Raw genomic sequence first — 57,117 nt, 5'->3', positions numbered from 1 at the left:
GCCGAGACGACGTGCGGCCGCGAGCGTCTCGAGGGACGAGACCGTGCGCAGTTCGGGATGCTCGGCGGCGTGGCGCAGCTGGATGAGCTGCAGCAGCCATTCGACATCGCTGATGCCGCCCGGCCCGAGCTTCAGATGCCGCTTCGGGTCGGCCCCCTGCGGCAGGCGCTCGTTCTCGACCCGCGCCTTGATGCGCCTGACCTCGCGCACCGATGCCTCGGGAAACTCGCGCGGGTACCGCGTCGCGTCGGCGAGGGCTTCGAAGTCGCGGCCGAGCTCGGCGTCGCCGGCGACGTGACGGGCGCGCAGCAGCGCCTGCGCCTCCCAGGTGACCGACCAGCGCTCGTAGTAGGTGCGATAGGCGTCGAGGCTGCGCACGATCGGCCCGTTCTTGCCCTCGGGCCGCAGATCGAAGTCGAGGTCGACGGGGAACCGCGGATCGGATACGAGTCGTCGCAGCTCCGAGATGAGCCGCGTCGCGGCGCGAGCCGATGCCTCTCCCCCGCCGTCGACGGGCCGGTAGACGGCGAGGATATCGATGTCCGAGGCGAATCCGAGCTCCCCGCCCCCGTAGCGCCCCATGCCGATGATCGCGACCTGCGGTACGTCGCCCCCCTGTGCGGAGTGCTCCTGGCGCAGCGACCGCACCAGGGCGTCGAGCAGCGCCGTGTGGGCGGCGTCGAGGCCGATCGACACCTCGCTCTCGCCGATGACGCCGACCGCGCGCCCCATCGCGAGGCGCAGGATCTCGCGGCGATGCACCGAGCGCAGCGCACGCGCCGCCTCTTCCGCCGTCGGACGCCGCGATGCGAGCGATCGCATCTCCTCGCGCAGCGTCGCGAGCGGCACCGGCTGCAGCAGCGCATCCTTCTCGAGCCATCCGACGGCCTCGGGGTTCGATTCCAGGAGCTCGGCCGCGAACTTCGACGTCGAGAGGAGCCGGGTGAGGCGCTCGGCGGCCTCGGCGCCGTCGCGCAGCAGCCTGAGGTACCAGGGGGTCTCGCTGTTCGCCTCGCTCACGCGGCGGAACGCGAGCAGACCGTAGTCGGGGTCCGTGCCGTCCGAGAGCCACTGCAGCAGCACCGGCATGAGGTTGCGCTGGATGCGGGCGCGCCGCGAGGTGCCGCGGGTGAGCGCCGCGATGTGCCGCATCGCGCCGTCCGGATCCCTGAAGCCGATGCTCACGAGCCGCGCACGCGCCTCGTCGCCTCCGAGCACGAGCTCCTCCTCGGGCAGTGCGGCGACGGCGCTCAAGAGCGGGGCGTAGAAGATCTTCAGGTGCAGCGCGCGCACCTCGCGCTTCACGGTCTCCCACCGGGCGACGAGCTCGCGCCCACCCGGGGCGAACCCGCTCGCCCGAGCGAGGACGCGCAACTCGTCGGGGTCCCTCGGCATCAGCGCCGTGCGCCGCAACTGGCGCAGCTGCAGGCGATGCTCGAGCACGCGGAGGAAGCGGTAGTCCTCAGCGAGCCGCTCGCCGTCGCTGCGCGCGACGAAGCCGCCCTCGACGAGCACGCGCAGCGCGGGCAGCGTGCCGCGCAGGTGCAGCCGGTCGTCGTACTGCCCGTGCACGAGCTGCAACAGCTGCACGCTGAACTCGATGTCGCGCAGGCCGCCGGGCCCGAGCTTCAGCTGGATATCGATCTCGTCGTCGTCGATATGCTCGGTGACCCGCCCCCGCATGCGCTGCACCGAGCCGACGAAGTCCTCACGCGACGACGACGCCCAGACTCCGGAGCGCGTGCGCGAGACGAACTCCTCGCCGAGCCCGATATCGCCAGCGACGGCGCGGGCTTTGAGCAGCGCCTGGAACTCCCAGGCCTTCGCCCATCGGTCGTAGTAGCTCAGCATCGACCCCAGGGTGCGCACGAGCGCGCCGTGGCGCCCCTCGGGGCGGAGGTTCGCATCGAGCTGCCACAGCGGCGGCTCCGAGGCCGGGTCGTGGATGCCGCGCATCGTCTCGCTGGCGAGCCGCGTCGCGACCCTGATCAGCGCGTCACCCGCGAGCACGTCGTCGTCGGCCGATTCCGCGACGAAGACGACATCGACGTCGGAGACGACGTTCAGCTCTTCGGCGCCGCACTTGCCCATCGCGACGATCGCGAGCCGGGTCGCTTCGAGGCGCTCGGGTGCGACGGCCGGGCCCGAGAGCCCGGCCGCGAGCGATGCCCGCGCGACCTGCAGCGACGCCTCGATCGCCGCCGTCGCGAGGTCGGAGAGCGACGCGGCGACGCGTTCGAAGAGGTCGAGGGCGCCGTCGTGCGCGCCGTGCTCGAGCTCGTACAGCTCGAGCCCTGCCAGCAGCTCGCGATAGCGCACGCGCAGCGCGTTCCACCCCGCATCGCCCGCGAGGGCGCCGGCTGCAGTGCCCGCCCCGACGGCGCGCAGCAGTTCGCGCGACGCGGTCTCGCGGTCGACGATGCAGCCGCCGCTGTCGAGCAGTGCGACGAGGCCGGCGGGCTGCCGGCAGAAGAAGTCGCCGAGTGCCGGCGACGCGCCGAAGAGCAGGGCCAGGCGGCGCCAGCGCACCGCGTCGAATGCGCCGAGCGCGTCGGGGTGCTGATCGTGCAGCAGGCGCACCCGGGCGAGCGCGGCATCGGGGTCGGCGGCCGCCGAGAATGCGTCGAGCAGGTCGCCGGTCGCTGCGGAGTGCGCCTCGGCGATCGGTTCGAGCTGCGCCCGCGCATCGGTGAGCTCCTGGAAGCCGGCGCGCGCGATGTCGGCGAGCCTCGGCCCGCCGGCTCCGCGCCCCGCCGATGCCATCGTGCCGCGGCTCACACGGTGTCGAGCATCGATGCGAGCTCGTACGGCGTGACCTGGCTGCGGTAGCGGGCGACCTCGCGGCGCTTGTCGCGCAGGAAGTAGGCGAAGACCTGTTCGCCGAGCGTCTCGGCGACGAGCTCGGAGCGCTCCATGAGGGCGAGGGCGTGGTCGAGACTCGTGGGCAGCGGGTCGAAGCCCATGGCGCGCCGTTCGCCGTCGCTGAGCGCCCACACGTTGTTCTCGGCCTCGGGCGGCAGCTCGTACTCCTCTTCGATGCCTCTGAGGCCCGCCGCGAGCAGCACCGCGAATGCGAGGTAGGGGTTCGATGCCCCGTCGAGCGCGCGGTATTCGACCCGCGCCGCGGCGCCCTTGTTGGGCTTGTACATCGGGATGCGCACGAGCGCCGAGCTGTTGTTGTGGCCCCAGCTCACGAACGACGGCGCCTCGTCGCCGCCCCAGAGGCGCTTGTACGAGTTGATGTACTGGTTGGTGACGGCCGTGATCTCGGGCGCGTGGCGCAGCAGGCCCGCGACGAATCGGCGGCCGGTCAGCGACAGCTGATGCACGGCGGCGGGGTCGTAGAAGGCGTTCGTGTCGCCTTCGAAGAGAGAGAGGTGCGTGTGCATGCCCGAGCCGGGGTGCTCGGCGAGCGGTTTCGGCATGAAGGTCGCGTGCACGCCCTGGGCGATAGCGACCTCCTTCACCACCGTGCGGAAGGTCATGATGTTGTCGGCCATCGTGAGCGCATCGGCGTAGCGCAGGTCGATCTCATTCTGCCCCGGGCCGGCCTCGTGATGGCTGAACTCCACCGAGATGCCGAGGTCCTCCAGCATGTTGACGCTCTCGCGCCTGAAGTCGTGGGCGGTGCCTCCGGGCACGTTGTCGAAGTAGCCGGCGCTGTCGACAGGGATCGGCCCTTCGGGCCCCACCTGCTTCGACTTCAGCAGGTAGAACTCGATCTCGGGGTGCGTGTAGAAGGCGAATCCGCGCTCGGCCGCGCGCTCGAGCGTGCGCTTGAGCACGTTGCGGGGGTCGGAGACCGCGGGCTCCCCGTTCGGGGTCCGGATCTCGCAGAACATGCGCGCGCTCGGCTGGTCCTGATTGCGCCAGGGCAGCAGCTGGAAGGTCGAGGGATCGGGCACCGCGAGCAGGTCGGACTCGTAGGCGCGGGTGAGCCCCTCGATGGCGGAGCCGTCGAAGCCGATCCCTTCGCTGAACGCGCCCTCGACCTCGGCCGGCGCGATGGCGACCGATTTCAGGGTGCCCGAGACGTCCGTGAACCAGAGGCGCACGAACTTCACGCCGCGCTCCTCGATCGTGCGGAGTACGAAATCGCGCTGTTTGCTCACACCAGCTCCCTTCAGCCCGGCCGTGCCACTACGTTCAGACTAGCGCGCACCGGTGCTCGGCCGGGCGCCTCCCCGCGCACGGCGGCGGGTCAGTCGTCGGCGTCCTCCTCGGCCCACTGCCTCGCGCGCTCCGCGACGATCTCATCGGCCCGCTCGGCCTCCTCCCGCGTCGCGAACGGACCGAGCCGGTCGAGCGAGAGCGACTGCGGCCCCTCCTCGACCTCGCCGGTGCGGCTGTTGTACCAGTAGGTCTCCCGGGGATCGTCGATCCCCCAGTCCTTCTTGCCCATCGTGCCTCCCTGCAGCGTTCACTTCATAGACTAGGGGCATGCCTTTCGATTCTCACGGCCATCTCGTCCCGGGCTCCCTCCCCGCAAAGCGCACGGTACCGACGGCGATCGCGCGGCCGCCCTACGTCGGTCTCGCGATGCCGCCGAAGTACGAGGGCGACGACACCTACACGGCCGAGGAGATCGCGCACATCCGCGCCGCCGGGCGCATCGCCTCGCGCGCGCTCGACGCCGTGGGCGAGGCGGTGCGCCCGGGCGTCACGACCGCGGAGCTCGACCGCATCGCCCACGAGTACGTGGTGGCGCAGGGGGCCTACCCGTCGACGCTCGACTACCGCGGCTACCGTGCCTCGTCGTGCACCTCGGTGAACGAGGTGATCTGCCACGGCGTGCCCGACGGCACCGTGCTGCGCGAAGGCGACATCGTCAATGTCGATGTCACGGCCTACCTCGACGGCTTCCACGGCGACACCAACCGCACCTTCCGCGTCGGCGAGGTGCGCGAGGAGGTCGACCTGCTCATCGAGCGCACGCACGAGGCGATGATGCGCGGCATCAAGGCCGCCCGACCGGGTCGGCAGGTGAACGTCATCGGCCGCGTGATCGAGACCTATGCGAAGCGCTTCGGCTACGGCGTGGTGCGCGATTTCACCGGCCACGGGGTGGGGTCGTCGTTCCATTCGGGGCTCATCATCCCCCACTACGACTCGGCGCCCGTCTACGACACCGTCATCAGGCCGAACATGGTCTTCACCGTCGAGCCGATGCTCACGCTCGGCACCCACGAATGGGATCAGTGGGAGGACGGCTGGACCATCACGACCCGGGACAAGAGCATCACGGCGCAGTTCGAGCACACGATCGTCGTACGCGAGGACGGTTTCGAACTGCTCACCGTTTCCGAGTAGGGTGGGGGTGGCGAATTCCGCCCCGAGGCCTTGAGGAGGTGCATGATGAGCGATCCGCTCAGTCGATCTCATCGCACCTTCTGGGCCGGGTAGCGCGCCGCCGCACCCCAGGAGCAGGTGTCTGCAGAGGCGCGACACGACCGTTCCGCTGCGCTTTCGCTCGCCTCGCGGATGAGGCCGCCTCCCGCTGTTCGCGGAGACGCCGGCCCGCCGCATCGAGCGCGCCCGCCCCGAAGGATTCCGCCATGCTCGACCCCCAGATCCTGGTTACCGTTCGCGACCTGCTGCAGGAGCGCGACCTCACCGGCATCGCCGCGACCCTGCACGACCTCGACGCCCCGCAGATCGTCGAGGTCGTCGAGGCGCTGCCGACGCCCGAGGCCGCATTCGTCTTCCGCCTGCTCGACAAGAACACCGCCGCACCCGTCTTCGACAGCCTCGCCGGAGGCACGCAGGCGGACCTCGTCGACGAGCTCGGCCACGGCGCCGTCACCGAGGTCTTCGAGGGCCTCGACCCCGATGAGCAGGCGCGCCTGCTCGACGAACTGCCCGCCCGCGTCGCCAAGCGGCTCATCTCGTCCATCGACCCGACCAGCCGCGTCCGCGTGCTCGCCCTGCTCGGCTACCCGGTCGATTCCGTCGGAAGGCACATGTCCCCCACCGTCGTGCGCGGCTACGAGCACGATTCGGTGTCCGAGCTCACAGCGCGCATCGCCCGTGAGACGGGGGGCATCGCCGATCTGGCGGCGATCCCGGTGCTCACCGACGACCGCATCCTCGTCGGCACCGCCGACCCCGCCGAGCTGTGGCGGGCGGACCCCGCGGCTCCGGTCGCCGACATCCTGAACCACGACCCGATCATCGCCTCGACCGCCGAGAACGTCGAGCAGGCCGCGCGCCGCGTGCTCGACACCGGCGTGCTGCTCGCACCGGTGGTCGACAGCGAGCAGCGGCTCGTCGGGGTGCTGCCGATCGCCGATGCCGCGCGGATCGACAAGGAGGCGGTCGCCGAGGACCACGCCCGAGCGGGCGCCAGCGAACCGCTCAGGCGCCCGTACCTGCTCACCCCCGTGCGCCGCATCGCGCGCTCGCGCATCGTCTGGCTGCTCGTGCTCGCGGTGTCGGCGGTGCTGACGGTGAACGTGCTCGAACTGTACGAAGCGACCCTCGAGCAGCAGGTCGCGCTCGCGCTGTTCATCCCGCTGCTCACCGGCATCGGCGGCAACACCGGCTCGCAGGCCGCGACGACCGTGACCCGCGCGCTCGCGGTCGGCGACGTCGAACTGCGCGATGTGCTGCGCGTCGCATTCAAGGAGGTGCGCACGGGTCTGCTGCTCGGCGCGCTGCTCGCCGCGATCGCCTTCGCCGTCGCCGCGCTCGTCTACGGGGTGCCGATCGGAACGGTCATCGCCCTCACGCTGCTGATCAACTGCCCGATCGCTGCGACCGTCGGCGGCGTCATCCCGATGGTCGCGCGGGCCTGCCGCGTCGACCCGGCGGTGTTCTCGACGCCGTTCATCTCGACCTTCTGCGATGCGAGCGGGCTCATGATCTACTTCACGGTCGCGATCTCGGTGCTCGGTCTCGGGTAGACTGGGCTGCGGAATGGGCCGACGGACGGTCGCGTTGCGGGTCGCTTCGGCGGCGCCGCACCGAGGAACGTCCGGGCTGCACAGAGGAGGACGGTGGGTAACGCCCACCCGGGGCAACCCGCGAGAAAGTGCAACAGAGAGCAGACCGCCCGGCGCAGTTCGCTGCGTCGGGTAAGGGTGAAAGGGTGGTGTAAGAGACCACCGGCGCTCGTGGTGACACGGGCGGCCAGGTAAACCTCGTTCGCAGCAAGGCCAGACAGCAGGCGTCGACGCTCCTCGCCGAGTCTGCGGGTAGGCTGCTAGAACTCGTCGGCAACGGCGAGTCGAGAGAGATGACCGTCACCGGCCGGGAGACCGGTCGGTACAGAACCCGGCGTACAGTCGGCCCATTCCGCCGCCCGTCGATCGGGTCGGCGCGACGTCGCGGCTATGCCGCTTCGTCTGCCGCGACTCTGACGAGGATCGCGCCCGTTCCGGGGCAGAAGACGAGCTCGTCGGGCGCCGCCGAGAGGATGTTGCTCAGCTCGGCCGGGGTCAGCGACATATTGCTGGCCTCGGACACGTTGCCGCGCAGACGCGCGGCTCCGATGCCGATGCGGCCGCGCAGCTCTTCGTAGACCTCGATGAGGTCGCGCTGCACCTCGGCGGCCAGGCCCGCGCGCTCCTCGCTCTGCGAGGCGATATCGCGATCGATGGCGCGCTCGGCCTCATCGATCTTCGCCTGGATCGCCGCTCGGCGCTCATCCACGCCGGCGAGGTCGGCCGCCGCCGCGTCGAACGCAGTCTGCGCCGCCTCCTGCAGTTCCATGACCCCGAGCTGGCGGTCCTCGAGCTCGCCCATGCGGCGCGCGAGCGCGTCGAGCTCGCCCTGCAGCGCCTGGGCCTCTTTGCTCGAGGTGCTCTGCGCGATCAGCTGCTCATCGCGCTCGCGGCGCTGGCGCACGAGCTGCACGTCCGCCTCGATGCGATCGATCTCGGCCGACTGCGTGTCGAGTTCGCGCTGCGCCGCCATGTAGCTCTCGCGGGTCGCGGATACCTCGCCGGCGAGGCCGGCGAGCTCCGCGCGCTCGGGCAGCGACTGCCGGCGGCGGGCGAGGCGCGCGAGCGCGGTGTCGAGCTCTTGCAGGTCGAGGAGCAGTTGCTGCTGGCGGGGGCTGGCCTTCATAGGTCTCAGCCTAGGGCATGGCCGGCGCCTCGGCGCCCGTGGCGAAGGTCCACGGGTCGGTGCGTAGTCGGCTCACTGCGAACTCGACGCCCGGCAGCAGACGCGCGAGGGTCTGCGCGGCGGCGTCGAGCCAGAGCGACTCGCTCGCCCAGTGCGCGACGTCGACGAGGGCCGGACCCCCTGCCACGCGCGCCAGCTCGACGGCCTCCTGCGCGGGGTGGTGCCGCAGGTCCGAGGTCAGGTAGACATCGGCGCCGCGCACGAGCGGATGGTCGAGCAGGCTGTCGCCCGCGCCCCCGAGCAGTGCGACGCGACGGATCGGGCGCTCCGGATCGCCCGCGACCCGGACACCCGAGACGGTCGCCGGCATGATCGCTGCGACGCGCTGCGCGAACTCGCGCAGCGTCTCCGGGCGGGGCAGCACGCCCGCGCGGCCGATGCCGAAGACCGCGGTCGGCCCCTCTGCCGGCACGAGCGCCTCGATCCCTGCGAGCCCCAGGCGCTTCGCGATGACGTCGGAGACTCCGCCCTCGGGCTGGTCGGCGTTGGTGTGGGCGGAGAGCAGCGCGCAGTCGCCGCGGATCAGACGGGCGAGCAGTGCGCCCTTGCCGGTGTCCTCGGCGATCGTGTGCACCCCGCGCAGCAGCAGCGGGTGGTGCGTGATGAGCGCATCGGCGCCGCGTCCGAGGGCCTCGTCGACGGTGTCGGCGACGGCGTCGACGGCGAGCAGCACGCGGCGCAGCGGGGCGGCATCGCGCCCCGCTGCGAGACCGACGCGGTCCCAGCTCTCCGCCGTCGCTGCGGGCCACAGGGATTCCGCGACGCGGCGCAGGTCGGCGAGTACGGGGGCGGTGGGGGTTCCGGGAGCCATGGGTCGAGGCTACCGGAACGCCCCGGTGCCGCGGGCCGTCTACCGCCGCAGCATCTTCCGGGCCAGCGCGTTGCCGAGCGCCTGCGCGAGCTGCACGATGATGATCATCACGAGCACCGTGCCCCAGGTGATCCACGGATTGAACTGGCGGAAGCCGTACTGCAGCGCCAGGTTGCCGAGACCGCCTGCACCGATGATGCCGGCGAGGGCCGACATGTCGACTACGGCAATGAAGGCGAAGGTGAAGCCCAGGATCAACGGGCCGAGGCCCTCGGGGATGAGCACCGTGAGGATGATGCGCAGCGGGCTCGCCCCCATGGCGCGGGCGGCCTCGATGACGCCCGGGTCGACGGTCAGGAGGTTCTGCTCGACCAGGCGGGCGATGCCGAAGGTCGCGGCGAACGACAGCACGAAGATGAACGCCGGGCTCTGGATCCCCGTGCCGACGACCACTCTCGCGAGCGGCTGGAGCGCGACCATGAGGATCAGGAACGGGATCGGCCTGAAGAAGTTGACCAGGAGGTTGAGCACCCAGTAGACGGGCAGGCTCTGCACGAGGCCGCCCTTGCGGGTGACGACGATGGCGACGCCGATGACGAGGCCGAGGATGCCGCCGATGAGCATCGCGATGCCGACGTAGAGCAGGGTCTCGCCGGTGGCGACGAGCACCTTGGGCAGGAATTCGATGATCGCGTCCATCAGACGAGCACCTCCAGGTCGGTCTGCTGCTCGAGGGCGGCGATGCCGTGCTCGACCTGGAGCTCATCGCCGATGAGCTCCAGGGTCAGTTTGCCGAAGCTGCGGCCGCCGACTTCGGTGACGCCGCCGTGCACGATGTTGACGCCGATGCCGCGCTCGGCGAGGGTGCGGAAGACGACCGGCTGATCGACTCCTCCGTCGCGGAACGTGACCGAGACGAGCTTGCCCCGATGCTTCTGCTGCAATCTGCGCAGGTGCTCGGGATCGGGCTGCGTCGGCAGCGCGGTCGCGACGAACCGGCGGGTGGTCTCGGTCTTCGGGCTGGCGAACACGTCGAACACGTCGCCCTGCTCGACGGCCTTGCCGCCGTCCATCACGGTCACCCGGTGGGCGATCGAGCGCACGACCTCCATCTCGTGGGTGATGAGGATGATGGTGATGCCGAGGTCGGCGTTCACCTTCTTCAGCAGCGCGAGCACCTCCTGCGACGTCTCGGGGTCGAGCGCGCTCGTCGCCTCGTCGGCGAGCAGCACCCCGGGATTGGTCGCGAGAGCGCGCGCGATGCCGACGCGCTGCTTCTGACCGCCCGAGAGCTGCTCGGGAAACGCGCGGGCCTTGTCCCCGAGCCCAACGAACGAGAGCAGCTCGGCGACCCGCTCGCGCCGCTCGGCCGTGGCGACCCCGGCGACCACGAGCGGGTACGCGACGTTCTGGGCGACGGTCTTCGAGCGGAAGAGGTTGAAGTGCTGGAAGATCATGCCGATCTCGGTGCGCTCGCGGCGCAGCTCGCGCTCCCCCATCGTCGCGATGTCGCTGTCGCCGACGAGGATGCTGCCGCTCGACACGCGCTCGAGCTCGTTGATCAACCGCAGCATCGTGCTCTTGCCCGCACCGGAGTACCCGATGATGGCGTGGATCTCGCCCGACGCGATATCGATCGACACGTCGTCGACCGCGACCACTTCGGCGGCTCCCTTGCCTCTTCCGGGATAGCGTTTGCCGACCCCGCTGATCTGTACGCGCGTCATCGACGTGGTCCTTCCTCGAGATGAAAATCGGGGCATCCGCTTGCGAATGCCCCGATTTTACTGTGCTGGCGCGACCGGTGGTGTCGGCGCATCCCAGCTTCGGCTCACTACCGTTGGTTACTCCTTGATGTCCTTCTCGACCTTCGCGAGGCTCTCCTGCAGCTCCGACGCGGGGGTCGTGACGAAGACCGCCGTGTTGCCCGAGTTCTCGGCGACGCCCTTCAGCACGGCCTTATCGGTCTGATAGATGTCGACGAGCTTCTCGTAGGTCTCGTTGTCCTTGTCCTCGGCGCGGGCGGCGAAGATGTTGATGTACGGGAAGGCAGCGGGGTCGTTCGGGTCGTCCTGAGCGATCGCATCCTCGAACTTGACGCCGGCGTCCTCGACGAAGTCGTTGTTGATGACGGCCGCAGCGACGTCGCCCAGCGAGGTCGCCGTCAGTGCGGCGTCGAGCTCCTGCACCTTGACGCGCGACTTGCTCTCGTCGACCTCGTCGGGGGTCGAGGTGACCGAGCCGCCGCCCGTGAGCTCGATGAGACCGGCCGACTGCAGCACGAGGAGTGCGCGGGCGCGGTTGGTCTCGTCCGAGGGGATCGCGACGGTCGCGCCGTCGGGGATGTCCTCGACGCTCTGGTACTGGTTCGAGTAGAGGCCGAGCGGGTAGATCGCGGTCGCGCCGATCGGGACGAGATCGTCACCGGTCGCGTTGTTGTGCTGCGCGAGGTAGATGATGTGCTGGAACTGGTTCAGGTCGACCTCGCCGCTCGCGAGCGCGGGGTTCGCGAGGTTGTAATCGGCGAAATCGACGAGCTCGACGTCGATGCCCTCGTTCGCCGCGGCGTCGACGAAGGTCTCCCAGTAGGGGTCGCTGGCGCCGACGACGCCGAGCTTGACGGTGTCGTCGGAGGCCTTGTCCGACGACCCGGCGCAACCGGTGAGGGCGAGCGCGGCCGCGGTGATGGTGGCGACGAAGACGCCGGCTTTCTTCAGGTTCATGATTGCGGGTACCTTATCTGGTTCTCGGTCTCGAATTTCATTGCTCGCCGAGGATCTCGCGGCGGGCCACGACTCCCAGCCTGACGCAACCGCCCGGCATCGCGAAATCTTCGTGTCATAGGGCGTCATGCTCCGGGTCATGGGATACTGGGAGTGCCGCCACGATGCGGCCCGGCGGGCAGGCCGACACTTCGAACCATCGTTGAAAGGAACCCTCCGTTTCCATGAACCAGCGCGCTGATGCTCACCTCGAAGCCTGGAAGGCGAAGCAGGAGCTCGCCGAGCGGATGATCCCGCTGATCGGCCAGCTCTATCGAGACCACGACATCGTCATGTCCGTCCACGGCCGCAGCCTCGTCGGCGTCTCGCCGATCGAAATCATCCGAGCCCACAGCTTCGCCCGAAAGATCGACGACGTCGAGCTGCCGCTCGAGGAGACGGTGCGGGTGGTCGAGGGGCTCGCCGCCATTCAGCCCGGCCCCGCATCGGTCGACCTCGCGCTGCTCGCGGGCGGCTTCCGCGAATCGGGCCGCAGCGATATGGAGGCCTACCTGCGCGAGGTGCTCGCGCCCACCATCGGCGCCGAGCGCGGCACCGGCACCGATGTCGTGCTGTACGGCTTCGGCCGCATCGGACGCCTCCTCGCGCGCATCATCATCGACCACTCGGGCTCGGGCAACGGCCTGAACCTGCGCGCCATCGTCGTGCGCAAGGGCGCCGAGAACGACCTCGTCAAGCGCGCCAACCTCCTGCGCCGCGACTCGGTGCACGGCCCGTTCAACGGCACCATCCGCGTGCTCGAGGACGAAGATGCGATCCTCGCGAACGGCGTGCGCATCCAGGTGATCTATTCGAACGACCCGGCGAGCGTCGACTACACCGAGTACGGCATCGAGAACGCCGTGCTCGTCGACAACACGGGCCGCTGGCGCGACGCCGAGGGGCTCGGCCAGCATCTGCAGAACAAGGGGATCGCCCGCGTGCTGCTCACGGCGCCGGGCAAGGGCGACATGCTGAACGTCGTCTACGGCGTGAACAACGACAAGATCACCGACGAGCACACCATCGTCAGCGCCGCGTCGTGCACGACCAACGCGATCACGCCGGTGCTGAAGGTGCTGAACGACCGCTTCGGAGTCACGCGCGGCCACGTCGAGACGGTGCACTCGTACACCAACGACCAGAACCTCATCGACAACTTCCACAAGGGCGATCGCCGGGGCCGCTCCGCGGCGCTCAACATGGTGCTCACCGAGACCGGCGCCGCCAAGGCCGTCGCGAAGGCCCTCCCCGAATTCGAGGGCAAGCTCACCGGCAATGCGATCCGCGTGCCCACGCCCGATGTCTCGATGGCCGTACTCAATCTGCAGCTCGAGCAGCCGACCACCCGCGACGAGATCAACGAGTTCCTGCGCCAGGTCTCGCTGACCGGCGCGCTGCGCACGCAGGTCGACTTCGTCGAATCGCCCGAGATCGTCTCGAACGACTTCGTCGGCTCGAACCGCGCCGGCATCGTCGATGGCCTCGCGACCATCGTCACCGGCGACAGCGCCGTGCTCTACGTCTGGTACGACAACGAGTACGGCTACAGCTGCCAGGTGGTGCGCATCATCGAACAGCTCAGCGGCGTGCAGCCCCGGCGCTTCCCGGCGCTCGAGGCCTGACCCGCGCATCGTCCGCATTCCGGTAAATCGAAGAGAAGGGCCCAGCTCATGTCCGAGAAGTACCTCATCGGGGTCGATGGCTCCGAGCACAGCAAGAAGGCGCTCGCCTGGGGGCTCGCCCGGGCGACCGAGCGCGGCGCCGAGGTCGAGCTGCTGCACGTGGCCGACGACTCCTTCCTCTCGGAGAGCGTGGCATTCCTCTCCGAAGCCCAGAAGGCGTCCGAGCAGATGCTGCAGGCCGAGAGCGACTACGCGAAGCAGATCGGTTTCGCGGGCCCCATCGCGGGTACCGCGGTCGTGGGCCACCCCATCGCCGAGGTCGAGGAGGCGTCGAAGCGCGCCGACCTGCTGGTGCTCGGGGCCCACAGCGGCAGCCGATTCGCGGGGTCGCTCTTCGGCACCCGGGCGGTGAAGATCGCCGCCGTGGCGCATTGCCCCGTGGCGGTCGTGCCGGCCGAGTACGACGTGCGCCCCAACGCGGGCGTCGTCGTCGGCGTCGACGGCTCCGACGCCTCCCGCAAGGCGGTCGCCTACGCGGCCGAGGAGGCGTCGCGGCGCCAGGTGCCGCTCATCGCGGTCTACGCCTGGATGCCGCCGCTCACTCCAGGGCTCGAGTACCTGTGGAGCGAGGAGCTCGTCGATTCCCAGAAGGCCGCCGCCGAAGAGGCCATCGCGATCGGGATCGCGGGTCTCGCGTCCCGCTACCCCGATCTCGAGGTCAAGCGCGAGATCATCCAGGCGTCGCCCGTGGCCGCGCTCGTGCAGGCTGCCGAAGGCGCGTCGCTGCTCGTCGTCGGCAGCCGCGGCCGGGGCGGACTCAGCCGCCTGCTGCTCGGCTCGGTCAGCCACGGGGTGCTGCAGGCGCTCCCGTGCCCCGTCATCGTGACGCGGAACTGATCACTGGCCGAGGCCGACGGAGCGGGCGGCGTTCCCCGCCCGCTCGAACAGCAGAACATCGGAGGAGCATGGCAGAGGTGCGCATCGAGCGCGTCGTGACGACCGGCAGCATCGGGGCGGGCAGGCCCGGGATGCCGCCGGAGGGCGTCGAGCTCGAGAACAATGTATGGATCGTCGGCGACGATTCCCAGGCGATCGTCATCGACGCCGCCCACGATGCCGACGCGATCGCTGCCGCCGTCGGCGATCGAGATGCGCTCGGCATCCTCTTGACCCACGGTCACGAAGACCACGTGAACGCGGCGCGCGCCGCTGCGGATCGCCTCGATACGCACCTCTATCTGCACCCCGCCGACCTCTTCCTCTGGGAGGAGGCCCATCCGGGGACGACTCCCGACTTCGAACTGGCCGACCGCGCGGCCTTCCTCATCGCGGGCACCGAGATCGTGACGGTGCACACCCCGGGCCATACGCCGGGGTCCGTGTGCTTCCTCGCGCCCTCGCTCGGCACCGTCTTCTCCGGCGACACCCTGTTCCAGGGCGGTCCCGGAGCGACCCGCTGGGAGTATTCGAGCTTCCCGCAGATCATCGAGTCGATCCGGGGCGAGCTCTTCACGCTGCCCGACGCGACGACCGTCCGCCCGGGGCACGGCGACGGCACGACCATCGCGGCCGAGCGCCGGGAGATTGAGGCGTGGCTCGCGCGCGGCTGGTGAGCGCACCCGATAGTCTTGCAGGACCGCGACGACGCGCACCCGTACCTCAGGGCCGCGCCGTCGTCGGCGCCGCCCGCCATTGATCCCGGATAGGCGCCCACCCATGCAGCAGCTCTCCCCGATCCGCCGCAATCTCGCGCTCTTCGCGCTCGCGCTCGGCGGCTTCGCGATCGGCGTCACCGAGTTCGCGACCATGGGCGTGCTCCCCGAGATCGCGCGCGACCTCCTTCCCGGATTCGACGCCTCACCGGATACCGTCATCGCCCGGGCGGGAATGCTCATCACCGTATACGCGCTCGGCGTCGTCGTGGGGGCGCCGCTCTTCTCGGTGTTCGGCGCGCGCATGTCGCAGACGAGGCTCGCCTTCTGGCTGCTCGCACTGTTCATCGTCGGCACGGCCCTATCGGCCTGCATGCCGAACTTCGGCACCCTCGCGGCGTTCCGCTTCATCGCGGGGCTGCCCCACGGCGCCTACTTCGGGGTGTCCGCGCTGCTCGCCGCCCGCCTCATGGGCCCCGGCAGCCAGGGCAAGGGCGTCGCACTGTCACTCACGGGTCTCACGCTCGCCAACGTGGTCGGCGTGCCGCTCGCCACCTGGCTCGGCCAGGCCTTCGGCTGGCGGGCCGTCTACCTGCTCGTCGCATTCCTGTTCGCCGTCACGATGCTGCTCGTCGTGCTCTTCCTCCCCCGGTTCCCGGGCAACCCGAGCCGCAGCCCGCGGAGCGAGATCTCCGCACTGCTGAACCCCCGCATCTGGGTGCTCATCGGGGTCGGGGCGGTCGGTTTCGGCGGATTCTTCGCCGTCTACTCGTACATCGCCGAGGTCACGACCCGCGAGACGGGTCTCCCGGCCGGAGCCGTACCCTGGGTGCTCTCGACCCTCGGCATCGGCATGACGTTCGGCAACGTCTTCGGGGGCTGGGCGAGCGACCGCAACCTCAACCGCACCGCGCTCCTCGGCTTCGTCGCGTTCATCCTCTCGATGCTCGCCTACACGCAGCTCGCCGGCAGCGCGGTCGGGCTCATCATCGGCGTGCTGCTCGTGGGTTTCACCTCGTCGGTGCTGCTCCCCGCAGTCCAGGCCCGCCTCATCCGCATCTCGAACGAGGCCGCGCTCTTCGGCGCGGCGATCAATCACGCCGCCTTCAACGTCGGCAACGGCCTCGGCGCCTGGCTCGGCGGCCTCGCGATCGCGGGTGGGCTCGGTTACCTCGCCCCCGGCTGGGTCGGCGCCGCACTCGCCGCCCTCGGCGCGCTGCTGCTCGTGGTGAGCATCGCTATCGAGCGCCGCGATAAGGCGCGCGACCTCAACACCATCGGGCTTCCGACGATCCCGACCGATCCCGATCAGTAGCTCTGCGGTGCACCACCGGCGCTACGCTGGAGTTGCGATGCGCCCCGCCCGGCGCGACGAGCTCCGAGAGGAACCCCGCATGTACGTGAAGATCTGCGGCCTGCGCGAGGCCGGGGACGCCCGATTCGTCGCCGACGAGGGCGCCGACGCCATCGGCGTGGTGATGAGCCCCGGCAGCCCGCGCGACGCGAGCGAGGAGCAGGCGGCTTCGGTCGTCGCCGCGGTGCGGGGTACCGGGATCGACACCGTGCTGGTCGTCCGCGGTATCCCGGCGGCGGACGCCGCACGGACCGCGCAGCGCCTCGGCTTCGATGTGCTCCAGCTCCACGGCGGATACGACGCGGCTGACTTCGCTGCCGCAGGCCGCCTGATGCCGCGCCTGTGGCGCGCGGTCCCGATCTCGAGCGGGCTCCGCGCGGGCGAGTTCGGCGAGGAGCGCCTCCTCATCGACGGCGCGGTACCCGGGTCGGGCGAGACGTGGGACCTGTCGCAGCTGCGCGAGGGGGACGCGCCCGATCGGCTGGGTGGGCAGTGGCTGCTGGCCGGCGGCCTCGACGCCGAGAACGTCGGCGCAGCCGTGGCGCTCGTCGATCCCTGGGGCGTCGACGTATCGAGCGGGGTCGAGAGCTCGCCTGGCCGCAAGGATCGCGATCGGATACATCGGTTCATCACTGCCGCCCGAGGCGTACCGGGCGCCTAGTCTGGCGTTTCGATTCACTTCGTTGTAACCTATTCGTTATCTTTTGTGCGTCACACCGCACGGCTCGACAGCAGAAAGCTCGAATGACAGACACCCCCGCGCCCGGCGAACGATACCCGTCCCGCCGCACCCTCCGCGAACGCGCGGCGGCGGCATCGACGGAAGCACCCGCGGAGCCCCCGCTCGAAGCACTGCAGACCGAGGTCTCTCAGTCCGCCGCCTCGCAGGCGCTCGAGGGCGACGCGCAGGCGTCGACGACCGATCCCCCGACCGCCGATGCCCGAGAGGCCTCTCCGATCACCGCTTCGGTGCGCCTCCCGCTGCGCGAGCACAAGCCCGACGCCGCCGCTCCCGCCGCGAAGCCGCCCGCCCGCCGGCGCCCGACCTTCGCCCGGCGCTTCACCCAGGCATCGGCGGTCGCCGGCGTCGCCGCGTTCGTGCTCGCGTTCGCCCTCCCCGTGCTCGACAGCAGCGCCACCGAAGCCGCGGCCCCCGCCGCGAGCCAGCAGCGACTGTTCTCGGAGTTCTCCGGCGACGACCTCCCCGAATCGCTCGCCTCCGTCGACGCGGTCGAGGCCGTCGTCGCTGACGATTCGTCGCCGCAGCAGTTCGCGTTCCGCCCGCAGTCCCTCGTCAACTACCCGTTCGCCGCGCCGGTGATGCTCACGGATCCGTTCGGCTACCGCACGGCGCCCGTCGAGCAGTTCCACGATGCGCAGGATTTCGCTGCTTCCGAGGGCACGCCCATCCAGGTCATCGCCGACGGCACCGTGACCGAAGCGGGCCCGACGACCGACGGCTGCGGCTTCGGCCTCAAGGTCGAGCACACCATCGACGGCGCAGAGGTCACGAGCCGCTACTGCCACATGCAGTACAGCTCGCACGACTACGCGGTCGGCGACGTCGTGAAGATGGGCGACCCCGCGGGCAAGGTCGGCGCGACCGGCATGGCCTTCGGCGCGCACCTCCACCTGGCGCTGCGCGTGGACGACGAACCCGTAGACCCGATGCCCTTCCTCGCGAAGTACTACCGCATGGATCGGCCAGCGGAGACCCCCGCTCCGGCAGCGAAGTAGCGCGCCGCCGACGCGAACGGAACGGGCCCGGGAACCCGTGCGGCGCACTGGTTCCCGGGCCCGTTCCGCGCTTCCGCTCAGGCGCCCGATGCGCGCCCCGAGGTCGCCCGCACCCACGAGTCGAGCTTCGCGGCCGCACGGCCCGAATCGATCGCGTCTCCTGCACGCTCGTAACCGCGCGCGAGGCGCTCGAGCAGCGGCTGCTCGGCCGTCTCGGCGTCGCGCGCGAGATCGAAGGCGACGAGCCCGGCAGCGGCGTTGAGCAGCACGATATCGCGCACCGGCCCCCGTTCGCCGCCCAGCACCCGTTTCACCACCTCGGCGTTCTCGTCGGGCGTTCCGCCGACGAGGTCGGCCACCGAAGCGCGGGCGATGCCGAGATCGCGGGGATCGATGTCGTGCTCCGTCACCGCGCCGCGGCTGACCTCCCACAAGCGCGAATGCCCCGTCGTCGTCAGCTCGTCGAGCCCGTCGTCGCCGCGGAACACGAGCGCGGAAGCGCCGCGCAGCTGGAAGACGCCGACGAACAGCGGAACCTTCTCGAGATCTGCGATGCCGACGGCGGAGGCCTCGGGACGCACCGGATTGCACAGCGGGCCGAGGAAGTTGAAGACGGTCGGAATGCCGAGCTCCGCTCGCGGCGCGGAGACGTGGCGGAAGCCGGTGAGGAACCGCGCGGCATGCACGAAGGCGATGCCCGCATCGTCGAACGCTTCGCGCAGCCGATCCGCGTCCAAGGCCAGGTCGACCCCGAGCGCCGTCAGCACGTCGGAGGATCCCGAGAGGCTGCTCGCGGCACGATTGCCGTGCTTGACCACCGGCGCGCCGGCTGCGGCGGCCGTGATCGAGGCCATCGTCGAGATGTTCACGGTGCCGAAGCGGTCGCCGCCGGTACCCACGATGTCGAGCGACATCGCCGGCAACGAGATCGGTTCGGCCTCGGCGAGGATCGCGTCGCGGAACCCGATCACCTCGTCGACCGTGACGCCCTTCGAGTTCAGAGCGACGAGGAAGGCGCCGATCTGCGCGTCCGTCGCCGCGCCCGTCATGAAGGTCGTCATCGCCCAATCGGCCTGCGACACGCTGAGGTCGCCGCCGCTGAGCAGAGTCGTGAGAACCGTCGGCCAGTTGCGTTCATCGATCATGTGCCGATTCTACCGATCGACGAGGGGTGCTCGTCGGACGAACGAGGGGCGCCCGGCGTGCACGGACGGGCGCCTGAGCACGATAAGCTTGCTGAAGTACACGCAGAAAGTTCGGCGCGCCGACCCCCGATGAAAACGCACACCAAACTTTCAGCCATAATGGAGGGGTGACAACGACCACTATGAATACCAAGTCAGCCGTGCCCTCGGTGAAGCGACCGAATCTCGTCGCCGTCGGCACGATCGTGTGGCTCGGCAGCGAGGTCATGTTCTTCGCTGGCCTCTTCGCGATCTACTTCACGCTGCGCGCCATGAACCCGGAGCTCTGGGCCGAACAGACCGCGAAGCACAACTTCACCTTCGCGCTGATCAACACCCTGATCCTGGTCGCCTCCTCCTTCACCGCCCAGGCCGGCGTCTTCGCCGCCGAGAACGGCCGCCCCCGCCGCGCGAACGGCAAGCTGGGCACCGTCGAGTGGTTCTACCTGACCTTCTTCATGGGCGCGATCTTCGTCGCGGGCCAGTCGTTCGAGTACGCGACGTTCGTCTCCGAGGGCATCACCCTGTCCTCCGACCCGTACGGCTCCGCGTTCTACATGACCACCGGCTTCCACGGCATCCACGTGTCGCTCGGCCTGGTCGCGTTCCTGCTCGTCATCGGACGCCTCTACGCCGTCAAGAACTTCACGCACAAGGAAGAGACCACCGCAATCGTCGTGTCCTACTACTGGCACTTCGTCGACATCGTGTGGATCATCCTCTTCATCATCATCTACGTCCTCAAATAAGGATCAGGAGAAACCGGCATCATGGCTCGCGCCAAGAAGAATTTACGCAAGTCGGGTCGTCGCCACCCGCTCGCCACTGCTGCACTCGTCGCAGTCGGCCTGCTCGTCACCGGAGCCGCCTACACCGGCTTCAGCCAGACGTCCGCGACGGCCGAGATCGATCTCACCTCTCCTCAGACCATCGAAGAGGGCCAGAAGCTGTTCGCGGCGAACTGCGCGACGTGCCACGGCACCGGAGCGCAGGGCACCGATGACGGCCCGTCGCTGTACGGCGTCGGCGCGGCTTCGGTGAACTTCCAGGTCGGCACCGGCCGCATGCCCCTCGCCTTCCAGGGGCCGCAGGGCATGGTCAAGCCGCAGCAGTTCACCGAGGAGCAGACGCTCCAGATGGCCGCGTACGTGGCCTCGCTCGCTCCCGGACCCGGCCTGCCCGAGACCCAGTACCTCCAGGCCGACGGCGACATCGCGAGCGGTGGAGAGCTCTTCCGCATCAACTGCGCCATGTGCCACAACGTCTCGGCCGCCGGCGGTGCGCTCACCGAGGGCAAGTTCGCCCCGGCGCTCACCGGTGTCGCACCGACTCACATCTACGAGGCCATGGTCACCGGCCCGCAGAACATGCCCGTCTTCAGCGATGCGAACATCTCGCCCAGCGAGAAGGCCGACATCATCTCGTACCTCAAGTACATCGAGAACGCCCCCTCGGTCGGCGGCCTCACCCTCGGCTCGATCGGCCCCGTCGCCGAAGGCCTCTTCATCTGGGTGATCGGCCTCGGCGCGATCATCGGTCTCACCGTCTGGGTCACCGCGAAGTCGAACTAGTTTCGACCACGGCGCACAGATATCGACTAGTTCAGTAATTCAAGGAGCAACATGGCAGAGGAAGCGAAGTACAACGGCGACGAAAGCGCCGTTGTCGCCGCCCAGAGCCACGGCGGGGGTGAGAGCGTCGGTACGGCCGTGCTCTCATCAGACGCTGTTCAGAATCCGGGCCTTCCCCCGCACCGGAAGCGTGTCACCGACCTCGATCCGAAGCGCGAGAAGCGTGCCGAGCGCACCGTCTACACGCTCTTCTACATCTCGATCGCGGGCAGCCTCGGCGCGGTACTCGCATACATGTTCTTCCCGATCGAGTCGGGCGATCTCTCGGCCGTCCGGATGCACACGCTCTTCGTGGGCCTCGGCATGGCGCTCGCGCTGCTCGCCGTCGGTACGGGCGCGGTGCACTGGGGCAAGGCCATCATGGCCGACCACGAGTCGATCGATCTGCGCCACCCGGTGCCGAGCGACGCCCCGACCCGCGAGGCTTCGGCCGAGGTCTTCGAGCTCGCCGACAAGGAGTCGGGCTTCTCGCGCCGTTCGCTCGTGCGCAACAGCCTGCTCGGCGCGCTGATCGCCTTCCCGCTTCCCGGCATCACCCTGCTGCGCAGCCTCGCACCGCAGGATCGCGACCCGGTGCAGATCCTCAAGCACACGATGTGGACCGAGGGCACGCGACTCGCCCGCGACCCCTCCGGCATTCCGATCAAGGCCAGCGAGGTCACCATCGGCTCCGCATTCCATGTCATTCCCGAGAACCTCACCCACGAGGAGTTCGAGAAGCTCGGCCTCGACGAACGCGGCGGCAGCGACCACTTCCTCGATGCGAAGGCCAAGGCGATCGTGCTGCTCATGCGTCTCGACCAGAGCGAGCTCAAGGAGCTGCCCGAGCGCGAGGGCTGGTCGTACAACGGCATCGTCGCGTATTCCAAGGTCTGCACGCACGTCGGCTGCCCGGTCGCGCTCTACGAGCAGCACACGCACCACCTGCTCTGCCCCTGCCACCAGTCGCAATTCGACGTCTCCGAGCACGCGAAGGTCATCTTCGGCCCGGCGAAGCGTCCGCTGCCGCAGCTGCCCATCACCGTCGACGACGAGGGCTACCTGGTCGCGCAGAGCGACTTCCATGAACCCGTCGGCCCGAGCTACTGGGAGCGTCTCAAGTGACCAGCACCGTAACTGAAACCCCCGCGCAGAACGGCTCGAGCCGTTTCACCGCTGCTGCCGCGAACTACATCGACGAGCGCACCAAGATCGGCGTCGCCGTCAAGGAGTTCGGCCGCAAGGTCTTCCCCGACCACTGGTCGTTCCTCCTCGGCGAGGTCGCGCTCTACAGCTTCGTCGTCATCCTGCTCTCGGGCACCTTCCTGACGCTGTTCTTCCAGGCCTCCATGGCCGAGGTCGTCTACGACGGCCCGTACATGGGCATGAAGGGCGTCGAGATGTCCGCCGCCATGGCGTCGACGCTCGATATCTCGTTCTCGATCCGCGGCGGCCTCCTGATGCGTCAGGTGCACCACTGGGCTGCGCTCCTGTTCGTGGCATCCATCGGCCTGCACATGCTGCGCATCTTCTTCACGGGTGCGTTCCGCAAGCCGCGCGAGCTCAACTGGGTCATCGGCTTCGTGCTCTTCATCCTGGCGATGGCAGAGGGCTTCACCGGCTACTCGCTCCCCGATGACGTGCTCTCGGGCAACGGCCTCCGCATCATCGACGGCATCATCAAGGCGATCCCCGTGATCGGCACCTGGCTCTCGTTCCTGTTCTTCGGCGGCGAGTTCCCGGGCACGGCGATCGTCGGCCGCCTGTACATGCTGCACATCATGGTGCTCCCCGCGATGGTGATCCTGTTCGTCGCGCTCCACCTGGCGTTCGTGGTCATCCACAAGCACACGCAGTACCCCGGCCCGGGCAAGACCCAGCAGAACGTGGTCGGCTTCCCCGTGCTCCCCGTGTACGCGGCGAAGGCCGGCGGCTTCTTCTTCATCGTCTTCGGCGTCATCGTGCTGATCTCGTCGATCGTGGGCATCAATGCGATCTGGGCGTACGGCCCGTACGATCCCTCCCCCGTGTCTGCCGGTACCCAGCCCGACTGGTACATCGGCTTCGCCGACGGCATGCTGCGCCTCGTACCGCCGGGGCTCGAGACCGAGTGGTTCGGCTACACCTGGTCGTGGAACATGCTGCTCCCGCTGATCATCATCGGTCTCTTCATCGTCCTCGTCATGATCTACCCGTTCATCGAGGCCTGGGTGACCGGCGACCAGCGCGAGCACCATCTGCTCGACCGCCCGCGCAACGCCCCCACTCGCACCGCGATCGGCGCCGCAGGCGTCACCTTCTACGCGGTCATGTGGGCCGGCGCGAGCTCCGACCTCATGGCGACGCACTTCCAGCTCTCGATGGAGGGCGTGATCCACGCTCTGCAGGCCCTACTCATCCTCGGCCCGATCATCGCCTACTTCACGGCCAAGCGCATCTGCCTCGGTCTGCAGAAGAAGGATCGTTCGATCGCACTGCACGGTTACGAGTCGGCGCGCATTGTGCGCCTCTCGGGCGGCGAGTTCGTCGAGATCCACAAGGACCTGGACGAGTACGAGCGCTGGCAGCTCGTGAGCTACCACGACTACGCGCCGCTGATGCTGCGCCCGAACGACGATGGTCGCATCCCGTTCGGCAAGCGCCTCCGCGCCGGCTTCAGCCGTTGGTTCTTCGAGGACCGCATCGTTCCGCCCACGCAGGGCGAGATCGAGCAGGGCGGCCACCACTAGGCATCGTCCGTATTCTCGGGTGCGGCCCCGCAGGTTCATTCCTGCGGGGCCGCACCTGTGTGCGCACCCCCGGTGCGGCAATCTCAGTGCGGCAATCTCAGCGCGGCAATCTCAGTGCGGCAAACTCGATGCGGCAATCTCAGCGGCATCCCCGGCGCCGCACCGGTCAATTCACCGCACCCGCGAGAATCCACCTCGCCCGCCAGTACCACCAGGCCCGCCCAGTACCACCACGCCCGTGCTACCCCACCGGGCCCGCGAAACGCCCCCTATTAGCACGAGACGCCCCCGTGGATTCCGATCAGTACACCGTCGTCTCGTGCATAAGGGGCGCCTGAAGAGACAGGAACGGTGTTCGAGCGCCTCGAGCGACGTGCGTCGCCTCACGGCCTCGAGAATGCCATCGGGCTCACGGGCACACGGGCTCCCAGGTCTCCAGGCCTCCAGGCCTCCAGGCCTCCAGGCTGGCTCAACGGCACTCGTGAGGCGGAGAGCCCGGCTCCCCCTGCCGAGCCGCCGAGCACCGAGGCACGACTCCTTCGCCCCACCGGTCCTCGCCCCCACCGGTCCTCGCCCCACCGGTCCTCGCCCCCGCGGGGCGCATGATGAGCTGACGAACAGACGAACAAGCGAACAACGGGGCGCGGAGCATCCACCCGCGCATGCCGCCCAGCGGGGCTCCTACACGGGCTGCCCGCCGCCCTGATCACCGGGCGGGACACCGGACGGGACACCGAGCTGAGCGGCCGCAGCAGCGGCCAGGATCCGATCGAAGGCGGCCTCGCCGATCCGAGTACGCAAGTGCACGAGTTCGTCGTTCAGGGCGCCGCGCAGCGGTTCGTCGCGGGCTGCGGCGACGGCCTGGAGCACCATCAGACCGGGCCGAGATCCATCGGACGCTCCCCCGGCACCCAGCAGCGCTGCTGAGGCCTCGGAGAGGCAGGCGAGGAAGAGCTCCTGCTTACCGCTGAAGTTCGCGTAGAGGTGCGGTTGGGGCACGCCGGCGCGTGCGGCGATCGATGCGGTGGATGCGCCGTGATAGCCGAAGAGGCCGAACTCGATGAGTCCGGCCTCCAGAAGCTGCGCCCGATTCTCGCCGGGTCTGCGACGCGCACGTCGTGGCGCCATGGTCATCCCAGATCGAGGAGCTTGCGATAGTGTTCGCCGACGGCCTCGAACCCTCGATGATTGTAGAAGGAGCCGATGCGCGCGGTGGAAGCGGAGAGCTGGCGTACGCCGCGTCCCATGCAGTAGTGCTCGTTCGCATCGACGAGGCGATCGCCGACGCCGTGGGCGCGCGATGCCTCATCGACGACGATCTCCTGCAGGTGCGCCGTCAGGCCCGGCGCGTGCAGCAGCCGCGACACGGTCATAAGCGAGTAGCCGACGACCCGACCGTCGTGCTCGGCGACGAAGAGCACATTGGTCTCCTGGTCGCGGCGGCGCAGCACGTTGTCGTAGGCGACCAAGAACTCGTCGCGGCCGATCGGCTCGCGACCGGTGGAGAACTGCCGGGCCAGGTCGAAGACGAACTTCCCGTCTTCGGCCCGGCCTCGGCGAATCGTGATACTCACGTGCGGCGCCTCTTAGCGTGCGAAGTAGCCGCGGTAGTACTCGTACACCCAGCCGACGATGCTCACGAGGATGAGCGGCACGGCGAGGAACGTGAGCCAGAAATTGAATCCGACGCAGATTCCGAGCATGAACAGGGAGCAGGCTGCGGCGAGGAACATCGGCCACCAGCTCCAGGGGCTGAACTCGCCGATCTCGGGGTCGCCGTCATCGATGTCCGAGTCGTCGAGATCCTCGGTGAGGATGCCGCCCTGCTTCTTCTGCACGAGCATCAGGTACACGGCGATGAGACCCGCCAGGAATGCTGCACCGGTGATGGCCAGCGAACCCGCCCACTCGAAGTAGCTGTGGACCAGATAGTTCCAGACGGTGTAGACGGCACCGATGAGCGCGAAGTAGGCCGCGATCAACCAGAAGATGACGATACTTGACTTCATGACTGAATATCCTCAGTTCTAGTGCTTCTCGGCGAGCTCGCGTTCGAGCTCGCGACCGGGCTGGACGATGCCGCTGACCTCGGGGTGATTGAGATCGAACGCCGGGGCCTCCGAGCGGATGCGCGGAATCGAGGTGAAGTTGTGGCGCGGCGGCGGGCAGGAGGTCGCCCACTCGAGCGAGCGGCCGTAGCCCCACGGGTCGTCCACGGTCACCTTCGGTGCGCGGCGCGCGGTGATGTACACGTTCAGCAGGAACGGGATCATCGATGCGCCGAGGATCATGGCGCCGACCGTCGACAGCTGGTTGCCCCACGTGACGCCGTCCGAAGGCAGGTAGGTGTAGTAGCGGCGGGGCATGGCCATGACTCCGAGCCAGTGCTGCACGAGGAAGGTGCAGTGGAAGCCGATGAACAGCGTCCAGAAGTGGAGCTTGCCGAGGCGCTCGTTGAGCATCTTGCCCGTCCACTTCGGCCACCAGAAGTAGAAGCCCGCGAACATCGCGAACACGACCGTGCCGAAGACCACGTAGTGGAAGTGGGCGACGATGAAGTAGGTGTCCGAGATATGGAAGTCGAGCGCCGGCGACGCCATGATGACGCCGGTGAGGCCGCCGAAGATGAAGGTCACGAGGAAGCCGAGCGACCAGAGCATCGGCGTCTCGAACGTCATCGAGCCGCGCCACATGGTGCCGATCCAGTTGAAGATCTTCACGCCGGTGGGCACCGCGATGAGCATCGTCATCAGCGAGAAGAACGGCAGCAGCACGGAGCCGGTGACGTACATGTGGTGCGCCCAGACGGTCATCGACAGCGCGGCGATGGCGATCGTCGCGTAGACGAGGGTCTTGTACCCGAACATCGGCTTGCGGCTGAAGACCGGGAAGATCTCGGAGACGATGCCGAAGAACGGCAGCGCGATGATGTACACCTCGGGGTGGCCGAAGAACCAGAAGAGGTGCTGCCAGAGGATGGCTCCGCCCTCGCCGTTGTAGATCTGCGCACCGAAGATGCGGTCGGCGGCGAGGCCGAACATCGCAGCCGCGAGCACGGGGAAGACGACGAGCACGAGGATCGAAGTGATCAGCGTGTTCCAGGTGAAGATCGACATGCGCCACATGGTCATGCCGGGAGCGCGCATCGTGATGATGGTCGTGATGAAGTTCACGCCGCCCATGATGGTGCCGAAGCCGCTGATGCCCAGGCCGAGCACCCAGAGGTTGCCGCCGACGCCCGGGGAGAACGTGACGTCCGAGAGCGGCGCGTATGCGAACCAGCCGAACGATGCCGCACCCTGCGGGGTGAGGAAGCCGCCGACGGCGATCAGCGAGCCGAAGGAGTAGAGCCAGAACGCGAAGGCGTTCAGGCGCGGGAACGCGACGTCGGGGGCGCCGATCTGCAGCGGCATGATGACGTTCGCGAAGCCCGCGAAGAGCGGGGTGGCGAACATCAGCAGCATGATCGTGCCGTGCATCGTGAAGAGCTGGTTGTACTGCTCCTTGGTCGGAATGACCTCGAGACCGGGAGCGAACAGCTGCGCGCGGATCAGGAGCGCCAGGAGGCCGCCGATCATGAACCACACGACGGAGCTGATCAGATACATGTATCCGATCACCTTATGGTCCGTGGATGTCAACCACGAGACGATGACATTGCCCTTCTTCATCACTTCTTCTCGCTATTCGTCTGGTGTTCGTTCTCGGCCTTCGCCTCGTCGCTCTGGAAGTGAGCCTGGTTCGGGTTCAGTTCCTCGCCGGCGGTGCCGGTGTTGCCCTCTTCGCGCAGCGAGGCGACGTACGCGTCGTACTCGTCCTGCTCGACGACCTTGACCTCGAAGAGCATCATCGAGTGGTACTCGCCGCAGAGCTCGGCGCACTTGCCCATGAAGGTTCCGGTCTTCTCCGGAGTGAAGCTCATGTAGTTGGTCTGCCCCGGGATCATGTCCTTCTTGTACAGGAAGTCCACGACCCAGAACGAGTGGATGACGTCTCGTGTCTCGAGACGGATCTCGGTGGTCTTGTCGACCGGCAGGTAGAGCACCGGCACGGTCTCGGCCTTCGCCTCGCCGGTGTCATCGGTCTGCACCTGCACGCCCGAGAAGTAGACGTCGTCGTTCAGGTAGTTGAAGTCCCATGCCCAGCGCTTGCCGAACACCTCGACGACGTTCTCGGGATTGTCGTAGCGCGCCTCGATCTGCGACTGCTCCTGCGCGGTGAACGCGAAGAAGCCGAGGATCAGGAGGACCGGCACGACGGTGAAGAAGGTCTCGATCGGCATGTTGTACCGCAGCTGGACCGGCAGGCCGGTCTCGCCTTTGCGGCGACGGTAGACGATCGTGGCCCAGATGATCAGGCCCCAGGTGATGATGCCGACGATGAGCAGCACCGTCCAGGAGGTCACCCACAGGCCGGTGATGCCGTCAGTCTGGCTCGTGGCGCCCACGGATCCCTCGGGCAAGAAGCCGCGCTGCTGTTCGGGCGTGCAGCCCGCGAACGCCAGTGCAGCCGCAAGTGCCACCGGGGCCGCGACCCATTTCATTCGACGATTGGAACGCACCGCATACCTTTCGAAACTTTGTCGATACCTGCATAAGCTCAGGCGAAGCTGGTCATGTGTTACTTAGCTTAGCGCGAAGCTGAACGTTTCCCGAACACGGGAGGGGTGTCGCGGCGACTCGCGCGATTCGATCGTTCAGCTGAAGCTGTCGCCGCAGGCGCAGCTGCCCTCGGCGTTGGGATTATCGATCGTGAATCCCTGCTTCTGGATGGTGTCCTCGAAGTCGATCGAAGCGCCGTCGAGGTACGGAACGCTCATGGCATCGACGACGACCTCGACGCCGTCGTAGGCGACGACCGCGTCGTTATCGAGCTCGCGCTCATCGAAGTAGAGCTGGTAGATGAGGCCCGAGCATCCGCCCGGCTGCACCGCGATGCGCAGGCGCAGATCATCGCGCCCCTCCTGCGCCAGCAGGCTGCTCACCTTGTCGCGGGCGGCCTCGCTGAGCTTCACACCGTGCGCCTGCTCCGCGGCGCCGGTCTCCTCGGCAGCAATCGTTCCTGTAGTCATTCGACCCACTCCTTCAAGACTTGCACGTGAGGCTTCCCCTCAACTCTACCGCGCGGAGCCCGCCCGCAATGCTTCGATGTAGGCTGGTCCGGTATGCATGCGGTCGTATCGTGCGCCGCGTGCTGGATTCTTCGCGCGCGAGCGCATTTCGGAAGGGACGGGCGTGGCAGAGACGGGCGCTGAGGAAGTCGGCAACGGCAAGGAGAAGGCCACGGCCGGCAAGGGGCGGCCGACCCCCAGCCGCAAGCAGGCGGAGGCGGCGAACGCGCGCCCGATCGTCGGCTCCAAGGACAAGTCGGTGCTCAAGGAGCAGCGGCGGGCCCAGAACGAGGCGCGCGAGCGCGCCCGTATCGGCATGCTGCAGGGCGAGGAGCGCTACCTCATGCCCCGCGATCGCGGGCCGCAGCGCCGCTTCGTGCGCGACTACGTCGATGCGCGCTGGAGCATCGGCGAGTTCCTCATCCCCATGATGCTCGTCGTGCTGGTGCTCACCTTCATCCCGGGCACGCTGCAGCTCTACAGCCTCTACATCGTGTGGGGATTCGTCGGGCTCGCGGTGCTCGACGCGGTCCTCCTCGGCCTGCGCCTGCAGCGCAAGCTCACCGATAAGTTCGGCGAGGGCAAGGTCGAGAAGGGCTTCCGCTGGTACGCCGCGATGCGCGCGTTCCAGTTCCGCCCCATGCGCGCTCCGAAGCCGCAGAACAAGCGGGGCGCCTTCCCCTCCTGATCTCAGCGGCTCCGAACGAGAGCGGGGGCGCGATCCTGGATGTTCCAGGATCGCACCCCCGCTTCGTCGTTCACCGGCGCGATCTCGCGCGACCGGTCGGTCTTCGCTTTCTAGGCCCGGCTCCCCCGCCATCCGGCGCGCACCAGCCCGCGGTTGATGGCGCGCGCCCACAGCGGCCCCTCGTAGATGAACGCCGTGAAGCCCTGCACCAGCGTCGCCCCGGCCTGCAGCCGCGCGAGCACGTCGGCGGCATCGGTGACGCCTCCGACCGAGATCACGCAGAACCCGGCGGGCGCGGCGCGGGTGATGCGGTGCAGCACTTCGAGCGCTCGGCTCTGGAGAGGGGCCCCTGACAGCCCGCCGGAGCCCATCGCCTCGACCTCGTCGGCCGGGGCCGAGAGCCCGGTGCGCGCGATGGTCGTGTTCGTGGCGATGATGCCGTCGAGATCGAGGCGCACCGCGAGCGCCACGATGCCGTCGATCTGCTCGTCGCCCATATCCGGGGCGATCTTCACGAGCAGCGGCGTATCGCCCGCCGCCTGCTTGACCGCGGCGAGCAGCGGTTCGAGCATCTCGAGCTCCTGCAGTCCGCGCAGCCCCGGCGTGTTCGGCGAGCTCACGTTGACCGCGAGGTAGTCGGCGACCGGCGCGAGCCGCTCGGCGCTCCAGACGTAGTCGGATACGGCGTCTTCGACCGCGGTCACGCGGCTCTTGCCGATATTGACCCCGATGACGGGGCGGTGGCGATCGAGGCGGGCGCGTTCGATGCGCGGCAGCGCGGCCGCGGAGCCGCCGTTGTTGAACCCCATGCGGTTGATGAGGCCGCGGTCGTCGACGAGACGGAACATGCGGGGCTTCGGGTTGCCGGCCTGGGCGTGGCGGGTGAGCGTGCCGACCTCGACGTGGCCGAAGCCGATGCCGCCGAGGCCCATGATGCCCTCGGCGTTCTTGTCGAACCCGGCGGCCAAGCCGAACGGGCTCGGGAAGTCGATGCCCAGCGCGCGCACCCGCAGCGAGGGATCGGGCGCGCAGAAGCGCCGCACGATGCCGCCCGCGAAGGGCACGGCCCGGATCACGCGGAATGCCAGGTGGTGCGCGCGTTCGGGGTCCATGCGGCGGAGTACGGTCTGGAAGAGGAGCGGGTACAACCGCATGCGTCAGGCCTCCGAAGCCGTCGGGGCGGGCGATTCGCCTGCCGGGTGGGCACGCAATTCGGCGATTGCGGCATCGAAATCTGCCAACGATTCGAAGGCCTGGTAGACACTCGCGAAGCGCAGGAAGGCGACCTCGTCGAGCTCGCGCAGGTGCGGCAGTACTGCGAGCCCGATCTCGTTGGCGTCGAACTGAGCGATGCCGGTGGCGCGCACCGACTCCTCGACCTGCTGCGCGAGCACCGCGAGATCGGCGTCGGTGACCGGGCGCCCCTGGCAGGCCTTGCGCACCCCACTCATGACCTTTTCGCGGCTGAAGGGCTCGACGACGCCCGAGCGTTTGATCACGGTGAGGCTCGCGGTCTCGGTCGTCGTGAAGCGCCGGCCGCACTCCGGGCACTGCCGGCGACGACGGATCGAGAGCCCGTCATCGGCGGTGCGGGAGTCGATGACGCGGGAGTCGGGGTGGCGGCAGAACGGGCAGTGCATGATCAGCCCTCCTTCGCAGTGGTCTCGGGGGCCGAGACGGTTTCGAAGCGCGCGCTCACGGCCTCGCCGTGGGCGGGGAGCCCCTCGGCGCCCGCGAGTGCGAGCAGCGGCGTCTCGACCGCGGCGAGTGCGGCGCGGTCGTACGAGATGATCTGCTGCGGCCGCAGGAAGGTGTGCGCGCCGAGCCCGGCCGAGAAGCGTGCGGTGCCACCGGTCGGCAGCACGTGATTCGACCCCGCGAGGTAGTCGCCGAGGCTCACCGGAGTGTAGCCGCCGACGAAGATCGCGCCCGCATCGCTGATGTCGCCGAGCACGGCCTCGTCGTCGCCGGTCTGGATCTCGAGATGCTCGGGGCCGTAGGCGTTGCTCACGCGAGCGGCGGTCGCGAGGTCGTCGACGAGGATGATCGCGGACTGCGGACCGCCCAGCGCGATCGCCACGCGGTCGGCGTGCCTCGTGCGCGGTGCGCGCCGCGCGATCTCCTCGGAGACCCGCGCCGCGAACGCCTCGGAATCGGTGACGAGCACGGAGGCCGCGGCTTCGTCGTGCTCGGCCTGGCTGATGAGGTCGGCCGCGACGAACGCCGGGTCGGCCGTGCCGTCGGCGATGATCAGGATCTCGGTGGTGCCGGCCTCCGAATCGATGCCGACGAGGCCGCTCACGACGCGCTTCGCCGCTGCGACGAACACGTTGCCCGGCCCGGTGACGACGTCGACGGGTTCGAGGCCGATGGCGGGGACTCCGTGAGCGAACGCCGCGATGGCCCCTGCGCCGCCGATGGCGTACACCTCGTCGACGCCGCACAGGGCGGCCGCCCAGAGCACGGCGGGATGCGGGAGGCCGGAGTTATCCGCCTGCGCGGGCGAGGCCAGGGCGAGGCTCGGCACCCCGGCGACCTGGGCCGAGACCGCGTTCATGATGACGGACGACGGATATGCGGCCTTGCCGCCGGGAGCATAGAGGCCGACCCGCGACACGGGCTGCCAGCGCTGGCGGATCTCGGCGCCGTCGGCGAAGCGGGTGACCTGCTCGGCGGGCACCTGGGCGGCCGAGCCGCGGCTCAGGCGCGCGATCAGCTCGGTGAGCGCCGCCTCGACCTCCGGCGGGCAATCGGCGAGCGACTCGGCGATGGCCTCCGCCGGCACGCGCAACGCATGGCCTTCCACTCCGTCGAAATCCCGTGCCTGCTCGCGGAGCGATTCCTCGCCGCGCTCGGCGACGTCGGCGACGAGCGGGCGCACCCGCTCGACCGCGGTCCCGGCATCGAGCGCTGCGCGCGGGACCAGTCGGAGCAGGTCGGTGCGGGAGAGCTCCCGCCCTCGAAGATCGATAGTTCGCATCACTCGTCCATTCTACCGATCGGCGGGCGCGAGCATTCCGAGCCAAGCGAGCTCGCGCGCACCGGCGACGAGCGCCTCCGCGGCGGCTCCGGCATCGACCTCGAGGATGGTCGCGAGGGCGTCTGCGATCTGCCCGAGGCTCAGCTCCCCGTCGCAGGCCCCGACGGCGGCGGCGAGCAGAGTGTCGGCCGTGACGCGGCGGGCGATCGGCCGGTCGGTGATCAGCGTGATCGCGGTCGGCGCTTCCTCGCCCGGCCGGTGGATGCGCTCTTCGACGACGGCCGGGTCGACCGCCCAGTGCGCGGCGAGCACTGCCGCATCGGACATGCGCGCGGCGGTGACGCCCGCTGCGAAGGCGTGCTGCATCAGGGATCCGAGTCCCTCATCTGCATACCGCCCCTCCGCCTGGTCGACGTGCACGAGCGCATCTGCCCGCCCGCCGCCCGGAGCGTCGGGGCCCTCCCGGCGCACGCGCACCGCGCCGAGCCCGATCGATACGATACGGCGCGCGGCGAAGTCGTCCAGCCATGCCTCCATGAGGCGCTCGTATTCGGCATCGCCGGGTCGGGCCCCGCCGTCGCGCGCCCAGGTCTCGGCGTACTGCTCGGGCGAGAGGCGATCCCTCTCGATCACCCAGGCCGACACCGGGCCGGCCGTTCGGGCCGCGGCGTCGACCCACCCCCGCACCCGCTCGAGGCCGTTCGCGCCCCACGGCGACTCCCAGTTGGCGAGGCAGACGAGCTGGCCTCCCGGTGAGAGCAGCCCGGGAGCCCCGCTCACGACCCGTGCCGCGAGCTCGTCGCCGACGAGACCGCCGTCGCGGTACTCGTAGATCGGCGCATCGGAGCCCCGCGGGGTGATGACGAACGGCGGGTTCGAGAGCACGAGGTCGAAGCTCTCCCCCGCCACCGGGGCGAAGAGGTCGCCCCGGCGGAACTCGATGAGGCCGCCCACCCCGTTCAGCCGCGCGTTCGCCCGCGCGATGCGCAGCGCGCGCTCGGAGATGTCGGTCGCGACGACCGGCCCGCGCAGGGCGAGGTGCATCGCGACGATGCCGCAGCCCGTTCCGAGGTCGAGGCCGCGTGCGACGGCGCCCGCGGGAGCCTGGGCGATGAGCGACCGGGTCGCACCGCCGACGCCCATCACGTGGTCGGGGCGCGCCGGGCCGCGCCGCAGCTGATCGTCGAGGTCGGAGAGCACGATCCATTCCTGCGGCTCGGTCGCGACGGCGTCGGCGATGCGCACGGGGTTCAGCGAGAGCGCGGCGCGGAAGGCACCGGCTCCGGAGCCCTCGCCGGTGTCGGAATCGACGAGTCCGAGCCCGGCCGCGCCGGCGGCGCCGAGCTCGGGCAGCGCCGCCTCGATCTCTTCGGCAGCGGCGGATTCGCCGAGCAGGAACACCCGCACGAGCGTCGCCAGCGCCGACCCCTCGCGCGCGGCGAGCACCCGCCGGGCGGGGGCGAATACTCCGCGCTGCCGGGCCCCGTCGGCGGCGGGCCCGAGCAGGGTCTCCACCGCGCCGGCCGAGTATCCGGCGGCTTTCAGGTCGGCGCGCAGCAGTTCGATCAGGCTCTCATCCACGCCACCAGAGTATCGACCCCGCGCTCGCCCGCGACGTCATTCGGAGACGAGAGCCCGTTCGGATGGAAGCGCACCGATTCATCCGAACGAGCTGCAGGATCCGAGCGAGGTCGCACCGGGACTCGCACGGGCACAGGCAACCCCGCGCCCGCGCCCGCTCAGTAGGCGAAGGTGATGCGCTCGCGGCGGTGCTCCGCCGCCTCGACCTCGTCGACGACGGCGACGCCGAAGTCGGCGCCCGAAATCTGCGACTCCCCCGCATCGTCGACGAGCAGCACGTCGCCGCCGACCCGGTACTCGCCGCGGTACTCGCCCGCCGCGAAGGCGCCGAATCCACCGGCCGGGCTCACGTAGAACCAGTCGAGGTTCTCGGGCGCGGCCCGCAGGTCGTCGAGCACGCCGCTCATCTCGGCGGCCTCGGCTGTGAACGCCTCGGGGAAACCGGGGGCGTTCATCACGAGGTCGCCGCCCTCGGACTGCAGCAGCGATCCCGCGCCGCCGATGACTCCCAGGCGCACGCCGGCCGCCGCCGCCTCCGCTGCGAGGGCGGCGATCGCCGGGCGTACCTGCCCGAGCATGTCGCCGCGCGGCGAGATCGCCGCGATCACGACGTCGGAGCCCTCGATGGCCCGGGCGCGGGCGGCCTGATCGGCGATCGAACCGCGACGGTACTCCACGCCGCCGATCTGCTCGGCGACCTCGCTCCGGCTCAGGCTGCGCGCCTCGAGCCCGCGCACGGCGGCCGCCTCCAGGATGTGCGCCCCCGCGTAGCCGCTTCCGCCGATCACCGTCAACGTCGTCATGTCCAGTCTCCGCTCTGTCGTGGCTCGCACCGTGGTTCTCACCTCGCAGATTACTCCTGCCGGCGGGGCTGAGCGAACGCGGTCGGCGGCTCCGGGGGCCGCCGCCCGCGGCGCTAGGCGAAAGCGCGGTCGAGCGCCGTGACCGGTGCGGGGAGCCGGCTCTCCCCCATCAGGAAGCGATCGACCGCCGCAGCCGCCGCCCGCCCCTCGGCGATGGCCCACACGATCAGCGATTGACCACGACCGGCGTCGCCGGCGACGAAGACGCCGTCGGCCGACGTCGAGAAGTCGGGCTGCCGGGCGAACGCTCCGCGCGTCGTCATCGGCAGGCCGTCGTCGGCGCCGCGGATCGCCTCGGGGCCCGTGAACCCCATCGCGATCAGCACGAGGTCGGCGTCGATGAGATGCTCGGTGCCGGGAGTCGGGAGGCGCCCGGCCTCGGTGTACGCGGTCTCGGCGACGCGGAGCGCCCGCACGGCACCGCGCTCGTCGCCGACGAACTCGACCGTCGATGCGAGGTAGCGGCGTTCGCCGCCCTCCTCGTGCGAGCTCGACACCTCGAACACCGCAGGATGCACGGGCCACGGCTGATCGTCGGAGCGGGAGACCGGCGGCCGCCTGCCGATCGCGAGGTTCACGACCGATGCGGCGCCCTGGCGGAGCGCCGTGCCGATGCAGTCGGATCCGGTGTCGCCTCCTCCGATCACGACGACGCGCTTGCCGCGCGCATCGAGCTCCGGCGGTACGTCGCGACGGTTCTGGGCGGTCAGGTACTCCATCGCGGTGCGGATGCCGGTGAGGTCGCCGCCCGGAAGGTCGAGGCCGCGCGGAACCGTGGCCCCGGTCGCCACCACGACGGCGTCGAATCGCCGGCGCAGCTCCTCCCAACCGAGGTCGCGCCCGATCTCGATACCGCAGCGGAACCGCGTGCCCTCGGCTTTGAGCTGCTCGATGCGGCGCGCGACGAGCTGCTTCTCGAGCTTGAAGTCGGGGATGCCGTAGCGCAGCAGGCCGCCCGGTTCCTCGTCGCGCTCGTAGACCGCGACCGTGTGACCCGCGCGCGTCAGCTGCTGCGCGGCGGCGAGCCCGGCCGGGCCCGACCCGATGACGGCGACCGTGCTGCCCGTGAGACGCGCGGGCGGCTGCGGCTGCACCCAGCCGTTCGCGAAGCCCTCGTCGATGATGCTGTTCTCGATCTGCTTGATCGTGACGGCCGGCTGGTTGATGCCGAGCACGCACGCCGACTCGCATGGCGCCGGGCATGCGCGGCCGGTGAACTCCGGGAAGTTGTTGGTCGCGTGCAGGCGTTCGAGCGCCTCGCGGCCTCGTCCGCGCTGCACGAGATCGTTCCACTCGGGAATCAGGTTGCCGAGCGGGCATCCCTGATGGCAGAAGGCGACGCCGCAGTCCATGCAGCGCGAGGCCTGGCGCGCGACCATCTCGGGGTTCGCCGGGTCGACCACCTCGCGCCAGTCGAGGAGGCGCAGAGCGACGGGCCGCTTGGGGGCGAGCTCGCGATCCCTGGTCTTCAGGAAGCCGTGCGGATCAGCCATGGGTGGCCTCCAGGATCTCGGCCCAGACCCGATCGCCGTCGGGGTCGGTGCCGTTCTCGCCGGCGCGACTGCGGATCTCGAGCACTCTCGAGTAGCCGCGCGGGATCAGTCGGGTGAATCGTGCGAAGGCGGTTTCGGGGTCGGCCGCGATCTGCGCGAGCAGCGCGGCGGCCCGGGGCGAGCCCGTCTGCTCATGATGCCGTTTCAGGAGTGCGCGTACCCGCTCCCGCAACGGAAGGAGGGCAGCGTCCGGTACTCCCGGGTCTCCTGGCAGCCCCGGCCCGCGTGCGAGCGTGGCCACGAGGAGCGCGCCGCTCGCGACCTCGGCAGCGTTCAGATCGGCCCGGTCGAGGTCGAGGACGACCGCTTCTCCGCCCGACATGCCGGCGCCGATATTGCGGCCGGTCGGCCCGATGATCAGGGCGAAGCCACCGGTGAAGTATTCGAGCGCGTGGTCGCCCGTTCCTTCGACCACGGCGGTGGCCCCGGAGCCGCGCACGAGGAACCGCTCGCCGGCGCTTCCGGCGATCCAGAGGCTGCCGGCCGTGGCGCCGTAGCCGATGGTGTTGCCCGCGATGACATCGGATTCGGCGCCGTCGGCGGGCGTCGGCGCCTCGGGATGCGGCCTGATGACGATCTCGCCGCCCGACAGTCCCTTGCCGACGTAGTCGTTCGCGTCGCCGATGAGCCGCACGGTGATGCCCGGCGGCAGGAAGGCGCCGAGCGACTGCCCGGCGGAGCCCGTGAGGGTGATGTCGATCGTCTCCGGTGCGAGGCCCGCGGCTCCGTGGCGCTTCGTCACCTCATGGCCGAGCATCGTGCCGACCGTGCGGTCGGTATTGCGCACGGGCAGATCGATGACGACCGGTTCGCGGCGCTCGAGGGCGTCCGCGGACATCTCGATCAGGGATCGGTCGAAGTGCGCTGCGAGGTCGTGCTCCTGCTCGCGCCCGTTCCGGCGCGGCTCCTCGGGCGGGAACTCGGGCCCGCGCAGGATCGGCGTCAGGTCGAGCCCCTCGGCCTTCCAGTGCCGGATCGCCGCATCGACGTCGAGCGCCGCCGTGTCTCCGACGGCTTCCGCGATCGAGCGGTAGCCGAGGGACGCGAGGATCTCGCGCACCTCTTCGGCGATGAAGCGGAAGAAGTTCGCGACGTGCTCGGCGCGCCCCGTGAAGCGCTCGCGCAGCTCGGGGTTCTGCGTCGCCACGCCGACCGGGCAGGTGTCGAGATGGCAGACGCGCATCATGATGCACCCGGAGACGACGAGCGGCGCGGTCGCGAACCCGAACTCCTCGGCGCCGAGCAGGGCGGCGATGACCACGTCGCGGCCCGTCTTGAGCTGCCCGTCGACCTGCAGCACGACCCGCTCGCGGAGGCCGCCCAGCATGAGCGTCTGCTGGGTCTCGGCGAGCCCGAGCTCCCACGGGGAGCCGGCGTGCTTCAGCGAGTTCATCGGGCTCGCGCCCGTACCGCCGTCGTGCCCCGATACGAGGATGACGTCGGAAAGGGCCTTGGCCACGCCCGCCGCGACCGGGCCGATGCCCGACTGCGACACCAGCTTGGTCGAGATGCGCGCGGCCGGGTTCGCCCGTTTCAGGTCGAAGATGAGCTGCTTCAGGTCTTCGATCGAATAGATGTCGTGGTGCGGCGGTGGCGAGATGAGGCCGACTCCCGGAGTGGCGTGGCGCGTGCGGGCGATCCAGGGGTACATCTTCTGCGGCGGCAGCTGCCCGCCCTCGCCGGGCTTCGCTCCCTGAGCCAGCTTGATCTGGATCTCGTCGGCGTGGGTCAGGTACATCGAGGTGACGCCGAAGCGCCCCGAGGCGACCTGTTTGATCGCACTGCGGCGCCGCGGATCGAGCAGGCGGTCTTCGGCCTCGCCGCCCTCGCCGGTATTCGATTTCGCGCCCAGCGAGTTCATCGCGATCGCCAGGGTCTCATGGGCCTCGGGCGAGATGGAGCCGTAGCTCATCGCCCCCGTCGCGAAGCGCTGCACGATCTCCGAGACGGACTCGACCTCCTCGAGGTCGACGGGCGGGCGCTGCGGCGCGAACGCGAAGAGCCCGCGCAGCGTCATCAGGCGGTGCTGCTGCTCGTTCACCCGTCGCGTGTACTCGGTGAAGATCTCGCGCCGGCCGCTCTGCGTGGCGTGCTGCAGCTTGTAGATCGTCTCGGGGTCGAAGAGGTGGGGCTGCTCGCCCCGGCGCCAGCGGTACTCGCCGCCGGTCTCGAGCCGCTGGTGCGCGAGCGGCGCCGAGTCGTCGGGGTATGCAGCGCGGTGGCGCACCGCGACCTCGGCCGCCAGCACGTCGAGGCCGACGCCGCCGAGCTTCGTGGCGGTGCCGGTGAAGTAGCGGTCCACGATCTGCCGGGACAGGCCGATGGCTTCGAAGGTCTGCGCCCCGCAGTACGACGCGACGGTCGAGATGCCCATCTTGCTCATGATCTTGAGCATCCCCTTGCCGAGGGCCTTGATGAGGCGCGCGATCGCCTCCTCCTCGGTAAGGCCGGGGAGCGTCCCGTCGCGCACGAGCAGGCCGACGGTCTCCATCGCGAGGTACGGGTTCACCGCGCCCGCGCCGTAGCCGATGAGGGCAGCGACCTGGTGCACTTCGCGCACGTCGCCGGCCTCGACGATGAGCGAGGTGCGCATGCGCTGCCCTTCGCGGATCAGGTGGTGATGCACCGCCGCGACCGCGAGCAGGGAGGGCACCGGTGCGAGATCCTTGTTCGAATCCCGGTCGGAGAGGATCAGGAAGTCGGCGCCGGCCTCGACGGCGGCGCTCGCTTCGAGGCACATCGCGTCGAGGCGGTCCGCGAGCCCCGCTGCGTCGGTGTCGACCGGGTAGAGCCCGCGGATGGTGACGGCGCTCTCGCGCACGGGGTCGTCGCGCCAGGCGTCTCGGAGGCCGCCCGCGCGGCCGGTGCCGCCGGCGGAGTGCGCTCGGGGCTCGCCGAGGTGCTGCAGGCGGGCGAGCGCGGTGTTGTCGATGACCGGGAAGTCGAGCACGACCTGCCTCGCGTGGTCGGCGGAATGCGCGAGCAGGTTCGCCTTCGGCCCGATGCTCGTCACGAGGCTCGTCACGAGTTCTTCGCGCAGCGCGTCGAGCGGCGGGTTGGTGACCTGGGCGAACTGCTGCACGAAGTAGTCGCTGAGGAGCCGCGGACGCTCGGAGAGCGCCGCGATCGGCGTGTCGGTGCCCATGGCGGCGATGGGTTCGGCACCGTCGCGCGCCATCGGCGCGAGCAGCAGCCGCACCTCCTCCTCCGTGTAGCCGAAGGTGCGCTGACGCCGCTCGATCGAGGCCGGCGGGTGCACGAGCCGTTCCCGCTCGGGCAGCTCGTCGAGCCGGATGCGGCCCCGGGCGAGCCACTCGCCCCAGGGCGCGAGCCCCGCGAGTTCGGCCTTCACCGCGGCATCGTCGCGGATCTCGCCGGTCGCGAGATCGACGGCGAGCATGCGCCCCGGCCGCAGGCGCCCGCGGCGGATCACTCGCGCCGGCGGGAGATCGAGCACACCGGTCTCGCTGCCGATGACGAGGAGGCCGTCGTCGGTCACGAGGAAGCGGCCGGGCCGCAGACCGTTGCGGTCGAGCAGCGCGACGAGCTCGTCGCCGTCCGTCGCGATCATCGCAGCCGGCCCGTCCCACGGCTCCATCACGAGGGAGTGGTACTCGAGGAAGTCGACGAGATCCGCGGCGAGCCCGGTCTCCGATTCCCAGGCCTCGGGCACCATCATCGCGAGCGCGTGCGGCAGTGAACGGCCGGCGTGCACCAGGAGCTCGAGCACCTCGTCGAAGCTCGCGGAGTCGCTGCCGCCTTCGGTGCAGATCGGGAGCAGCCCGTCGATGCCCCCGAGCGCCGGGGACGCGAGCTGCGCCTCGCGGGCCCGCATCCAGTTGCGGTTGCCGCGCACCGTGTTGATCTCGCCGTTGTGCGCGACGAGGCGCAGCGGCTGCGCGAGGTGCCATGACGGGAAGGTGTTCGTCGAGTACCGGGAGTGCACGATCGCGAACCGGCTCGTGAAGCGTTCGTCGCTGAGCTCGGGGAAGAAGCCGGGAAGCTGCAGCGTCGTGACCATGCCCTTGTACACGATGGTGCGGCTCGAGAGCGAGGGCAGGTAGCACCCGGTCTCGTGCTGCACGCGCTTGCGCACGCGATAGGCGCGCAGCTCGAGCTCCGACGGAGCGAGTGCGCGGCCGGGCGACGGCGCGAGCACGAGCTGCTCGATGCAGGGGCTCGCGGCACGAGCGCCCTCGCCCAGGATCTCGGGGCGTACGGGCACCTGCCTCCAGGCGATCGCGTCGAGCCCTTCCTCCGCTGCGATCGCGGCGATGCGGTACTGCACGGCGCGCCGCTCGGTCGACAGCCGCGGCAGGAACGCCAGCCCGGCGGCGTACGCGCCGGGGGCGGGCAGCACGACCTCCGGCTGTTCGGCGGCAAGCTGCTCGCGCAGCAGCACATCGGGGATGTCGCTGAGGATGCCGGCGCCGTCGCCGGTGCCCGCATCCGAGCCGACGGCGCCGCGGTGCTCGAGGTTCTCGAGCGCGCGCAGTGCGAGCGAGACGATGCGATGGCTCCGGGCGCCGTCGAGCGACACGACCGAGGCGAGGCCGCAGGCGTCGTGCTCCTCCGTCGGATCGTACAGTCCGGTCGCCTGCGGCGGCACGCGGCCGCCGGGGCTCGTTCGATCTGTGCGCATGCGATGTCCTCCCGGTCGATGGGACATCGTCGGCCCGAGTTGAGCCGCACCTCTGGGGTGCTTCAGGACTTCGACGTCCGCCAGAAGCACGGCGGCTGGAGATTCAACGGTAGCACTCGTTTGTTCGCTGAAAACCTATCTTTTCTGCAGTTCATTGCTCGCATTCTGCCATCAGCACGATCATGACGCAGATTCTTCGGTAGATCGATCCAAGAACCGAATCACACCGTCGCCCGAAACCGGCGCGAAACAAACATTTTCCGGCACCGAAACAACGCGCAGCGCCGCAGGCCCCGGCGATCCGGAGGCTGCGGCGCTGCGACGGCCCAGCTGGGGACGAATGCGTGATCTGGTGCGGACTACTCGGCGGTGAAGCTCGAGACGTCGCCCACGAGGCGCGTGTGGTCCTCGGGCACCGGCTCGACGGCTGCGCGCGCGACCTCGGCAGCGAACTCGGCGACGTTGTACAGCCTGCCCGCCTGCTCGCGCCGCTCTTCGATCGCGCCCGGGTTCATGCGGTTGAGCAGCGTCGCGGTGACAGTGCCCTCGATCATGTCGCCCGAGACCACGACGAAGCCGATGCCGCGCGCCTCGAGCTCGCCGATGCGCTCGCGCAGCGCGTCTTCGCCCGCGCGCTTCGACTCGGCGACCGGAACGTACTCGGCCATGGTCGGGGTGGTGCGGATGAAGTGCGCCTGATGGCTCGTCACGAATACGACGCGCGATCCCTCGCCCATGAGCGGCAGCGCCGCGTCGAGCACCGAGAGCTGCGCATCGCGGTTGAGCTTCAGAGCGTAGTCCTCGGCCATGCCGCCCTCCATGCCGCCCGATGCGTTGAGCACGAGGATGTCGAGCCCGCCGAGCTCCTCGCGCACGGCCGCCATCATGCCCGCGACCGACTCGGGGTCGGTGAGGTCGGCCCCCTGCACCAGGGCGCGCACGCCGTTCTCGCGCAGCGCGGCGGCGAGCTTCTCGGCCCGCGGCGCCTTGTTGCGGAAGTTCACGACCACATCGGCGCCCGCCTCGGCGAAGTAGCGCACGGTGTCGGCGCCGACGCCTCGGGACGAACCGGTCACCAGCGCGCGGCGGCCGCTCAGGCTGCCGGGTTCAAGAATCTGAGTCAACGAAAGCTCCTCGTCGTTTCGAATGGATGCCTCCAGCGTAATGGAACCGCCATGCATCGCAGGGGTGTCGCCCCCGACGCGAAACGAGTACGCTGAAAATCACGGCAGGGTCGCCTCGAGAGTCGAGTCGCCCCGTCGACCCATCGCCGCAGGTGGCGCGAGCAACGAGGAGGTCCTCATGGCCGACCGGACGTTACGAGGCACACGCATCGGGGCTACGAGCCTCCAGGGAGAGGTGGGCGTCGAGCTCTCACCGCGGCGGCCGGTGGAGTATCTCACCGACCGCGGTCGCCGATTCACGGTCATGTTCGACGCCGACGCGGAACCGCCCACCGAGTGGACCGAGCTGAAGAGCGGCGAACTCGGCTTCCTCGACGACGAGGCCGGGCGCACCGCCCGCGCCGAGTTCGCCGAGAAGGAGTCGTCGCAACGCACGCCGTGGGACATGCTCATCGAGCGCCGCTCGCGCGAGGAGCTCGAAGAACTGCTCGAGGAGCGGCTGCAGCTGCTCCGCGCACGTCGCGGCAGCGTATAGGCGGTTCGCCGGGCGACGGCCTACCCGCGCGGAGCCGCCCGCATCGCGATGCGCATCGTGACCGGTACGAGCAGGCCGAACGCACCCACCGCGAGCCAGAACCCGGCGATCGCGGCGCCGAAGCGCAGCGCCGGAGTCTCGCCGGTGACGAGCGGCACTTCGGCGACCATCGCCCCCGCGGTGTGGGGTGCGAGGGCGTCGATGCTCTGCCCGTTCGGCAGCACGATCGCGCTCGTGCCGACGGTCGAGATGTTCACGAGCGCGCGCCCGGTCTCGACGGCGCGCAGCCGTGCGATCGCGAGCTGCTGCGCGCTCTCGTCGGTGCGGCCGAAATCGGCGTTGTTCGTCTGCGCGAGGATGACCTCGGCGTCATCGCCGACCATCGCGACGGCCTGCTGATCGAAGATGATGTCGAAGCAGATCGCGAGCCCGGCCTGCACGGGGCCGCTCGGCGTGTCCACGCCGAACGCCGCGGGCCGGGTGCCGGGGGTGTAGTCGAGCTGCACGAGGTCGATGAGGTCGGGCACGATGGCGTGGAAGAACTCGCGGTTCGGCATGTATTCGGCGAACGGCACCGGGTACCGCTTGTCGTAGCGCACGCCCGTATCGCCCTGCGCATCCCACACGAGCGCGCTGTTCGTGAAGACGTCGGCTCCGCCCTCGCTGTCGCGCAGTACCGAGCCCAGAACGATGGGCGCCCCCGCCCGCGCCGCGAGCCGTTCGATGCGCTGGGAGTTGCGGGGGTCGCTGCGCACCTCGAACTCGGCGCTGTTCTCGGGCCACACGATCACGTCCACGCTCTCGCCGCGCGCTTCGAGCTCGTCGACGAGCCGAGTCGTCGCATCGAGATGATCGCGGATCACCGACCCCGACTCGCGGTCGTCGAAGATCGCCGACTTCGAATTGCCCTGCACCGCGGCGACCCGCAGAGCGCCGCTCTCGGAGAGCGGCGCGATCGGCACGAGCGCGAGCACGGCGAGCAGCGCCAGGGATGCGCCGACGGCCCGCAGCCCGAAGCTGCGTCGCGCGGGCGCCGCATTCGCCGGGCGCGCGAGTCGGAAGCACGCCGCGACGGGCAGCGCGCACGTGAAGACGATGAGGCCCGAGAGACCCGCGAACCCGAGCCACGACACCGACTGCTCGAGCGGCGTGCCCGAGAACAGGTGGGCGACGCGGCCCCACGGATAGCCGCCGTAGGGCGATGACCCCTGGACCTGCTCGCGCAGCACCCACAGCCCTGAGGCGACGGCCGACTGCAGCACGGCGACGAGACCTCCGCGACGTGCGAGCCCCGCCGGCGACTCGGGGCCGAGGAGCCAGAGGGCGAGGGTGCGCGTCGCCGCGGCGATCAGGGCCCCGCCGAGCCCGAACCAGAGCGTCATCAGCGCGCTCAGCGCGAGCCACGGGATCGGCCCGAGGTACAGCGTCAGCCACGAGATCTGGAGCGCCCAGAACACCGCACCGGCGACGAGGCCCGCGACCAGTCCGAAACCGGCGCGCTGCTGCCAGACCGCAGCGAGCACGAGTACGACGGCGGGCAGCGCGAGCGGCCACCAGGCGAGCCCGGGCGATGCGACGTCGAGCAGTGCCCCGCCCGCCGCGGCCGCGAGGAGGGCGGCCCCGCGCCGCAGGGATCGCGGCGCGCTGGATTCCCCGGCGCCGGGGCGCAGCAGGGCGCGCGCGAACCGCGGAGCGGACGCCGTGGACGCGCTCATGCGGTGCTCGAGGCTTCGACGATGCCGCGGCGCACCGCGCGCCTCGCGCCCCGCGCCGACTGCGCGAGCTCGCCCAGCCGATCCTCGTCGATGCCGGCCTGCAGCATCGCCTCGCAGGCCTGCGCGATCTGATCGAGCAGGTCGACGGTCTGCTTCGTCCAGCGCACGAAGTCGCCGGCGCCGATGCCCGAGGCTTCGAGCACATGCTCGATCGGCGAGCCCGAGGCCCAGGAGTGCATCGCCGAGGCGAGCCCCGCATGCGGCATCTCGGCGCGCGGCAGCCGGTACCGGTCGGCCAGATCGTCGAGCTGCACCCAGGCGTCGAGCACCCGGTCGTGCGCCGCCGCGAACGCCGCGCCCCCGGGGAGCCGCGGCTCGCCCTCGTCGTCGCGACGCGGTTCATAGCTCAGCATGCAGCACATGGCCGCGATGCCCGCGGTGTCGAGCCCGCGGAACAGGTCGTGCCGCACGCACTCGGCGACGAGCACGTCGCGGTCGCCGTAGATGCGGCGCAGCAACTCGCCCCATGGGGCGACGACGATCTCGCCGCCGTGCTTCCCGGCGTCGACGGCCTCGAGGTATTCGAGCTCGAGCAGCTGCTCGACGACCCGGTCGAACGTGCGGGCGATGGTGCCGGTGCGCGAGGCGATCTGGCGCCGCCCGCGCTCGATGCGCCGACGCAGCTTGCGCGCCCGATCTTCCCACCGCTTGCGGTCGGAGCCCTGGGCCCGCTGCGCCGCGGCATCGTACCCCGCGAGCGAATCCTGCTCGGCGCGCAGTTCGCGCGCCTGGTCGACGACCGCGCGGTCGGCCTGGAACTGGGCGAACGAGAGCTCGAGCATGTCGCGCGCCTGCTGCCGGTCGAGGCGCTGCAGCAGGTTCACCGCCATGTTCGCCGTCGGCCGGAAGCTCGACCGTACCGGGAACGAGCGCGCCCCCGCGAGGTGCGCGAGCGATTCGACGTCGACGCCCTCGCTCCACACGACCACGGCGTGGCCCTCCACATCGATACCGCGGCGCCCGGCGCGGCCGGTCAGCTGCGTGTACTCCCCCGAGGTGAGCGGCACGCGCTGCTCGCCGTTGAACTTGTCGAGCCGTTCGATCACGACGGCGCGCGCCGGCATGTTGATGCCCAGCGCGAGCGTCTCGGTCGCGAACACGAGCTTCACGAGGCGGCGCTGGAAGAGCTGCTCGACGACGGCTTTGAACGAGGGCAGCATGCCGGCGTGGTGGGCGGCGACGCCGCGCTCGAGACCGGCGAGCCACTCGCGCACGCCGAGCACGCGTCGTTCCTCCTCGCTCATGCCATCGATCTCGGCACGGGCGACGCGCCGGATCTCCTCGCGCTCCTCGCGCGTCGTGAGGGCGATGCCCTCGTACAGGCACTGCCGCACGGCCTGGTCGCAGCCCGCGCGACTGAAGATGAAGACGATCGCCGGCAGCAGCCGCGTCTCATCGAGCGCCCGTGCGATATCGCCGCGCGACACCCGCTTCGCCCGGCGCACCGGAGCGCCGCCGCGGGAGCGCTCGCGGTTCGACGCGCCGTAGCCGTGCGAGCCGCCGCCGCGCCCACGATGACCGCCGCCGCGATGGCCGCGGCCGCCGCGACCGCCCTGCGCCCCCCGACCGCGGTACTCGTCGCCGGAGGGGCGCGATCCCTGTCGATTCGAGCCCTGCGACCTGCCGCCGTGCTCGAGCATGCGCACCTCGGGATTCACCCGGCCGTTCGCCCCGCTCGATGCCTCGCCGTCGCGGCCCACGTACAGCGGCAGCAGCGCCTTCGAAGTGAGCACGTGCTGGTAGAGCGGTACCGGGCGGTGCTCCGAGAGGATGACATCGGTGTCGCCGCGCACCGCGTGCATCCAGTCGCCGAACTCCTCGGCGTTCGACACCGTCGCCGAGAGCGATACGAGGCGCACGGAACGGGGCAGGTGCAGGATGATCTCCTCCCACACCGCGCCGCGCCATCGGTCGCCGAGGTAGTGCACCTCGTCGAGCACGACGTAGGCGAGCCCCTCGAGCGCTCGGCTCTCGGCGTAGATCATGTTGCGCAGCACCTCGGTGGTCATCACCACGATCGGGGCGTCGCCGCGCAGGTTCGTGTCGCCCGTGAGGAGGCCGACCTCGTCGTCGCCGTACTGCTCGCACAGCTCGCGGAACTTCTGGTTCGACAGCGCCTTGATGGGCGCCGTGTAGAAGATGCGCGCATCGCGCTCGCGCCTCGCGAGGTGGACCGCGAACTCGGCGACGGTCGTCTTGCCCGAGCCGGTCGGGGCGGCGACGAGCACGCTGCTGCCGGCCTCCAACCGCTCGCACGCGGTGCGCTGGAACTCATCGAGCGGATAGTCGAGTCGGGCGGCGAACGCGTCGAGCGCCGTGGCCTCCCCGCTCACGCGGCGCTCCCCGAATCGTCGAGGCCGTAGCCCGCGAATTCGGCCGCCCGCTTCTTGTCGACGCGGCGGTCGTGCAGCAGCGCGACGCCGACCGCGATGAAATAGAGCACGATCATCGGCACCGCGAGGATGAACATGCTCCACACGTCGGCGGCCGGGGTCGCGATCGCGGCGAACAGGATGATGACGAGAATCGCCACGCGCCATCCCTTCAGGATCGTGGCGCCGCGCACGACGCCGATGAGGTTCAGCATGACGAGCAGCACCGGCAGTACGAAGCCGATGCCGACGGCGATGAGCAGGCGGATCGCGAACTCGAGGTAGGTGCGGGGGTTCAGATAGAACGCATCGCCCTCGGGCTGGAAGCTCGCCATCAGCCGCACGATGTTCGGCAGCACGAGCCAGCCCGCGTATGCGCCGCCGAGGAACAGCGGCACGGCGGCGGCCAGGAACCCCACGCCGTACAGCTTCTCGCGACGGGTCAGTCCCGGCGCGAGGAAGGCCCAGATCTGGTAGAGCCAGATGGGCGACGCGATGAGCACGGCGATGAAGAGCGCGATCTGCATGCGGGTGTCGAAGCCGCTCGAGATGTCGCCGTAGGCGATGATCGCGTCGCGCCCCATCGCTTCGAGATCGTCGATCGGGCGCCGCAGCAGTACCCAGACCTGAGTCGAGAGCACCCAGCCGGCCGCCATGCCGACGACGATCGCAATGGCCGCGATCATGAGGCGCCGACGGAGCTCGACGAGGTGCGCTCCGAGGCTCATGCGCCCTTCGGGGTTGCGCCCCTTGCGCACTTGGGTGGCCATTCGTTCAGTGTATCCGGTGTCACGCATCGTAGGCTGCGAGGGCCCGCGCGGCCCATTCGGCGACGGCGGTGCGAGCCCGCGCAGGCGAGAGGATGACGACCTCGCCGGGCGCCTCCTGCACCAGACGCACGGCCGAACCCGAGTTCCAGGCGTCGATGCGCACCCGGGCCCGGTCGGCGACGCTGTCGAGCACCTCCGGAGCGAACCCCGCGAAGCGCTGAAGCAGGCGCTCCGGCACGAGCGCGACGAGATCGAAGGTTTCGGCGGCCGGGTCGTCGTGCACGACGTCCGCTTCGCCATGCGCGACCGGCCCGGCGGGCGGCCGCACGGCGCGGATGCCGCGCATGCGATCGACGCGGAAGGTGCGCTCGGCGCCGCGATCGGCGCAGTGCCCGCGCAGGTACCAGATGCCCGACTCTTGGCGCAGTGCGATCGGGTCGACGAGGCGCGTGCTCTCCGCTCCCGAAGCGTCGCGGTAGCCGAAGCGGAGGGCCGTGGGAGCCTCATCGGGGGCACCCTCGGGGGCGTCTGCGCGTGCGTCGAGCGCGGCGACGATGATCGGCAGCGCCGGGTCGGCTGCATCGTCCGAGAGCGAGAACGACGCCGGGGGCATCTCGCCGCCCATCGCCGCGCCGAGCTTGCGCGCCGCGGCGTGCGCGGCCTCGGCGTCTGCCGCCGGCAGCAGGGCGGCGAGCGACTGCAGACCGGCGATGAGCGCCGCGGCCTCGACGGGCGCGAACCGCGGCGTCTCGTCGACCGCCACCGTGCGCACGAGGCTCGCGATGCCAAGGTCGAGGGCGCTCCAGTCGATGTCGAAGAGATCCTCGTGCTGGTACGACGCGGTCTCCCCCGGCACCCCGGCGGTGCCGAGGAACGGGATGATCTCGCGTTCGAGACGCCGAGCGCTGACATCGAAGACCTCGGCGAGCTCGGCGATGGGCGTGGGCCCGTGATCGAGCAGGTAGGGCACGATCGACAGCAGCAGCGTGAGGGCGTCTCCCGCCGGCAGCGGCGCGGGCCGGACGGGCCGATGCTCGGCGGCCGCGGGCGGGGCCGGGTCGTTCGCGCGCTCCGGGGCCGCGGGCTCCCCCGTGTGCGCCGTCAGCGTGCGCTGCAGCCGGCCGACCACGAGCTCGCGCAGCTCGGCGGGCCCGCTCACCACGGCTTCGCCGCCGTACCCCGACAGCTCGTCGGCGAGCACGTGCAGATCGAGCGCCGGCACGACGAGTGCCGGCGCACCGGATTCGGCGACCGCGTCGGCGCTCGCGCGGGGCGCGAGGCGCGCCTCGGCGACCGACCCGGATGCGACCTCGACGATCGCGCGCTGGTGCACCGCCTGCTCGAGCAGGCCCGCGACGAGCCGATCGGCTTCGCCGCGCAGCGCCTCGTCGAACACGGTCCGCGTCATCTCGACCTCCGAGCGGATGCGTTCGAGCAGGAAGACGCGGCCGTCGTCCCGCTCGAGATCCCACGAGATGAGATGCCAGCGCCCATCGGCGCGATGCAGGCGCAGCGGTGCGACGCGCCGGCGGGCCGGGGCGTCGCGGCCCGGCAGCGCGTACGAGAACTCGACGACCCTCCCGGCGTCGATCGCGGCCTGCAGCGGGGCGCCCGCCGGCTCGGGCACGCCGAAGCTCGGGGCGATGCCGAGCTGGCGCACGTCGAGCCCGGCCCCGAGCGCTTCGAGCTTCATCGTCGCCCGACGGGCCTCGGCCGTCATGCTGCCCTCGCGCCAGGCGACCGCCGCGAGGCGCAGCAGCATCAGTTCGCGCTCGGTGAAGCGCAGGTCGGCGGGGAACTCGAGCTGATCCTTCGCGATGCGGTAGCGGGTCAACTGGTTGTTACCGGCCTCGAGCGGCGAATCGATCGTCTCGATGCGGATGCCGAGCGAGCGCAGCAGCTCCTTGTCGCGTTCGAACTGCCGGTCGAGCGACGGGTTGCTCTCGCCGAAGCGGAACTTGTCGGCGTACCCGTACACGGACGACAGCAGGTCGTGCTTCGTCAGCCCCTCGGTGCTCGCGACGAGTGCGAGCACCACGCTGAAGAGGCGCTGCTCGGGCGGTACCGCCCGAGCGCGCCGCGGCACCGGACTCTCGCTCATACCGGTCGGCTCAGGAGACGCCGAGGATGTCCACGACGACGACGCGCGCCTCGGCGCCGTCGTTCTCGATCACGACGATCTGCGAACCGATGCGCTTGCCGGTGAGGGCTTCGCGGAACGTGTTGCCGGTCGCCGGGATCTGGTCGGTGCTCTGCAGAGCGGTCGGCCCCGAGGTCCAGGTGTTGTTGAGCTCGGTGCCGTCCCAGCCGACCTCGAGCACCTGGGCGATGACGTTCTGGTCTGCGGTCACCTCGGGGCCCGTGCCCTCGATGCGCACCGCCGAGGTCGTACCCCGGGGCGCGGCGTTCGGGGGCAGCACGACGCCCGGGCGGCCCTCGTCGTTCGTGACGACCGAGGGGAAGCCCGCGGGGAGCGCGCGGTCCTTGCCCTGCGCCGAGAGCTCGGAGACGGAGACGACATCGAGCACGCCAACCATCGATTCGCCCGGGGTGCCGCCGATCTGACCGACGAGCTGCATCGCGTCGTTGGGTGCCAGGCCGAGCACGACGCGATCGCCGGGGGCCGCGCAGCGCACTGCTTCGGAGAGCGGGTTCGCCTGGTCGGCCGAGACGAGCAGGAACTCGTGCGGGCCGCCCTGGAAGCCTGCGCCCTCGTAGAGCGATTCGCCCGTCGAGGCGTCGAAGAAGGCCATGTCGATGCCGACGAGCGTACCCTCGTCGGCGCGCTCACCGCCGGCTTCGGCATCGCTCGCATCGATGGTGCGCTGCGTCGTCGAGATCGTCAGCCCCTTCGGCACCTTCACGCTCGGCTGCTCGCCGAACGCGCCGGTGACCTCGGCGCCGTCGCTCAGCACGCCGGGCTGCAGTACGGCCTCGCAATCGTCCGCCGTGTTCTGCGAGGTGCTGCAGGCGGTCAGACCGCCGACGAGCAGGGCGGCGACGGCGGTGGCCGATGCGATGCGACGGAGCATGGAGAACCTCTCGGAAGAGCCGGTGGCGGCGTGGGCGAACCCGACCATCCTATCGAAAGCAGGCTGGGCACGAACCGGATCGTTCGGGGCGGCCGCGCACGATCACGGAGCGGTCGTGCCGCCGGTCTCGCGCGCGTCGGCGATGCGGCGGGCCTCCCGGCCCTTCTTGCGCAGGATCTTGTCGCTCTTCGCGCGCTCGCCGACCGCTTCGGGCACCCACACCTCGTTCGAGTCGGCTCCGCCGAGATCGGGCAGCCAGCTCGCCATGTCGGCGTCGCTGAAGTCGCTCTTCGACGCGCGGCGCTTCAGCTCGGGCAGCACGGCGCCCGGGGCGAGCCGGCGCGCGGTGATGAGGAAGCCGGTGTGCGCGACCATGCGGTGGTCGGGGCGCACGGCGAGCCCTTCAACGTGCCAGCCGCGCACCATCGTCTCGGACGACTGCGGGTGCGTGAACAGCCCGCTGCGCCGCAGCTCCTCGGCCGTGCGCGAGAGCTGCGTCGCGGTCGCGACGTAGCAGATCAGCACCCCGCCGGGCTTCAGCGCCTCGGCGGCGACGTCCACGCACTCCCACGGCGCGAGCATGTCGAGCACGACGCGGTCGATGGTACCTGCGGGGCATGCCGCCGGCAGCGCATCCTGCAGGTCGCCGACCGCGACCGTCCAGTTCTCAGGGGCGCGACCGGCGTACGCCTCGGCGTTGGCCCGGGCGATCTCGGCGAACTCCTCGCGCCGCTCGAACGAGAACAGCTCGCCCTCGGGGCCGAGCGCCCGCAGCAGGTGCAGCGACAGCGCACCCGAGCCCACGCCCGCCTCGACCACCCGGGCGCCCGGGAAGATGTCGGCGAGCGACACGATCTGCGCCGCATCCTTCGGGTAGACGATCGCCGCGCCGCGGGGCATCGACATCACGAAGTCGGAGAGCAGCGGGCGCAGCACCAGGTACTCCTCGCCGCCGCTGTTCGCGACGACCGACCCGTCGGGCAGCCCGACGAGGTCGGCGTGGGCGATGACGCCATGGTGGCTGTGGAACTCTCCGTCGACGACCAGCGAGATCGTGTTGATGCGGCCCTTGGGGCCGGTCAGCTGCACGCGGTCGCCGTAGCCGAACGGGCCGCTGAGGGCGGGCCCCGATGCGGCAGAGGGATCGGCGACGACCGCGGAGCCCTCGGCGCGGTGCGCCCGGAAGCGTGCGGCGAGCTCGGCCGCGCCGACGCCCGAGAGCGTCGGCCACAGCTCGTGCGACGGCGCGGCCGAGAGGTCGACGATGTTCGGGATGCCGAAGGTCACGGCTCCCGATGCCTTCGCCGCGGTCAGCCCGTTCGGGGAGTCCTCGAGCGCGACGCAGTCCTCGATCGCGACGCCTGCGAGCGCGGCGCCGCGCAGGTACGGCTCGGGGTGCGGCTTCTCGAACTCGACGTCGTCGCTCGAGACGATGCCCGAGAAGAGCCCCTCGGGCAGCATGCCGACGACCGCTTCGGCGTTGCGGCGCGCCGCCGCGGTCACCATGATCGACGGGATGCCCGCCGCCTGCAGCTCGTGCAGCAGCTCGACCGCCCCCGGCCGCCAGTCGGCGCCGCGCACCGCGAGGCCCTCGACGACGCCGGTCACCCAGGCGTCGACGATCTCGTCGACCTCGAGCGGCACGCCGAGACCCTGGAACCGCTTCGCCGAATTGCGGAGTCCGCCGCCGATCAGCCACGACTTGATCTCATCGGTCATCTCGATGCCGTACCGGTTGAGGAGGCCGGTCTCGGCCTCGATCCACAGCGGTTCCGTATCGATCAGCGTGCCGTCCATGTCCCAAAGCACGGCCGCGGGCGCCTGCGTATTCGAGAAAGTGCTCATCCGGTCCATCCTAGCGCGCGCCCCGGCGGCAGCCGATAGTCTGGAGCGAACCCGGCGGCACCGCCCCGCCGTGCGCACCGACCATCCGAAGGAGTCCCGCCCCGTGACCGAGACCGACGCCCCGATCGGCCGCCCCCGCGTGCTCATCATGGCCTTCCAGGGCTGGAGCGACGCCGGAGACGCGACGACCGAGGTGCTGCAGCACCTCGGCGATCTGATGGGCGGCGAGGTGCTGCACGCGATCGGTTCGGAGGGCTACGTCGACTTCCAGGTGCATCGTCCGAAGATCTCGATCGACGAGCACGGCGACCGCCGTCTCGATTGGCCCGACACACGTCTCATCGGCACCGGTCGCGAGGGGCGCGATCCCGACGATGCCATCGACGGGCCCGCCGAGACGGTCCGACGCATCGACGGCTCGCCCGTCACCGACCTGTTCCTGCTCGCCGGCGTCGAACCCTCGCGCGACTGGCAGAATTTCGCCGACGACGTCGTCGAGATGCTCGAGAGCTGGGACATCGACGTCGTCATCATTCTCGGCTCGATGTTCTCGGACGCCCCGCATTCCCGCCCGATCGTGACGACCCTCACCTCCGAGAGCGCCCGTCTGCGCGCCGACACCGGCGCCGAGCGCAGCAGCTACGAAGGGGCCGTCGGCATCTCGACGGTCATCGACCTCGCGCTCGTCGCCTCGGGCTTCGAGACCGTCTCGCTCTGGGCGCAGGTGCCCCACTACGTGCACAGCTCGCCGTCGCCCAAAGCGACGCTGGCGCTGCTCGACAAGCTCGAGGAGCTGCTCGACATCGTGATCCCCCGCGGCGACCTGCTCGTGCAGGCGAACGAGTGGGAATCGAACATCAATCGCATCGCTGCGGGCGACGAGGACATGTCGCGCTACATCCGCAGCCTCGAGGATTCGCGCGACGAGGCCCTCGCCGCAGAGACCACCGGCGACGCGCTCGCGGCCGAGTTCGAGAAGTTCTTGGAGGGCGGACGCGACGGCGAGCCGAAGCCCGGCCGTACCGGCACCGACTCTTCCGACGGCGACGCGGACGACGACGGATCCGCGGAGTAGGCGCTCCGCCGGCCCCGGCCCGCCCGAATTTCGGCTCTCACCCGAATTTCGGATGAGAATCGACGTTTCGATCCGAAGTTCGGGTGAGAGCCGAAGTTCGGGTGAAGCACGGCGCGCTGCGTTCTCTCCCGAGAGTTCCGCGGCAGAGGCCGCGGCGTCAAACTCGAGAAAACGCGCTGCGTTTTCTCCCGAGAGTTCCGCGGCAGAGGCCGCGGCGTCAAACTCGAGAAAACGCGCTGCGTTTTCTCCCGAGAGTTCCGCGGCAGTGGCCGCGGCGTCAAACTCGAGAAAACGCGCTGCGTTTTCTCCCTAGAGTTTGACGCCCAGCAGCGCGTCGACGGCGTCGGCGAGCAACTCGGCATCGTCGACGCCCCGGTCGAAGGCGGCGTCGAGCGTCGCGAGCATCACCGGGGTGTCGAGGTCGTTCGCGATCGCGGCGCGCAGCTGCTGCAGCACGGCGACGCTCGATGCGGGGTCGCCGCTGCGTCGCCCGAGCCCCTCGCGCCAGGCCTCCAGCCTGCGCTCGGCGACGCCGAGGTCCTCATCGTGCCACTCCCACTCAGAGCGGTAGTGGTGGGCGAGCAGCCCGAGACGGATCGCCGACGGGTCCGCGGCGCGATCCCGCTGCCCGGCGTGCGAGCCCTCGAGCAGGCGCGAGACGAACACCAAGTTGCCGCGCGACTTCGACATCTTGTGCCCCTGGTACGAGATGAGGCCGGCGTGGCAGTACGCATGGGCGAGCGGCGTGCCCGACAGCGCGGTGGCGTGCGCCGCCGTGAACTCGTGGTGCGGGAAGACCAGGTCGGAACCGCCCCCCTGCACCGTGAAGGCGTCGCCGAGCGTGCCGGCCGCGATGACCGAGCACTCCACGTGCCATCCGGGCCTGCCGGGGCCGACCGTTGAGTCCCAGCTCGGTTCGCCGGCGCGCGCCGCGCGCCAAAGGAGCGGATCGAGCGGATCGCGCTTGCCGGGCCGATCGGGGTCGCCGCCGCGCTCCGCGCTCAGCTGCAGCATCGTCTCGCGATCCATCGACGAGGCGACGTCGCCGAGGCGCCACTGCGACTCGCGGCTCGCGGTCACGGTGTCGAAGTAGATGTCGTCGCCCGCGGAATCGTCGGTGGGCACCGAGTAGCCGTAGCCGCGCTCGACCAGACCGTGCACCGCAGCCGCGATCTCGTCGATGCGCTCGGTCACCGCGACGTAGTGCTCGGGCGGGATCATGCCGAGGCGGTGCATGTCGGAACGGAAGAGGCCGATCTGGTCATCGGCGAGCTCGCGCCAGTCGACGCCGGTCGCGTTCGCGCGCTCGAGCAGCGGGTCGTCGACGTCGGTGATGTTCTGCGAGTAGACCGTCTCGATGCCGGCGTCGCGCCAGGCGCGCTGCATGATGTCGAACGTCAGGTAGGTGAAGGCGTGCCCGAGATGCGTCGAGTCGTACGGGGTGATGCCGCAGACGTAGAGTCGCGCCTTGCCCTCGGAGATGCCCGGGTGCTCGATGCGCCCCGTCGCCGTGTTGTAGAAGCGGGGCAGCACGCCCTCGCCGGGCAGCTCGGGAATGTCGGGCGGGGTCCAGGTTCTCACAGTGCGGCTCCGATCGCGGCGTTCGCGGCGCCGCCGGCGATTGCTCCGCCGGTCGGGGTGAGCACCCCGGTGACGAGCAGGATGATGATGGCGATACCGAGCAGCACCCGGTAGACGACGAAGGGCATGAAGCTGCGCTTCGAGATGTAGCTCATGAAGAACTTGATGATGAAGATCGCGACGACGAACGCGATGACGGTCGCGACGACGGTCATCGACATGGGGGCGCCGCCGCTCGGCTCCCTGAGCACCTTGTACAGCTGGTAGAGGCCCGAACCGAAGACCGCGGGGATGGCGAGCAGGAACGAGTAGCGGGCCGCGGCTTCGCGCTTGTAGCCCATGAGCAGGCCGGCGGTGATGGTGCCGCCCGAGCGGGAGACGCCCGGGATGAGCGCGAGCGCCTGGGCGAGGCCGTAGATGAGGCCGTGCTTCCAGGTGAGGCCCTCGATCGGGAGCTGCTTCTTGCCGACCCAGTCCGCGAGGCCGAGCAGCAGACCGAAGACGATGAGCGTGGTCGCGACGAACCACAGCGAGCGCAGGGTGGTCTCGATCTGATCCTGGAAGAGCAGCCCCAGAATGACGATCGGCAGCGTGCCGAGGATGATCCACCAGCCCATGAGCGCGTCGGGGTCCTTGCGCGGCACGCTTCCCGCCAGGGATCGCGCCCAGCGCCCGATGATGCGCACGATATCGCGCCAGAAGAATACGACGACGGCGGCCTCGGTGCCGAGCTGCGTGATCGCGGTGAAGGCCGCCCCGGCGTCGCCGATGCCGAGCAGCTCGCTCGCGACGCGCAGGTGCGCGCTCGACGAGACCGGCAGGAACTCGGTCAGCCCCTGGACGATGCCCAGGATGATCGCCTCGAGAAAATTCATCGCTTCGTGTGTTCCTTTCCGGGCGCGGCAGTCGCGCCGGCCCGGTCGCACGCGCAGGCGCGCGGGTGCGGGTTCGGTGCGGGCCGCCGTCCAGACTAACCCAGGTGACGGCTCAGTAGCTGCGCAGCAGGTCGACGAGTACGCGATGACCGAAGTCGAGCGCGTCGAGCGGCACGCGCTCGTCGACCCCGTGGAACATGCCGGGGAAGTCGAGATCGGCGGGCAGCCTGAGCGGCGCGAAGCCGTAGCCCGCGATGCCGAGGCGCGACAGCGACTTGTTGTCGGTGCCGCCCGAGAGCAGGTACGGCAGCACCCGCGCTTCGGGGTCTTCGCGCTTCAGGCTCGCCACCATGGCGTCGACGAGCTCGCCCGAGAACGGGGTCTCGAGGCCGACGTCGGAGTGCACGCTCTCGATCTCGATGTCGTCGCCGACGATCGCGCGAATCTCGTCGAGCACGCCGGCCTGGTCGACCGGCAGGGATCGCACGTCGACGAGCGCCTCGGCGGTGTCGGGGATGACGTTGTGCTTGTACCCGGCCTGCAGCACCGTCGGATTGCTCGTCGTGCGCAGGCTCGCCTGGATGAAGCCGCCGCCTGCGCCGAGGCGTACGACGAGCTCCTCCGGGTCGCGCTCCCCCGGCGTTTCGCCGAGGATGCGGGCGATCTCGTCGACGAGTTCGCGCGTCGTGTCGCAGAGCCTGAGCGGCCATTCGTGCCGCCCGAGCGCCGCGATCGCCTCGGCGAGCCGCGTGACGGCGTTGTCCCGCCACACGCGCGAGCCGTGCGCGGCCGTGCCTCGGGCGCGCAGCCTGATCCAGTCGAGCGACTTCTCGCCGGTCTGGATGAGGTAGGCGCGGGTGCCGTCGATGTCGATCGAGTAGCCGCCCACCTCGCTGATCGCGGTCTTCGCCCCTGCGAACAGCTCGGGGTGGTGGTCGACCATGTAGCGGGCGCCGTATTCGCCGCCGTTCTCCTCATCGGCGAAGAAGGCGAGGATCACATCGCGTCGCGGCCTCTCCCCCGCGCGCTGCAGCTCGGCGATCGCCGTGAGGATCATGGCGTCCATGTTCTTCATGTCGACGGCGCCGCGGCCCCACAGCATGCCGTCCTTCACGACGCCCGCGA

At 70.1% G+C, this 57,117-nt stretch carries 47 protein-coding genes, 1 other RNA gene and 1 pseudogene (2 of these 49 running past the window's edge); 16 read left to right on the top strand and 33 right to left on the bottom strand.

Annotated elements, in window-relative coordinates; genetic code table 11:
* From ACUYTF_RS11630 to ACUYTF_RS11620, 3 genes are all read right to left on the bottom strand, one after another.
* Nucleotides 1-2,763, bottom strand: partial view of a bifunctional [glutamine synthetase] adenylyltransferase/[glutamine synthetase]-adenylyl-L-tyrosine phosphorylase gene (locus ACUYTF_RS11630; protein WP_434143620.1) — the 5' portion only. Its footprint begins 273 nt before the window's first position; the window shows 2,763 of its 3,036 coding nt (coding positions 1-2,763); it begins with the start codon at nt 2,761-2,763; its stop codon lies beyond the left edge, outside the window.
* A gap of 11 nt (nt 2,764-2,774) precedes the next feature.
* Nucleotides 2,775-4,112: a glutamine synthetase beta-grasp domain-containing protein gene (locus ACUYTF_RS11625; RefSeq protein ID WP_434143359.1), complete on the bottom strand. Its 1,338-nt coding sequence runs from the start codon at nt 4,110-4,112 to the stop codon at nt 2,775-2,777.
* A gap of 89 nt (nt 4,113-4,201) precedes the next feature.
* Complete coding sequence (locus tag ACUYTF_RS11620; RefSeq protein ID WP_434143357.1) at nt 4,202-4,402, bottom strand: methionine aminopeptidase; 201 nt, start codon at nt 4,400-4,402, stop codon at nt 4,202-4,204.
* Nucleotides 4,403-4,440: 38 nt separating this feature from the next.
* Here ACUYTF_RS11620 and map point away from each other — a divergent pair, with 38 nt between their 5' ends.
* The 3 genes from map (at nt 4,441) to rnpB (ending at nt 7,296) form a co-directional block, all read left to right on the top strand.
* Nucleotides 4,441-5,310, top strand: a complete 870-nt coding sequence (gene map, locus ACUYTF_RS11615) for a type I methionyl aminopeptidase (RefSeq protein WP_434143355.1) — start codon at nt 4,441-4,443, stop codon at nt 5,308-5,310.
* Between the two features lie 245 nt (nt 5,311-5,555).
* Nucleotides 5,556-6,902 carry a magnesium transporter gene (mgtE, locus tag ACUYTF_RS11610; RefSeq protein WP_434143353.1) on the top strand — a complete coding sequence of 449 codons (1,347 nt, stop codon included), beginning with the start codon at nt 5,556-5,558 and terminating at the stop codon, nt 6,900-6,902.
* Nucleotides 6,903-6,915: 13 nt separating this feature from the next.
* Nucleotides 6,916-7,296: RNase P RNA component class A (gene rnpB / locus ACUYTF_RS11605), an RNA gene on the top strand.
* Nucleotides 7,297-7,329: 33 nt separating this feature from the next.
* On the opposite strand, the gene ACUYTF_RS11600 is transcribed toward rnpB, so the two are convergent.
* From ACUYTF_RS11600 to ACUYTF_RS11580, 5 genes are all read right to left on the bottom strand, one after another.
* Complete coding sequence (locus tag ACUYTF_RS11600; RefSeq protein ID WP_434143351.1) at nt 7,330-8,067, bottom strand: zinc ribbon domain-containing protein; 738 nt, start codon at nt 8,065-8,067, stop codon at nt 7,330-7,332.
* Between the two features lie 10 nt (nt 8,068-8,077).
* A complete protein-coding gene (locus ACUYTF_RS11595; protein WP_434143349.1) occupies nt 8,078-8,938 on the bottom strand; it encodes a Nif3-like dinuclear metal center hexameric protein in 861 nt (286 codons plus the stop codon).
* A gap of 39 nt (nt 8,939-8,977) precedes the next feature.
* A complete protein-coding gene (locus tag ACUYTF_RS11590) occupies nt 8,978-9,637 on the bottom strand; it encodes an ABC transporter permease subunit (protein ID WP_434143347.1) in 660 nt (219 codons plus the stop codon).
* The gene (locus ACUYTF_RS11585) at nt 9,637-10,665 is read right to left on the bottom strand and encodes a methionine ABC transporter ATP-binding protein (protein WP_449279848.1); all 1,029 of its coding nucleotides are present in this window, start codon (nt 10,663-10,665) and stop codon (nt 9,637-9,639) included. The genes ACUYTF_RS11590 and ACUYTF_RS11585 overlap by 1 nt, the downstream gene beginning before the upstream one ends.
* A gap of 117 nt (nt 10,666-10,782) precedes the next feature.
* Entirely contained in the window at nt 10,783-11,661 is an 879-nt protein-coding gene (locus tag ACUYTF_RS11580) for a MetQ/NlpA family ABC transporter substrate-binding protein (RefSeq protein WP_434143343.1), read from the bottom strand.
* 224 nt (nt 11,662-11,885) lie between these two features.
* Here ACUYTF_RS11580 and ACUYTF_RS11575 point away from each other — a divergent pair, with 224 nt between their 5' ends.
* From ACUYTF_RS11575 to ACUYTF_RS11550, 6 genes are all read left to right on the top strand, one after another.
* Complete coding sequence (locus ACUYTF_RS11575) at nt 11,886-13,325, top strand: glyceraldehyde-3-phosphate dehydrogenase (RefSeq protein ID WP_434143341.1); 1,440 nt, start codon at nt 11,886-11,888, stop codon at nt 13,323-13,325.
* Between the two features lie 48 nt (nt 13,326-13,373).
* Nucleotides 13,374-14,222, top strand: a complete 849-nt coding sequence (locus ACUYTF_RS11570; protein ID WP_449279847.1) for a universal stress protein — start codon at nt 13,374-13,376, stop codon at nt 14,220-14,222.
* 68 nt (nt 14,223-14,290) lie between these two features.
* Nucleotides 14,291-14,938: an MBL fold metallo-hydrolase gene (locus ACUYTF_RS11565; RefSeq protein ID WP_434143339.1), complete on the top strand. Its 648-nt coding sequence runs from the start codon at nt 14,291-14,293 to the stop codon at nt 14,936-14,938.
* A gap of 103 nt (nt 14,939-15,041) precedes the next feature.
* Nucleotides 15,042-16,292 carry an MFS transporter gene (locus ACUYTF_RS11560; RefSeq protein ID WP_434143337.1) on the top strand — a complete coding sequence of 417 codons (1,251 nt, stop codon included), beginning with the start codon at nt 15,042-15,044 and terminating at the stop codon, nt 16,290-16,292.
* Nucleotides 16,293-16,371: 79 nt separating this feature from the next.
* Nucleotides 16,372-16,992 (top strand): phosphoribosylanthranilate isomerase, encoded by a 621-nt coding sequence (locus ACUYTF_RS11555; RefSeq protein WP_434143335.1) that lies wholly within the window; start codon nt 16,372-16,374, stop codon nt 16,990-16,992.
* A gap of 83 nt (nt 16,993-17,075) precedes the next feature.
* Nucleotides 17,076-18,068 carry a peptidoglycan DD-metalloendopeptidase family protein gene (locus ACUYTF_RS11550; protein WP_434143333.1) on the top strand — a complete coding sequence of 331 codons (993 nt, stop codon included), beginning with the start codon at nt 17,076-17,078 and terminating at the stop codon, nt 18,066-18,068.
* 77 nt (nt 18,069-18,145) lie between these two features.
* Here ACUYTF_RS11550 and trpD read toward each other — a convergent pair whose 3' ends face one another.
* Nucleotides 18,146-19,213, bottom strand: a complete 1,068-nt coding sequence (gene trpD, locus ACUYTF_RS11545; RefSeq protein ID WP_434143331.1) for an anthranilate phosphoribosyltransferase — start codon at nt 19,211-19,213, stop codon at nt 18,146-18,148.
* Nucleotides 19,214-19,395: 182 nt separating this feature from the next.
* Here trpD and ctaE point away from each other — a divergent pair, with 182 nt between their 5' ends.
* The 4 genes from ctaE to qcrB are packed head-to-tail and all read left to right on the top strand — an operon-like array spanning nt 19,396 to nt 23,591.
* Nucleotides 19,396-20,001, top strand: coding sequence for an aa3-type cytochrome oxidase subunit III (gene ctaE / locus ACUYTF_RS11540; RefSeq protein WP_434143329.1), 606 nt, complete (start codon nt 19,396-19,398; stop codon nt 19,999-20,001).
* Between the two features lie 21 nt (nt 20,002-20,022).
* Entirely contained in the window at nt 20,023-20,823 is an 801-nt protein-coding gene (gene qcrC, locus ACUYTF_RS11535; RefSeq protein ID WP_434143328.1) for a cytochrome bc1 complex diheme cytochrome c subunit, read from the top strand.
* Between the two features lie 51 nt (nt 20,824-20,874).
* Nucleotides 20,875-21,987, top strand: coding sequence for a cytochrome bc1 complex Rieske iron-sulfur subunit (gene qcrA / locus ACUYTF_RS11530; protein WP_434143326.1), 1,113 nt, complete (start codon nt 20,875-20,877; stop codon nt 21,985-21,987).
* The gene (gene qcrB / locus ACUYTF_RS11525; RefSeq protein WP_434143325.1) at nt 21,984-23,591 is read left to right on the top strand and encodes a cytochrome bc1 complex cytochrome b subunit; all 1,608 of its coding nucleotides are present in this window, start codon (nt 21,984-21,986) and stop codon (nt 23,589-23,591) included. The genes qcrA and qcrB overlap by 4 nt, the downstream gene beginning before the upstream one ends.
* Nucleotides 23,592-24,272: 681 nt before the next feature.
* Here qcrB and ACUYTF_RS11520 read toward each other — a convergent pair.
* From ACUYTF_RS11520 to erpA, 6 genes are all read right to left on the bottom strand, one after another.
* Complete coding sequence (locus tag ACUYTF_RS11520) at nt 24,273-24,719, bottom strand: TetR family transcriptional regulator (protein ID WP_434143323.1); 447 nt, start codon at nt 24,717-24,719, stop codon at nt 24,273-24,275.
* 2 nt (nt 24,720-24,721) lie between these two features.
* Nucleotides 24,722-25,165: a GNAT family N-acetyltransferase gene (locus tag ACUYTF_RS11515; protein WP_434143321.1), complete on the bottom strand. Its 444-nt coding sequence runs from the start codon at nt 25,163-25,165 to the stop codon at nt 24,722-24,724.
* Between the two features lie 12 nt (nt 25,166-25,177).
* Nucleotides 25,178-25,600 carry an aa3-type cytochrome oxidase subunit IV gene (ctaF, locus tag ACUYTF_RS11510; protein WP_434143319.1) on the bottom strand — a complete coding sequence of 141 codons (423 nt, stop codon included), beginning with the start codon at nt 25,598-25,600 and terminating at the stop codon, nt 25,178-25,180.
* Between the two features lie 18 nt (nt 25,601-25,618).
* Nucleotides 25,619-27,262 carry an aa3-type cytochrome oxidase subunit I gene (gene ctaD / locus ACUYTF_RS11505; protein WP_434143317.1) on the bottom strand — a complete coding sequence of 548 codons (1,644 nt, stop codon included), beginning with the start codon at nt 27,260-27,262 and terminating at the stop codon, nt 25,619-25,621.
* Nucleotides 27,262-28,134 (bottom strand): aa3-type cytochrome oxidase subunit II, encoded by an 873-nt coding sequence (gene ctaC, locus ACUYTF_RS11500; RefSeq protein WP_434143315.1) that lies wholly within the window; start codon nt 28,132-28,134, stop codon nt 27,262-27,264. Before ctaC ends, ctaD begins: the two co-directional genes overlap by 1 nt.
* A 153-nt stretch (nt 28,135-28,287) precedes the next feature.
* A complete protein-coding gene (erpA, locus tag ACUYTF_RS11495; RefSeq protein WP_434143313.1) occupies nt 28,288-28,662 on the bottom strand; it encodes an iron-sulfur cluster insertion protein ErpA in 375 nt (124 codons plus the stop codon).
* Between the two features lie 163 nt (nt 28,663-28,825).
* Between erpA and ACUYTF_RS11490 the strand changes: the two genes are divergently transcribed.
* Nucleotides 28,826-29,389 carry a DUF3043 domain-containing protein gene (locus ACUYTF_RS11490; RefSeq protein WP_434143311.1) on the top strand — a complete coding sequence of 188 codons (564 nt, stop codon included), beginning with the start codon at nt 28,826-28,828 and terminating at the stop codon, nt 29,387-29,389.
* 110 nt (nt 29,390-29,499) lie between these two features.
* Here the strand turns inward: ACUYTF_RS11490 and ACUYTF_RS11485 are convergent, their stop codons facing one another.
* From ACUYTF_RS11485 to ACUYTF_RS11450, 8 genes are all read right to left on the bottom strand, one after another.
* Entirely contained in the window at nt 29,500-30,543 is a 1,044-nt protein-coding gene (locus ACUYTF_RS11485; RefSeq protein ID WP_434143309.1) for a quinone-dependent dihydroorotate dehydrogenase, read from the bottom strand.
* 3 nt (nt 30,544-30,546) lie between these two features.
* Nucleotides 30,547-31,029, bottom strand: a complete 483-nt coding sequence (gene nrdR, locus ACUYTF_RS11480; RefSeq protein ID WP_434143307.1) for a transcriptional regulator NrdR — start codon at nt 31,027-31,029, stop codon at nt 30,547-30,549.
* 2 nt (nt 31,030-31,031) lie between these two features.
* Complete coding sequence (gene hisD, locus ACUYTF_RS11475; protein ID WP_434143618.1) at nt 31,032-32,369, bottom strand: histidinol dehydrogenase; 1,338 nt, start codon at nt 32,367-32,369, stop codon at nt 31,032-31,034.
* Between the two features lie 12 nt (nt 32,370-32,381).
* Entirely contained in the window at nt 32,382-33,950 is a 1,569-nt protein-coding gene (locus ACUYTF_RS11470; RefSeq protein WP_434143305.1) for a DUF7059 domain-containing protein, read from the bottom strand.
* Between the two features lie 158 nt (nt 33,951-34,108).
* Nucleotides 34,109-34,753: an NAD(P)H-binding protein gene (locus tag ACUYTF_RS11465; RefSeq protein WP_434143303.1), complete on the bottom strand. Its 645-nt coding sequence runs from the start codon at nt 34,751-34,753 to the stop codon at nt 34,109-34,111.
* Nucleotides 34,754-34,866: 113 nt separating this feature from the next.
* On the bottom strand, nt 34,867-36,306 hold the full coding sequence (locus ACUYTF_RS11460) for a glutamate synthase subunit beta (protein ID WP_434143301.1): 1,440 nt from the start codon (nt 36,304-36,306) through the stop codon (nt 34,867-34,869).
* A complete protein-coding gene (locus ACUYTF_RS11455; RefSeq protein WP_434143299.1) occupies nt 36,299-41,008 on the bottom strand; it encodes a glutamate synthase-related protein in 4,710 nt (1,569 codons plus the stop codon). The genes ACUYTF_RS11460 and ACUYTF_RS11455 overlap by 8 nt, the downstream gene beginning before the upstream one ends.
* 359 nt (nt 41,009-41,367) lie before the next feature.
* A complete protein-coding gene (locus ACUYTF_RS11450) occupies nt 41,368-42,132 on the bottom strand; it encodes an SDR family oxidoreductase (protein ID WP_434143298.1) in 765 nt (254 codons plus the stop codon).
* A gap of 178 nt (nt 42,133-42,310) precedes the next feature.
* On the opposite strand from ACUYTF_RS11450, the gene ACUYTF_RS11445 reads away from it, so the two are divergent.
* Nucleotides 42,311-42,667: an RNA polymerase-binding protein RbpA gene (locus ACUYTF_RS11445; RefSeq protein ID WP_434143296.1), complete on the top strand. Its 357-nt coding sequence runs from the start codon at nt 42,311-42,313 to the stop codon at nt 42,665-42,667.
* A 20-nt stretch (nt 42,668-42,687) separates the two neighbouring features.
* Here ACUYTF_RS11445 and lnt read toward each other — a convergent pair whose 3' ends face one another.
* The 7 genes and pseudogenes from lnt to ACUYTF_RS11410 form a co-directional block, all read right to left on the bottom strand.
* Nucleotides 42,688-44,382, bottom strand: a complete 1,695-nt coding sequence (gene lnt / locus ACUYTF_RS11440) for an apolipoprotein N-acyltransferase (RefSeq protein WP_434143295.1) — start codon at nt 44,380-44,382, stop codon at nt 42,688-42,690.
* Complete coding sequence (locus ACUYTF_RS11435; protein ID WP_434143293.1) at nt 44,379-46,775, bottom strand: DEAD/DEAH box helicase; 2,397 nt, start codon at nt 46,773-46,775, stop codon at nt 44,379-44,381. Before ACUYTF_RS11435 ends, lnt begins: the two co-directional genes overlap by 4 nt.
* Nucleotides 46,772-47,584, bottom strand: coding sequence for a twin-arginine translocase subunit TatC (tatC, locus tag ACUYTF_RS11430; protein ID WP_434143291.1), 813 nt, complete (start codon nt 47,582-47,584; stop codon nt 46,772-46,774). Before tatC ends, ACUYTF_RS11435 begins: the two co-directional genes overlap by 4 nt.
* A gap of 19 nt (nt 47,585-47,603) precedes the next feature.
* Complete coding sequence (locus tag ACUYTF_RS11425; protein ID WP_434143290.1) at nt 47,604-49,685, bottom strand: WYL domain-containing protein; 2,082 nt, start codon at nt 49,683-49,685, stop codon at nt 47,604-47,606.
* A 10-nt stretch (nt 49,686-49,695) separates the two neighbouring features.
* Nucleotides 49,696-50,616, bottom strand: coding sequence for a peptidylprolyl isomerase (locus ACUYTF_RS11420; protein WP_434143288.1), 921 nt, complete (start codon nt 50,614-50,616; stop codon nt 49,696-49,698).
* Between the two features lie 102 nt (nt 50,617-50,718).
* On the bottom strand, nt 50,719-51,882 hold the full coding sequence (locus tag ACUYTF_RS11415) for a class I SAM-dependent methyltransferase (RefSeq protein WP_434143617.1): 1,164 nt from the start codon (nt 51,880-51,882) through the stop codon (nt 50,719-50,721).
* Between the two features lie 21 nt (nt 51,883-51,903).
* A pseudogene (locus tag ACUYTF_RS11410) lies at nt 51,904-52,461 on the bottom strand (HAD family hydrolase); the annotation flags it as partial.
* Nucleotides 52,462-52,564: 103 nt separating this feature from the next.
* On the opposite strand from ACUYTF_RS11410, the gene ACUYTF_RS11405 reads away from it, so the two are divergent.
* Nucleotides 52,565-53,536 (top strand): PAC2 family protein, encoded by a 972-nt coding sequence (locus ACUYTF_RS11405; protein WP_434143287.1) that lies wholly within the window; start codon nt 52,565-52,567, stop codon nt 53,534-53,536.
* A 309-nt stretch (nt 53,537-53,845) separates the two neighbouring features.
* Here the strand turns inward: ACUYTF_RS11405 and mshC are convergent, their stop codons facing one another.
* The 3 genes from mshC to ACUYTF_RS11390 form a co-directional block, all read right to left on the bottom strand.
* Nucleotides 53,846-55,117: a cysteine--1-D-myo-inosityl 2-amino-2-deoxy-alpha-D-glucopyranoside ligase gene (gene mshC / locus ACUYTF_RS11400; protein WP_434143285.1), complete on the bottom strand. Its 1,272-nt coding sequence runs from the start codon at nt 55,115-55,117 to the stop codon at nt 53,846-53,848.
* Complete coding sequence (locus ACUYTF_RS11395) at nt 55,114-55,992, bottom strand: undecaprenyl-diphosphate phosphatase (RefSeq protein WP_434143284.1); 879 nt, start codon at nt 55,990-55,992, stop codon at nt 55,114-55,116. The genes mshC and ACUYTF_RS11395 overlap by 4 nt, the downstream gene beginning before the upstream one ends.
* A 112-nt stretch (nt 55,993-56,104) precedes the next feature.
* Nucleotides 56,105-57,117: the 3' portion of a M20/M25/M40 family metallo-hydrolase gene (locus tag ACUYTF_RS11390; RefSeq protein WP_434143282.1), read on the bottom strand. 301 nt of this gene lie beyond the right edge of the window; 1,013 of the gene's 1,314 nt are visible here — the last part of the coding sequence; its start codon lies off the right edge, out of view; it ends in the stop codon at nt 56,105-56,107.

The sequence above is a fragment of the Leucobacter sp. GX0328 genome (assembly GCF_053567315.1).
This window is presented reverse-complemented; position numbering and strand designations above follow the sequence as displayed.

What these genes read in the sequence shown, in the direction of transcription:
- ACUYTF_RS11620 (WP_434143357.1), bottom strand. Translation starts at nt 4,402, where the DNA reads ATGGGCAAGAAGGACTGGGGGATCGACGATCCCCGGGAGACCTACTGG.
- map (WP_434143355.1), top strand. Translation starts at nt 4,441, where the DNA reads ATGCCTTTCGATTCTCACGGCCATCTCGTCCCGGGCTCCCTCCCCGCA.
- mgtE (WP_434143353.1), top strand. Translation starts at nt 5,556, where the DNA reads ATGCTCGACCCCCAGATCCTGGTTACCGTTCGCGACCTGCTGCAGGAG.
- ACUYTF_RS11600 (WP_434143351.1), bottom strand. Translation starts at nt 8,067, where the DNA reads ATGAAGGCCAGCCCCCGCCAGCAGCAACTGCTCCTCGACCTGCAAGAG.
- ACUYTF_RS11595 (WP_434143349.1), bottom strand. Translation starts at nt 8,938, where the DNA reads ATGGCTCCCGGAACCCCCACCGCCCCCGTACTCGCCGACCTGCGCCGC.
- ACUYTF_RS11590 (WP_434143347.1), bottom strand. Translation starts at nt 9,637, where the DNA reads ATGGACGCGATCATCGAATTCCTGCCCAAGGTGCTCGTCGCCACCGGC.
- ACUYTF_RS11585 (WP_449279848.1), bottom strand. Translation starts at nt 10,665, where the DNA reads ATGACGCGCGTACAGATCAGCGGGGTCGGCAAACGCTATCCCGGAAGA.
- ACUYTF_RS11580 (WP_434143343.1), bottom strand. Translation starts at nt 11,661, where the DNA reads ATGAACCTGAAGAAAGCCGGCGTCTTCGTCGCCACCATCACCGCGGCC.
- ACUYTF_RS11575 (WP_434143341.1), top strand. Translation starts at nt 11,886, where the DNA reads ATGAACCAGCGCGCTGATGCTCACCTCGAAGCCTGGAAGGCGAAGCAG.
- ACUYTF_RS11570 (WP_449279847.1), top strand. Translation starts at nt 13,374, where the DNA reads ATGTCCGAGAAGTACCTCATCGGGGTCGATGGCTCCGAGCACAGCAAG.
- ACUYTF_RS11565 (WP_434143339.1), top strand. Translation starts at nt 14,291, where the DNA reads ATGGCAGAGGTGCGCATCGAGCGCGTCGTGACGACCGGCAGCATCGGG.
- ACUYTF_RS11560 (WP_434143337.1), top strand. Translation starts at nt 15,042, where the DNA reads ATGCAGCAGCTCTCCCCGATCCGCCGCAATCTCGCGCTCTTCGCGCTC.
- ACUYTF_RS11555 (WP_434143335.1), top strand. Translation starts at nt 16,372, where the DNA reads ATGTACGTGAAGATCTGCGGCCTGCGCGAGGCCGGGGACGCCCGATTC.
- ACUYTF_RS11550 (WP_434143333.1), top strand. Translation starts at nt 17,076, where the DNA reads ATGACAGACACCCCCGCGCCCGGCGAACGATACCCGTCCCGCCGCACC.
- trpD (WP_434143331.1), bottom strand. Translation starts at nt 19,213, where the DNA reads ATGATCGATGAACGCAACTGGCCGACGGTTCTCACGACTCTGCTCAGC.
- ctaE (WP_434143329.1), top strand. Translation starts at nt 19,396, where the DNA reads ATGAATACCAAGTCAGCCGTGCCCTCGGTGAAGCGACCGAATCTCGTC.
- qcrC (WP_434143328.1), top strand. Translation starts at nt 20,023, where the DNA reads ATGGCTCGCGCCAAGAAGAATTTACGCAAGTCGGGTCGTCGCCACCCG.
- qcrA (WP_434143326.1), top strand. Translation starts at nt 20,875, where the DNA reads ATGGCAGAGGAAGCGAAGTACAACGGCGACGAAAGCGCCGTTGTCGCC.
- ACUYTF_RS11520 (WP_434143323.1), bottom strand. Translation starts at nt 24,719, where the DNA reads ATGGCGCCACGACGTGCGCGTCGCAGACCCGGCGAGAATCGGGCGCAG.
- ctaF (WP_434143319.1), bottom strand. Translation starts at nt 25,600, where the DNA reads ATGAAGTCAAGTATCGTCATCTTCTGGTTGATCGCGGCCTACTTCGCG.
- ctaD (WP_434143317.1), bottom strand. Translation starts at nt 27,262, where the DNA reads ATGAAGAAGGGCAATGTCATCGTCTCGTGGTTGACATCCACGGACCAT.
- ctaC (WP_434143315.1), bottom strand. Translation starts at nt 28,134, where the DNA reads ATGAAATGGGTCGCGGCCCCGGTGGCACTTGCGGCTGCACTGGCGTTC.
- erpA (WP_434143313.1), bottom strand. Translation starts at nt 28,662, where the DNA reads ATGACTACAGGAACGATTGCTGCCGAGGAGACCGGCGCCGCGGAGCAG.
- ACUYTF_RS11485 (WP_434143309.1), bottom strand. Translation starts at nt 30,543, where the DNA reads ATGCGGTTGTACCCGCTCCTCTTCCAGACCGTACTCCGCCGCATGGAC.
- nrdR (WP_434143307.1), bottom strand. Translation starts at nt 31,029, where the DNA reads ATGCACTGCCCGTTCTGCCGCCACCCCGACTCCCGCGTCATCGACTCC.
- hisD (WP_434143618.1), bottom strand. Translation starts at nt 32,369, where the DNA reads ATGCGAACTATCGATCTTCGAGGGCGGGAGCTCTCCCGCACCGACCTG.
- ACUYTF_RS11465 (WP_434143303.1), bottom strand. Translation starts at nt 34,753, where the DNA reads ATGACGACGTTGACGGTGATCGGCGGAAGCGGCTACGCGGGGGCGCAC.
- ACUYTF_RS11460 (WP_434143301.1), bottom strand. Translation starts at nt 36,306, where the DNA reads ATGGCTGATCCGCACGGCTTCCTGAAGACCAGGGATCGCGAGCTCGCC.
- ACUYTF_RS11455 (WP_434143299.1), bottom strand. Translation starts at nt 41,008, where the DNA reads ATGCGCACAGATCGAACGAGCCCCGGCGGCCGCGTGCCGCCGCAGGCG.
- ACUYTF_RS11445 (WP_434143296.1), top strand. Translation starts at nt 42,311, where the DNA reads ATGGCCGACCGGACGTTACGAGGCACACGCATCGGGGCTACGAGCCTC.
- lnt (WP_434143295.1), bottom strand. Translation starts at nt 44,382, where the DNA reads ATGAGCGCGTCCACGGCGTCCGCTCCGCGGTTCGCGCGCGCCCTGCTG.
- tatC (WP_434143291.1), bottom strand. Translation starts at nt 47,584, where the DNA reads ATGGCCACCCAAGTGCGCAAGGGGCGCAACCCCGAAGGGCGCATGAGC.
- ACUYTF_RS11425 (WP_434143290.1), bottom strand. Translation starts at nt 49,685, where the DNA reads ATGAGCGAGAGTCCGGTGCCGCGGCGCGCTCGGGCGGTACCGCCCGAG.
- ACUYTF_RS11420 (WP_434143288.1), bottom strand. Translation starts at nt 50,616, where the DNA reads ATGCTCCGTCGCATCGCATCGGCCACCGCCGTCGCCGCCCTGCTCGTC.
- ACUYTF_RS11395 (WP_434143284.1), bottom strand. Translation starts at nt 55,992, where the DNA reads ATGAATTTTCTCGAGGCGATCATCCTGGGCATCGTCCAGGGGCTGACC.